The 49,926-nt window shown below is 66.5% G+C and carries 52 protein-coding genes and 2 pseudogenes; 18 read left to right on the top strand and 36 right to left on the bottom strand.

Annotated features, from left to right (window positions below; all coding sequences use genetic code 11):
• Positions 1 to 301: 301 nt before the first annotated feature.
• The 4 genes from ABD188_RS19920 to ABD188_RS19935 all read right to left on the bottom strand — a co-directional run bounded on the left by ABD188_RS19920 (position 302) and on the right by ABD188_RS19935 (position 3,185).
• The gene (locus ABD188_RS19920; protein WP_344066622.1) at positions 302 to 865 is read right to left on the bottom strand and encodes a DUF1269 domain-containing protein; all 564 of its coding nucleotides are present in this window, start codon (positions 863 to 865) and stop codon (positions 302 to 304) included.
• 323 nt (positions 866 to 1,188) lie between these two features.
• Positions 1,189 to 1,929 carry a nucleotidyltransferase domain-containing protein gene (locus ABD188_RS19925; protein WP_344066625.1) on the bottom strand — a complete coding sequence of 247 codons (741 nt, stop codon included), beginning with the start codon at positions 1,927 to 1,929 and terminating at the stop codon, positions 1,189 to 1,191.
• Between the two features lie 307 nt (positions 1,930 to 2,236).
• Positions 2,237 to 2,398 (bottom strand): hypothetical protein, encoded by a 162-nt coding sequence (locus ABD188_RS19930; protein WP_344066628.1) that lies wholly within the window; start codon positions 2,396 to 2,398, stop codon positions 2,237 to 2,239.
• A 202-nt stretch (positions 2,399 to 2,600) separates the two neighbouring features.
• Positions 2,601 to 3,185, bottom strand: coding sequence for a hypothetical protein (locus ABD188_RS19935; protein ID WP_344066631.1), 585 nt, complete (start codon positions 3,183 to 3,185; stop codon positions 2,601 to 2,603).
• A gap of 809 nt (positions 3,186 to 3,994) precedes the next feature.
• Here ABD188_RS19935 and ABD188_RS19940 point away from each other — a divergent pair.
• Both ABD188_RS19940 and ABD188_RS19945 read left to right on the top strand, forming a co-directional pair.
• Positions 3,995 to 4,774 carry a class I SAM-dependent methyltransferase gene (locus tag ABD188_RS19940; RefSeq protein ID WP_344066634.1) on the top strand — a complete coding sequence of 260 codons (780 nt, stop codon included), beginning with the start codon at positions 3,995 to 3,997 and terminating at the stop codon, positions 4,772 to 4,774.
• 176 nt (positions 4,775 to 4,950) lie between these two features.
• The gene (locus ABD188_RS19945) at positions 4,951 to 5,301 is read left to right on the top strand and encodes a metallopeptidase family protein (RefSeq protein ID WP_344066638.1); all 351 of its coding nucleotides are present in this window, start codon (positions 4,951 to 4,953) and stop codon (positions 5,299 to 5,301) included.
• Positions 5,302 to 5,551: 250 nt separating this feature from the next.
• On the opposite strand, the gene ABD188_RS19950 is transcribed toward ABD188_RS19945, so the two are convergent.
• Entirely contained in the window at positions 5,552 to 6,160 is a 609-nt protein-coding gene (locus tag ABD188_RS19950; RefSeq protein ID WP_344066641.1) for a hypothetical protein, read from the bottom strand.
• A gap of 431 nt (positions 6,161 to 6,591) precedes the next feature.
• Here ABD188_RS19950 and ABD188_RS19955 point away from each other — a divergent pair, with 431 nt between their 5' ends.
• Positions 6,592 to 7,893: a glycosyltransferase gene (locus ABD188_RS19955; protein WP_344066645.1), complete on the top strand. Its 1,302-nt coding sequence runs from the start codon at positions 6,592 to 6,594 to the stop codon at positions 7,891 to 7,893.
• A 170-nt stretch (positions 7,894 to 8,063) separates the two neighbouring features.
• Here the strand turns inward: ABD188_RS19955 and ABD188_RS19960 are convergent, their stop codons facing one another.
• On the bottom strand, positions 8,064 to 8,957 hold the full coding sequence (locus tag ABD188_RS19960; protein WP_344066648.1) for an aminoglycoside phosphotransferase family protein: 894 nt from the start codon (positions 8,955 to 8,957) through the stop codon (positions 8,064 to 8,066).
• Between the two features lie 235 nt (positions 8,958 to 9,192).
• Positions 9,193 to 9,372 carry a hypothetical protein gene (locus ABD188_RS19965; RefSeq protein WP_344066651.1) on the bottom strand — a complete coding sequence of 60 codons (180 nt, stop codon included), beginning with the start codon at positions 9,370 to 9,372 and terminating at the stop codon, positions 9,193 to 9,195.
• 456 nt (positions 9,373 to 9,828) lie between these two features.
• Between ABD188_RS19965 and ABD188_RS19970 the strand changes: the two genes are divergently transcribed.
• The 7 genes and pseudogenes from ABD188_RS19970 (at position 9,829) to ABD188_RS19995 (ending at position 14,706) form a co-directional block, all read left to right on the top strand.
• Positions 9,829 to 10,128 carry a hypothetical protein gene (locus ABD188_RS19970; protein ID WP_344066654.1) on the top strand — a complete coding sequence of 100 codons (300 nt, stop codon included), beginning with the start codon at positions 9,829 to 9,831 and terminating at the stop codon, positions 10,126 to 10,128.
• 245 nt (positions 10,129 to 10,373) lie between these two features.
• A pseudogene (locus ABD188_RS20230) lies at positions 10,374 to 10,526 on the top strand (helix-turn-helix domain-containing protein); the annotation flags it as partial.
• Positions 10,527 to 10,877: 351 nt separating this feature from the next.
• The gene (locus tag ABD188_RS19975; RefSeq protein WP_344066657.1) at positions 10,878 to 11,123 is read left to right on the top strand and encodes a hypothetical protein; all 246 of its coding nucleotides are present in this window, start codon (positions 10,878 to 10,880) and stop codon (positions 11,121 to 11,123) included.
• A 243-nt stretch (positions 11,124 to 11,366) separates the two neighbouring features.
• Positions 11,367 to 11,936 carry a hypothetical protein gene (locus ABD188_RS19980; RefSeq protein WP_344066660.1) on the top strand — a complete coding sequence of 190 codons (570 nt, stop codon included), beginning with the start codon at positions 11,367 to 11,369 and terminating at the stop codon, positions 11,934 to 11,936.
• A 100-nt stretch (positions 11,937 to 12,036) separates the two neighbouring features.
• A complete protein-coding gene (locus tag ABD188_RS19985; RefSeq protein WP_344066663.1) occupies positions 12,037 to 12,975 on the top strand; it encodes an LGFP repeat-containing protein in 939 nt (312 codons plus the stop codon).
• 392 nt (positions 12,976 to 13,367) lie between these two features.
• A complete protein-coding gene (locus ABD188_RS19990) occupies positions 13,368 to 14,048 on the top strand; it encodes a hypothetical protein (RefSeq protein WP_344066666.1) in 681 nt (226 codons plus the stop codon).
• Positions 14,049 to 14,256: 208 nt separating this feature from the next.
• Positions 14,257 to 14,706 carry a GNAT family N-acetyltransferase gene (locus tag ABD188_RS19995; RefSeq protein WP_344066670.1) on the top strand — a complete coding sequence of 150 codons (450 nt, stop codon included), beginning with the start codon at positions 14,257 to 14,259 and terminating at the stop codon, positions 14,704 to 14,706.
• A 63-nt stretch (positions 14,707 to 14,769) separates the two neighbouring features.
• Here ABD188_RS19995 and ABD188_RS20235 read toward each other — a convergent pair.
• Positions 14,770 to 14,937, bottom strand: a pseudogene (locus ABD188_RS20235) (dodecin domain-containing protein); the annotation flags it as partial.
• A 214-nt stretch (positions 14,938 to 15,151) separates the two neighbouring features.
• Between ABD188_RS20235 and ABD188_RS20240 the strand changes: the two are divergent.
• Positions 15,152 to 15,493, top strand: coding sequence for a Kelch repeat-containing protein (locus ABD188_RS20240; RefSeq protein ID WP_425561386.1), 342 nt, complete (start codon positions 15,152 to 15,154; stop codon positions 15,491 to 15,493).
• 332 nt (positions 15,494 to 15,825) lie between these two features.
• Here ABD188_RS20240 and ABD188_RS20000 read toward each other — a convergent pair whose 3' ends face one another.
• The 3 genes from ABD188_RS20000 to ABD188_RS20010 form a co-directional block, all read right to left on the bottom strand.
• Positions 15,826 to 16,212, bottom strand: coding sequence for a GntR family transcriptional regulator (locus ABD188_RS20000; RefSeq protein WP_344066673.1), 387 nt, complete (start codon positions 16,210 to 16,212; stop codon positions 15,826 to 15,828).
• Positions 16,209 to 17,165: a hypothetical protein gene (locus ABD188_RS20005; RefSeq protein WP_344066675.1), complete on the bottom strand. Its 957-nt coding sequence runs from the start codon at positions 17,163 to 17,165 to the stop codon at positions 16,209 to 16,211. The genes ABD188_RS20000 and ABD188_RS20005 overlap by 4 nt, the downstream gene beginning before the upstream one ends.
• 813 nt (positions 17,166 to 17,978) lie before the next feature.
• Positions 17,979 to 18,290: a hypothetical protein gene (locus ABD188_RS20010; RefSeq protein ID WP_344066677.1), complete on the bottom strand. Its 312-nt coding sequence runs from the start codon at positions 18,288 to 18,290 to the stop codon at positions 17,979 to 17,981.
• 1,100 nt (positions 18,291 to 19,390) lie between these two features.
• On the opposite strand from ABD188_RS20010, the gene ABD188_RS20015 reads away from it, so the two are divergent.
• Both ABD188_RS20015 and pgi read left to right on the top strand, forming a co-directional pair.
• Entirely contained in the window at positions 19,391 to 20,317 is a 927-nt protein-coding gene (locus ABD188_RS20015) for an aggregation-promoting factor C-terminal-like domain-containing protein (protein ID WP_344066679.1), read from the top strand.
• Positions 20,318 to 20,402: 85 nt separating this feature from the next.
• Positions 20,403 to 22,082, top strand: coding sequence for a glucose-6-phosphate isomerase (pgi, locus tag ABD188_RS20020; protein ID WP_344066681.1), 1,680 nt, complete (start codon positions 20,403 to 20,405; stop codon positions 22,080 to 22,082).
• Positions 22,083 to 22,197: 115 nt separating this feature from the next.
• Here pgi and ABD188_RS20025 read toward each other — a convergent pair whose 3' ends face one another.
• Entirely contained in the window at positions 22,198 to 24,024 is a 1,827-nt protein-coding gene (locus ABD188_RS20025; RefSeq protein WP_344067269.1) for a DUF2207 domain-containing protein, read from the bottom strand.
• A gap of 49 nt (positions 24,025 to 24,073) precedes the next feature.
• Here ABD188_RS20025 and ABD188_RS20030 point away from each other — a divergent pair, with 49 nt between their 5' ends.
• Positions 24,074 to 24,511, top strand: coding sequence for a MarR family winged helix-turn-helix transcriptional regulator (locus ABD188_RS20030; RefSeq protein WP_344066683.1), 438 nt, complete (start codon positions 24,074 to 24,076; stop codon positions 24,509 to 24,511).
• A gap of 34 nt (positions 24,512 to 24,545) precedes the next feature.
• Here the strand turns inward: ABD188_RS20030 and ABD188_RS20035 are convergent, their stop codons facing one another.
• The 7 genes from ABD188_RS20035 to ABD188_RS20065 all read right to left on the bottom strand — a co-directional run bounded on the left by ABD188_RS20035 (position 24,546) and on the right by ABD188_RS20065 (position 30,005).
• A complete protein-coding gene (locus tag ABD188_RS20035; protein ID WP_344066686.1) occupies positions 24,546 to 25,280 on the bottom strand; it encodes an ABC transporter permease in 735 nt (244 codons plus the stop codon).
• Positions 25,277 to 26,185, bottom strand: coding sequence for an ABC transporter ATP-binding protein (locus ABD188_RS20040; protein WP_344066689.1), 909 nt, complete (start codon positions 26,183 to 26,185; stop codon positions 25,277 to 25,279). Before ABD188_RS20040 ends, ABD188_RS20035 begins: the two co-directional genes overlap by 4 nt.
• Before the next feature lie 55 nt (positions 26,186 to 26,240).
• Positions 26,241 to 26,531 (bottom strand): DUF4287 domain-containing protein, encoded by a 291-nt coding sequence (locus ABD188_RS20045; protein ID WP_344066692.1) that lies wholly within the window; start codon positions 26,529 to 26,531, stop codon positions 26,241 to 26,243.
• Positions 26,532 to 26,559: 28 nt separating this feature from the next.
• Positions 26,560 to 27,168 carry a TetR/AcrR family transcriptional regulator gene (locus ABD188_RS20050; RefSeq protein WP_344066695.1) on the bottom strand — a complete coding sequence of 203 codons (609 nt, stop codon included), beginning with the start codon at positions 27,166 to 27,168 and terminating at the stop codon, positions 26,560 to 26,562.
• A gap of 128 nt (positions 27,169 to 27,296) precedes the next feature.
• Complete coding sequence (locus tag ABD188_RS20055) at positions 27,297 to 27,752, bottom strand: Hsp20/alpha crystallin family protein (protein ID WP_344066698.1); 456 nt, start codon at positions 27,750 to 27,752, stop codon at positions 27,297 to 27,299.
• A gap of 122 nt (positions 27,753 to 27,874) precedes the next feature.
• Positions 27,875 to 29,488 (bottom strand): L-serine ammonia-lyase, iron-sulfur-dependent, subunit alpha, encoded by a 1,614-nt coding sequence (locus tag ABD188_RS20060; RefSeq protein WP_344066700.1) that lies wholly within the window; start codon positions 29,486 to 29,488, stop codon positions 27,875 to 27,877.
• Between the two features lie 151 nt (positions 29,489 to 29,639).
• A complete protein-coding gene (locus ABD188_RS20065; protein ID WP_344066703.1) occupies positions 29,640 to 30,005 on the bottom strand; it encodes a VOC family protein in 366 nt (121 codons plus the stop codon).
• A 118-nt stretch (positions 30,006 to 30,123) separates the two neighbouring features.
• Between ABD188_RS20065 and ABD188_RS20070 the strand changes: the two genes are divergently transcribed.
• Entirely contained in the window at positions 30,124 to 32,031 is a 1,908-nt protein-coding gene (locus ABD188_RS20070; RefSeq protein WP_344066706.1) for an alpha-amylase family protein, read from the top strand.
• A 72-nt stretch (positions 32,032 to 32,103) separates the two neighbouring features.
• Here the strand turns inward: ABD188_RS20070 and ABD188_RS20075 are convergent, their stop codons facing one another.
• The 5 genes from ABD188_RS20075 to ABD188_RS20095 all read right to left on the bottom strand — a co-directional run bounded on the left by ABD188_RS20075 (position 32,104) and on the right by ABD188_RS20095 (position 37,167).
• The gene (locus ABD188_RS20075; RefSeq protein WP_344066709.1) at positions 32,104 to 32,925 is read right to left on the bottom strand and encodes a hypothetical protein; all 822 of its coding nucleotides are present in this window, start codon (positions 32,923 to 32,925) and stop codon (positions 32,104 to 32,106) included.
• A 130-nt stretch (positions 32,926 to 33,055) separates the two neighbouring features.
• Positions 33,056 to 34,042, bottom strand: coding sequence for a class II fructose-bisphosphatase (gene glpX / locus ABD188_RS20080; RefSeq protein ID WP_344066712.1), 987 nt, complete (start codon positions 34,040 to 34,042; stop codon positions 33,056 to 33,058).
• Between the two features lie 174 nt (positions 34,043 to 34,216).
• Positions 34,217 to 34,825 (bottom strand): pyridoxamine 5'-phosphate oxidase family protein, encoded by a 609-nt coding sequence (locus tag ABD188_RS20085; RefSeq protein WP_344066715.1) that lies wholly within the window; start codon positions 34,823 to 34,825, stop codon positions 34,217 to 34,219.
• Positions 34,826 to 34,906: 81 nt separating this feature from the next.
• Positions 34,907 to 36,202 (bottom strand): wax ester/triacylglycerol synthase domain-containing protein, encoded by a 1,296-nt coding sequence (locus ABD188_RS20090; protein ID WP_344066718.1) that lies wholly within the window; start codon positions 36,200 to 36,202, stop codon positions 34,907 to 34,909.
• The gene (locus ABD188_RS20095; RefSeq protein ID WP_344066721.1) at positions 36,199 to 37,167 is read right to left on the bottom strand and encodes a hypothetical protein; all 969 of its coding nucleotides are present in this window, start codon (positions 37,165 to 37,167) and stop codon (positions 36,199 to 36,201) included. Before ABD188_RS20095 ends, ABD188_RS20090 begins: the two co-directional genes overlap by 4 nt.
• 155 nt (positions 37,168 to 37,322) lie before the next feature.
• Here ABD188_RS20095 and ABD188_RS20100 point away from each other — a divergent pair, with 155 nt between their 5' ends.
• Genes ABD188_RS20100 through ABD188_RS20110 form a run of 3 tightly spaced genes read left to right on the top strand, consistent with a single transcriptional unit; the run spans position 37,323 to position 39,746 of the window.
• Entirely contained in the window at positions 37,323 to 37,580 is a 258-nt protein-coding gene (locus tag ABD188_RS20100; protein WP_344066724.1) for a BatC protein, read from the top strand.
• Positions 37,577 to 38,803: a cupin domain-containing protein gene (locus ABD188_RS20105; protein WP_344066727.1), complete on the top strand. Its 1,227-nt coding sequence runs from the start codon at positions 37,577 to 37,579 to the stop codon at positions 38,801 to 38,803. Before ABD188_RS20100 ends, ABD188_RS20105 begins: the two co-directional genes overlap by 4 nt.
• 10 nt (positions 38,804 to 38,813) lie before the next feature.
• Positions 38,814 to 39,746 (top strand): ferredoxin family protein, encoded by a 933-nt coding sequence (locus tag ABD188_RS20110; RefSeq protein WP_344066731.1) that lies wholly within the window; start codon positions 38,814 to 38,816, stop codon positions 39,744 to 39,746.
• 72 nt (positions 39,747 to 39,818) lie between these two features.
• Here ABD188_RS20110 and ABD188_RS20115 read toward each other — a convergent pair whose 3' ends face one another.
• The 12 genes from ABD188_RS20115 to urtB form a co-directional block, all read right to left on the bottom strand.
• Positions 39,819 to 40,586 (bottom strand): ABC transporter permease, encoded by a 768-nt coding sequence (locus ABD188_RS20115; RefSeq protein ID WP_344066734.1) that lies wholly within the window; start codon positions 40,584 to 40,586, stop codon positions 39,819 to 39,821.
• The gene (locus ABD188_RS20120) at positions 40,586 to 41,392 is read right to left on the bottom strand and encodes an ABC transporter ATP-binding protein (protein ID WP_344066737.1); all 807 of its coding nucleotides are present in this window, start codon (positions 41,390 to 41,392) and stop codon (positions 40,586 to 40,588) included. The genes ABD188_RS20115 and ABD188_RS20120 overlap by 1 nt, the downstream gene beginning before the upstream one ends.
• On the bottom strand, positions 41,389 to 41,760 hold the full coding sequence (locus tag ABD188_RS20125) for a DUF1048 domain-containing protein (protein WP_344066739.1): 372 nt from the start codon (positions 41,758 to 41,760) through the stop codon (positions 41,389 to 41,391). Before ABD188_RS20125 ends, ABD188_RS20120 begins: the two co-directional genes overlap by 4 nt.
• A 2-nt stretch (positions 41,761 to 41,762) precedes the next feature.
• Entirely contained in the window at positions 41,763 to 42,113 is a 351-nt protein-coding gene (locus tag ABD188_RS20130) for a PadR family transcriptional regulator (RefSeq protein WP_344066742.1), read from the bottom strand.
• Between the two features lie 148 nt (positions 42,114 to 42,261).
• Positions 42,262 to 43,260 carry a phosphotransferase enzyme family protein gene (locus ABD188_RS20135; protein ID WP_344066745.1) on the bottom strand — a complete coding sequence of 333 codons (999 nt, stop codon included), beginning with the start codon at positions 43,258 to 43,260 and terminating at the stop codon, positions 42,262 to 42,264.
• Positions 43,261 to 43,348: 88 nt separating this feature from the next.
• Positions 43,349 to 43,936 (bottom strand): TetR/AcrR family transcriptional regulator, encoded by a 588-nt coding sequence (locus tag ABD188_RS20140; protein WP_344067271.1) that lies wholly within the window; start codon positions 43,934 to 43,936, stop codon positions 43,349 to 43,351.
• A 2-nt stretch (positions 43,937 to 43,938) separates the two neighbouring features.
• The gene (locus ABD188_RS20145; protein WP_344066748.1) at positions 43,939 to 44,520 is read right to left on the bottom strand and encodes a TetR/AcrR family transcriptional regulator; all 582 of its coding nucleotides are present in this window, start codon (positions 44,518 to 44,520) and stop codon (positions 43,939 to 43,941) included.
• Between the two features lie 11 nt (positions 44,521 to 44,531).
• Positions 44,532 to 46,289: a purine-cytosine permease family protein gene (locus ABD188_RS20150; protein ID WP_425561358.1), complete on the bottom strand. Its 1,758-nt coding sequence runs from the start codon at positions 46,287 to 46,289 to the stop codon at positions 44,532 to 44,534.
• Between the two features lie 42 nt (positions 46,290 to 46,331).
• Positions 46,332 to 47,015 carry an ATP-binding cassette domain-containing protein gene (locus ABD188_RS20155; protein ID WP_344066754.1) on the bottom strand — a complete coding sequence of 228 codons (684 nt, stop codon included), beginning with the start codon at positions 47,013 to 47,015 and terminating at the stop codon, positions 46,332 to 46,334.
• Between the two features lies 1 nt (position 47,016).
• Entirely contained in the window at positions 47,017 to 47,841 is an 825-nt protein-coding gene (urtD, locus tag ABD188_RS20160; RefSeq protein ID WP_344066757.1) for an urea ABC transporter ATP-binding protein UrtD, read from the bottom strand.
• The gene (gene urtC, locus ABD188_RS20165) at positions 47,838 to 48,953 is read right to left on the bottom strand and encodes an urea ABC transporter permease subunit UrtC (RefSeq protein WP_344066760.1); all 1,116 of its coding nucleotides are present in this window, start codon (positions 48,951 to 48,953) and stop codon (positions 47,838 to 47,840) included. The genes urtD and urtC overlap by 4 nt, the downstream gene beginning before the upstream one ends.
• Entirely contained in the window at positions 48,950 to 49,834 is an 885-nt protein-coding gene (urtB, locus tag ABD188_RS20170) for an urea ABC transporter permease subunit UrtB (protein WP_344066764.1), read from the bottom strand. The genes urtC and urtB overlap by 4 nt, the downstream gene beginning before the upstream one ends.
• Positions 49,835 to 49,926 lie beyond the last annotated feature (92 nt).

A 49,926-nucleotide genomic window follows, 5' to 3' on the forward strand; every position in this document is an offset into this window, starting at 1 on the left:
ACGAGCACGTCACAGTTCTTTGGCTCAGGGAGCGGAACAGTCGAAGCACGTTCGCCACCTTCGAGCAAGCACTAGGCGCCGCCGAGAAGATCGCCTACAAGGCGGATCGCAGGCGCGCAAGCCGCCCGGTTCCGATCCCGCATTTCCCTCCGCGCCGACACGCTCTCGGATCGTTGCAGTCAGACTCCAATCGGACGTAGGCAACCGGCTTTGGCGATCTCCTTGGAACGGCGGGAGTCCCCGCCGGCTGGGCTCGACCAGGGGTGCAGCGTGTACAGCGGCACTCCTCGCCATCTGCGCGCTACTTATTGTCGTCGGCTTCCGCCTTCGCCACCGCCTTGGCGTCCGTGGCCACCGCGTCGTCCACTGCCTTCTCGACGATCTTGTCGGCCTTCTCGAGCGCCTTGCGGATCCTCACCTCGCCCGGGTCGGACACGAGGGCGATGATGCCGGAGTGGCCCGGCTCGATCGCGTCCTGCAATCCCTCCGCCAGCTCCTTCTTGTGGTGGCGCTCACGCAACTTCCCGATGATCCCTCCACCCGCGCCCACGACCAGGACGCTGCCGAGGATCGAGGGCGGAAACAGGATGCCGACAACGGCGCCGCCGACAGCTCCCCAGCCGAGGCCCTCGCGTGTGCTGTGATCGGTGACCTTCTGCACCTCGAGCTTGCCGGTGTCGTCGCGCTTGACGACCAGGACGCCTTCGATCTTGACTGTCGCTCCGTCTTCGACCTCCTTGAGGGCCTGGTAGGCCTCCAACGCGACGTCGACGTCGGCGAAGTCGGCAGCGATGAGCGTGTACGCACCGTCGCTGACGGCTGCGACCGCGATCTCGTCCGCCGCGGCGGGTGTCTCATCAGTCATGTCGGTTCTCCTTTGGCTCCAGCGACCTTCTGACGGTCGTCAGTATAGGGAGCGCGTGCATATGGGTGACAGACCAGCTACAGCGGTCAGACATGCCGGTCCAGGATCCCTGTCCGGGCCGTGCCCGAAGTGGAGACCTGGGCGGGGCGATCGATTCGGATCCCTCAGCGGCCAGGGTGACCAAGGGGCTTCGATCCAGGATTGCTGATCTTGATACCCGGGCTGGTGGAACGGTGACTTGGGCGCAAGGCCGGCCGCGCAGTTCATCGAGGATCGCTCTGCCCGTAGCGGTCCAACCTGTTGTCGGGGCCTCGCATGATTGCTCAAGGTGCGCCAAGGGTGTGAAGCGGTTGCGTGAGTGCGCGGGATCGCGTGCCGTCGTGGTCGGCGACTTCTGCAAGGAACCGTTCGATGAGCATCCGCAGAGATCGCTGGAGTGCGGACGCGGTCACCGTCGCTGACCTGCTTCGCAGCAGGGCGTCCAGGTCCGCGGCGGGGAGATGGTCGACGTCGCGGCCGTGCCACGGGTTCAGCCCGTGCCGGACGCAGGCGAGCGCGATGATCTGGTTGCGAAGATCGTCGAGCATCATCACTGCTTGCCACAGTTTGCCGCGGGCGATGGCTGAACGAGCGTGGAGGGCGTACAGCCATCCCATTCCGATGAGCGCGTCGAGGTCAGGCGCGGACGGGGTGGATGGTGGGTTTGCCGTGCCGAAGACGAGATGGAAGCTCTCACCGGTGCCGCGGAACTCGCCGTACTTCCAGAAAGACAGGTCGATCTGGAGAGAGGTTGTCAGCAGGAAGACACGGTATCGCGCTCCCGCGAAGACATCGAGCGTGTCTGCGACGTCGAATCGATCGTCGATCCATCGAGTCCACGCGTCGACAATCGTCGGTTCGTCAGCATCCGGTGCCAGTTGCAGCACCAAGTCGATGTCCGACCAGGCGTCTTCCTCGCCTCGTGCCGCCGATCCCACCAGAGCGGCACCGACGATCTGATCATCGTTTCGCGCATGGGCGATCAGATCATCGCGAATACGCAAGCGGTCAGCAACGGCGAACATGCTTCCACTTCACTCGCGATGTCGGCGAGCGTCAACACATTGCAGACGCTCTCCCGCCCGCGTGTGGATCCATATACGGGCATGCATCCTCCTGAACGGACGTGCCGGATATGGCTCTAGCCACGTTGACTGATTGAGTCCGGCACGTCCTCGTACGGGCGATGCGCGTGCAAGGGTCGTCGCGTAAAGGCTTGAGCGCGTGCGATTCCCCGCCTCGCACCCGCAATACTCGCAGGCTCGAGGGACGTGAGGGACACCGCTCGGACGTCAGGCAGGGGCTCCCCGCCTGCGACGGACGATCGCGGTGCTAGAGGTTCTGGGCGGTGCTGGTCTCGTGGGAGGTGACGGCTGCGTCTGTGATCCGCTGGACTTGGTGCCCGGCACTGAAGTCCGGGGCGATCGGCAGGTTGTTGACGATCGCGTCGATGAACAGTCGCCGGCCCACCGGTTGCTGACGGAGCGCACTCATCACCATCGGATGATGCAGATCCTCAGGAGTCGCGACGAGACCGCGACCAGCCCAGCCCGGCCGATCATCTCCTCATATTCCGTAGATGGAAGTCGTCCGCCCACTAGCTGGTCCCGATCAGACCGACACGGACTCTTGCTGACATTTCGACCCCCGAAGGCCCCCAGCCCGCGAAGTCATGTTGGGCGTCTCCTCCGAACAGTTACTGGATGGCGGAGAACACCTTGTCGGCTAGCATCCCGGGCTGAATAGCAAGCACGCCATCGGGGGGCGAAGGCACAGCGATTGCCTTGTTGCCTGTCACGCTGCCGCCGTTGTAGAGGGCGGATGTGGTGTCGACAGCGGGATCGGGAGCGACTGCGAGGCTGCCCATCGAGTCGACCGTTGTGCCGGAGGCGGTCACGTAATCGAGGGTCACGAAAGCCCCCATCTGTCCGTCCGGGTCGTCCCCCGTGTACGTGACGGTGTAGTTGACGACGATGTACTGGCTGCCTTCGGCAGGAGGCTCGTTGAACTGGTTGGCGGCGGCCACGGCTTCGTTGCCGTCGAGAGTCACAGAGTTGACCACCACAGTCCATTCGTCCGACTCGATCACGGTGCCGAGTGGGAAGGGGTTCTCGCGGGTGCCCGCGGCGGCCGCGGGCGCCTCGGTCTCTTCGGTGTCCTCCGCCGCTGTGGTGTCGTCGGGTGGAGCGCTGCCGGTCGTTGGGCTGGAGCATCCAGCGAACGCGAGCGACCCGAGGACGGCCAATGTTGCGACAGCGGCGACCAAGCGATTTGCGGACATGGTGACCCTTTCATTCGTTGCGCATTGACACCGATGACTATTCGCCTGGTGTCGTCAGCGCGAGACAGAGTTGTCGAGCGCGGCAGGGACCATGAAACCCACGTCAGACCCGACAATCGGGCGGACAATCGAGGCACTTGTCGCGACGCGGTTCGATCGCGGAGCGGTGTCCCCCGAGAACGTTTGGCGAGGATTGCCAGAGCTGGGTGCTCTCGAATCAGAGAGGGAATCCACACGCTCGGATTGCGAACGTTGCGTCTCTCTCTTCGGTCAAACATGCACACGCGGCGAAGGTTTGCGCTCGTGCCGTTCAGCCACTTGGTTGGAGTCTAGGAGCCCACACAGCAGCTGTCTGTCACCCGAATGGTGGACACGCACCTCTCGCTGGAGCTGTGATACGTATGCCGCAAACCGGGCTCTCGATCGTCGTTCGTGGCCTCAAGCGTGAGCAACAGCTGAAGGCCTGGGCCACTGCGACCTCGTTCTCACCTCACTCTCGAACGTCGTCGAAACTCCCGCAAACTTTGCTGACATTCGCGCCATTCTGCGTTTCCATCCGTGAAATCGACTGCGCAAGTTGGTGCGACATCTACGACCGCAGGCCTGAAGGCCTCAGCCAGCGAAGTGCGATTCAGCAATGTGGTCACACGATGTGCGATGAAGGCAGGGCGCCCAATCTCGGCGAGCGTCACGTCGGATCCTTCAACGGGCTGGGCTCGGCCCCTCACCGCGATGGGTGCGGGGCTCGGTGGACGGTGGCGCCGCCGGCGGGATGGAGAGTTGGCGGGTCTGCGCGATAGGGTCCCGCCATGACCGAGCTCCCTGAACATGTCGCTGTCAATCGTGAGTACTGGGACGGTATGGCTCATGAGTGGGTCGACGCGGGTGAGCGCGCCTGGGATCAGGTCGAACCCACCTGGGGTCAGTGGGGTATCCGCGAGAACGAGATCCACCTGCTTCCTGAAGACATGACCGGGATGCGTGCCATCGAACTGGGATGTGGGACCGCCTATGTGTCCGCGTGGATGGCACGACGCGGAGCGTCGGTCACCGGAATCGACAACTCGGCCGCGCAACTCCGCACCGCCCAGCGACTCTCCGCGCAGCACGGTGTCGTCCTCGAACTCATCCACGGCAACGCCGAGACGGTCCCGATGCCCGGCGACTCCTTCGACTTCGCGATCAGCGAATACGGAGCGGCCATCTGGGCCGACCCCTACCAGTGGATTCCCGAAGCCCACCGGCTGTTGCGGCAGGGAGGGACGCTGGTGTTCCTCGGCAGCCACATCTTCGTGGGCCTGTGCTCTCCGGTCGACGGCTCATACCCGATCACCCGCCGACTGGAGCGGCCATACTTCGGCAGCCACAGGCTCGACTGGCGGGACGCCGTGGATGACCCGGGCGGCATCGAGTTCACGCTGACTTTCTCGGAGTGGATCAAACTCTTTGTAGGGACGGGATTCGAGATCGTCGATCTGATCGAGATCCAGGCTCCTGCCGACGCGACCGGTTCGCGATCAGGTATCTCTGCAGACTGGGCACGAGACTTCCCCAACGAGCATGTCTGGACGCTTCGCAAGAAGTCCTGACTCGGACAGCTCGCCCAGTTGAATCCGCCTCAGTCACTCATTGTCCAAACGGCGAGCGCACGGGATCCTCAAACGGGCCGTGCCCGCATGGGGGACCTCGGGTGTGCGGGCATGGCCGCGTTAGATCGGGACGCGGACCTGGGCGTTCGGTGCGCTGAGCGGGGCAGGATTGGAGCATGGTCGAGATCTCGGATGATGACTTCGAGCGCATGGTGTCCGAGGTGTTCAACGCTCTGCCCGACGACATCCTCCGCGGTCTCGAGAACGTCGGGATCGTCATCGAAAACCAGCCTGTGGGGCAACGGCCACGGCTGTTCGGGCTGTACCGCGGGCATCCGCTGACAACACGCGGGGTTTACGGTTTCGGGGAGCTTCCCGACCGGATCACGTTGTACAAGAACAACATGCAGGAGCACAGCGCTGACCTCGACGCGCTGCGTACGCGGGTGCACATCACACTCGTGCACGAGATCGGTCACTACTTCGGGCTCGACGACGCCCGGCTGCAGGAGCTCGGCTGGGCATAGCACGCAGCGACCCAGGCGGAGGAATGCCGAGGCGCGTGGATGGGGTGTGCCGGACTGCACCCATCACGCTGTACAGCCGCGTCCATACCCGATCCTCAAAACGTGCGGCGCCCGCTTGAGGGAGCCCTCCAGGCGACCGATTCGCATCCTTAAGCGGGCCATGCCGATTGGATTGCGGACAGTCGACCTCTGTCCGTCGACCGCACCGATGAGATGCCGTGACGAAGGGGGAACGGTGGATGGGTGAAACCTAGGATGAAAACGCGAAGTCGTCCACCACGGCCGATAATTGGTCCAAAGTCGCAGGGGCGGCGTCGATGTCGTCCACCTCAATGACCAGGACTTCTCCGTCGTAATCGAGGAGGTAGAGCCGCAACGTCATGTCGGGGATGACGCCGTGGGCCAGGGACGAAGGAGCGACGCCGATGAAGAGCAAAAATACCGGCACCTGCTCGCCGGATTCGGGATCAGTGCAGGAAGGCATTGTCGCCCCGTCGGCAATGCGAACGTCGACACGCTGCCCCTCAAGCCCACCTATTGAGGTCGCCACCGGGTCCGACACGGTAAGCGCCGATTGCTTGCCCAACCACTGGACGATGGCATCCGGCGTTGCCTCTACGCCGGGAACAGCCTCCAGGTCATCGCATGTGCCGCCATCCGTGAACTGCGCCGCGACGATCGACGTATACACGCCGAGGTAGTCCGAGGTCCCCGCGTTCACCCCTGCGAGCGACTGATCCGGCGGCACGAGCAGGAAGTTGCCCGGAGTGTCCTCCAGGTTCGACCAGCCCTCAACGGGCACCGAGTAGCTCAGCGTCGGAATGAAAGACACGGTGGTATAGCGCTCCCCGGAGGTCAACGACCCCAGACAATTCTGCCCTTCGGGATTTGGACACGTGGGGCGACTTGACGCTGACGCTGACGCTGACATGGACGGTGGGCTTGAGGATTCCGGCTGCGCCGTACAACCGACTGCTGCGAGTATCGCGCATGCGAGCAGCCCCGCAGCAAGCACGCGTCGTCGAAGCATGCGCTCAGGCTAGCCCTCCACGCCGTTCCTAGAGATCCGTAATCGGGCAATGCACGAAGCGGGCTCGGTGGCGGGCATTCGCCTGCTGGGTTGCTTCCCGTTCGTATACCGGCCTGCGTCGGGGAGTGCTGAGCCCACCAGAGGCCGCGCCTGTCGGCGGTTGGGGCGTACCGGTGGTGGAGGCGTGCGGATTGTGAACGCCGGCGCCGCGCCGGGCTGCCGGTCGCGGCATCCTGGTTCCGCACGGCATCCTGAGTCGTATGGCCCGCTTCCTGCTCTCGGCAATGCCGTTCACGGGGCACATCAACCCCATTCGCGCCGTGGCGAGTGCGCTCGTCGCTCGCGGACACGATGTGCGCGTCTATTCCGGCGAGGCGTTCCGCGCGCCCGTCGAGTCGACGGGCGCCCGGCTCGTCCCGTGGCATCACGCTCCCGACTTCGATGAGAGTGACCTCGCCGCTACGTTCCCGCGGCTCCTGGGCAAGAAAGGGCTCAGCCAGCTCCTCATCAACGTCGAAGAGGTGTTCATCAACACCTCTGCAGCGCAGGTGCAGGATCTGCGGGACGAGTGGGTCAGGGAACCATGGGATGCGATCGCCGGCGACGACGTCTCGATCGGCGCGGCGCTGTACGCCGAGCAGACCGGCGGCCCATGGGCAACGATCTCGATCACCCCGCTCAATCTCGCCGGACGGCAGGGCCCTCCCGCCGGACTGGGTCTGTGGCCCGGTACGAACCTGTTCACCAAGGCGAGGGACGCCGCCCTCCGCGCCACCGCACCGCTCATCGCCCGACCGCTCGTGAAGGCCATCGCGAGATCCGAGGAATCCATCGGCCTGCGGCCGCGAGGGCTGACGATGGAGCAGATCGCCTTCTCACGACAGCTCATCGTCGCGAGCGGATCCCCACTGCTGGACTTCGAGCGCACCGACCGGCCCGACTTCCTGCACTTCGTCGGTGAACTCCGGATGCCGCCGCCGACGTCGGTTGCGCTGCCGGCGTGGTGGCGCGACCTCGAGGGCCGACGCGTCGTACACGTCACGCAGGGAACGCAGAACATCGATCCCGCCGACCTCATCGTGCCCACGCTCGAGGCCCTGGCCGACCGCGACGACCTGCTCGTGGTGGTCGCGACGGGCGTCCCCGAGGACGATGAACTGCCCTTCCCCGTACCCTCCAACACGCGCGTCGCAGGATTCCTGCCTTACACCGAACTCCTCCCGCTCGTGGATGTCGCCCTCACGAACGGAGGATGGGGCGGGACGCTCGCGATGCTGGCCCACGACATCCCGCTCGTGATCGCGGGGGGAGACCTCGACAAACCCGAGATCGCCTCCCGCGTCGCATGGACCGGCGCAGCCGTCAACCTCAAGACCGGCACGCCAACCGCGGCCCAGGTCGCAGCCGGACTCGACACAGTCACGACAGATCCGTCATATCGGGATGCCGCAGCCCGCGTCGGCGCACAACTGCGGTTACTCGGCGGACCCGCCCAAGCGGCCGAACTGCTCGAACAGCTCGCCCAACCAGCGCACGAACCGACCCCTCGATCCGGCGCCTGACACCGCGTTCTCAAGCATCTCCGGCTCCCCACGCCGTCGCCAGCCGCGATGGTTCATCGGGACCCTATGCGTGCCATGCCCGCTTGAGGGACTGCCGCGTCCGGCCGATTGGGAGTCCTCACCGGGCATCCCTATGCGCTGGCGATTGGCCGAAGCGCGGCATGTGGCTCTCACTGCGATGGGACGAAGATGTCCAACAGCCGCTGACATCTTGGCGGATCTTCGGTGAGGTGGTGACTGAGGCCCCACAGCAGATACGAGGTGCTGCGGATGATGACCCACTGGCGTGCGCGTTCGGGGGGGATATTTGCTTCGCCGGTGAAGATGTCGAAGAGTCGCAAGACTTCGGCGTCGTCGGCGATCTCATCCAATCGGCTCCAAAGGATGCGCCCGAGGTCGTACTCCGTGTCGCCTCGAAGGAGCACCGGGTCAACGACGATCCAAGGCGCGCGTGTGCCGCCGAGGACTTGGTCGAAGTGGAGATCACCATTCACAGCCAGTGATTCAGGACGCTCGTGGGCTCGGTCCTCGGCGCATCTCATCGCCGCGTCGAGTTGGCGTCGCGCAAGTGGGCGGTCAAGCGCAGCCCAGTCTCGTTCGAAAGACTCGAGATGCTCGGTAGCGACCTGATCCGTGCCTCGCACCGTGGTAGGCACAGCGACCGCGAGGCTGATGGCCAGCTGAGCGAGGACGACGATCGCCCGTTCGAGCGGCTCACCGGCAAGGCTCCGTCCTCCATCGAGGCGCTCCAGGAGCATCGCGCCGTTCTCCGCATCGACGTCGAACAGGCGAACAGTCCCGCGGCCATCCCACACGCGCAACGCGGCCGCTTCTGCTGCGACATCATCTCCGGGCGGCGCCAACCGCAGGATCAGCGGCTCGCCATCCCGGTCCACCGGCACAACGAGCGCATTCGAGCCGTGCATCACGGCCCCGTCCACTCTCAGGCCCCAATCGCGACACTGAACGTCCACGCGCTCAGGCAGTGCCTCCAACCACTCGCTGCCAGTCGCATCGTGCCACCAGCGCGGCATTCGACGAAACGATTGCGGCACCGTGATCATCGCCCGAGCCTAAGCGAGCGGCCACAACGGTCGCGTCCAAGACGGCCACCGCGGGCTGGGCGATGGACCAGGCCGGATCTGAGTTGTCTGGCAATCCCAGTCCCATTGCGAGCGGTGCTCAGATCAGATCTGGTCGACGCGCGGAACACGAACGGTCCACCCGACGCGCTGGAGTGCCTGTGCGAGGCGGACTGGTGCGACATGCGCGACCTGGATTGACGCATCCGAACACACATCAACCGCGATTGGCGGGTGGATCAGCGAATCGTGGGATCTGCACTTCGGCCCACGCATTCTGGCCGACGGGCACACGCGGATACGCGGTCCTGGTGTTCTCGACGGCGCCATCTGACGCGAAGGCGATGACCTCGAGCGCCTCGAGCTTCGTGACGGGCAGGTCCACGACCAGGGTCACCACGAAAGGCGCGCTCTGGACGCAGCCGCTGCGACGAGGTCGCCTCTGGGCATATCGATCGCGCGTTGCGTGTAGTCATGCGGGACACACAGAGGGGCTTCGTGCCTCCCGCAACGCATTGTTCGCCGAGTGGGAGCTCTGATTCGAACAGCCCACCCATGGGTCTTCGGCTGCGGCTGCGAGCCGACTACGACCTCACCTCATTCAACGGCCCCTCGCGCGCGTCCCAGGAGACGCTTTCGAAGTCGTCAATACAGGGCCCGTTCGGACGGAGTAGCTGCAGGCAGGTCGGGGATCATCGGTTCCATAGTCGTCGCGCCCTCCAGCCCGCGGTTTTGAGCCGGTCCACAGATGTTCCGCGCGCCGTTGGGTTGACACGAAGGCCCTTGCAGGCGGAGACCGGCAGGAGCACACTGGCGAGTGGCCGCGCCGGTGCGGCCCCTTGGAGGAAAGCCCATGCGCCGTTCCATCCTCATCACCGCGGCGATCGCGGCGCTCGTCGTCAGCCCCGCGACGTCGTCTTCCGCCACCGAACCCGCGGCCGTGACAGGTTGTCCCGCAAGCAACCAGGTCCTGGTCGTCGCGGACCTCAGCGCGTTGGGCTACCGGGTCCCGGCGCAGGTGGACTCCGAAGGCAACGCGAACGGCCTCGTCTGCGCCAAGCCCTTCAATCCGGTTGTCCAGGCGAGGGTGTGCGAGGACATCGTCTGCGCGGGTGTGCTCTACCGCTTCCGTGACGACGACCTGACCCCGTAGTCTCCAAGGCAGAAGGGGCCCCCTCGAGCTGCCGATCGTTCAATCCGCGCTCGAAGAGGCGCTCATGACTGTCGGCCGTGGCGAAGTAGGGTGCAGCCTGGGCAAATCGCCGGAGCCCGCGATTCTCGACTGGCGACGAGAATGCCAGCGACGAAAGTGCCGTGCATGCAGGCGCTGCTGCCGTAGCGTCGAAGGTGTAGCACTGACGTAGTCGATCCGCCGCTTGCCTCGGAGGTGATACTCGAATGGATGATCACACTGTGATCGGCCGCGTACTCGAAATCCTGGACGCAGTGGGGTCTCGCGACTATATCGGGCTGGCCGAGATCACGGTCATGACGTCCATACCGAAGCCCACGGTGCGCCGAATTGCCGAGGATCTCGTACGGCGCGGGAAGCTTGAGCGGTCGCCACTCGGCTACGGTCTCGGGTCGTTGCGGAACATCGCGCATCAAGCGCCGCCGTACCATTTAGCCAGCGTTGGCACACTGCTCGATTCGCTCCGCGACCGCTTCGGCGGGGTCGCGTGGTTCAGCTCCACCAGCGATCGGGCGTTGACCCAGCCAACCCTCGCTGTGTCGGAGCCCCCTCTCCGAAGTCTTGTTGCCACGGCGTGGCCGGATCCGCGCAGCCGGCAGACATTCACTCAAACGGCGTACGGCCACGCTGTCCTCGCCGTGAGGCCAGACCTGCTCGATCGTCTTGAGTTCTCAGAGCGGCGCGAAGGCATAGCGCCCAGACAGGCAGGTGTGGCCGAGCACGTGCGCCAAGGCCTCGATCGCGGAGCGTTCTTCTTCGAGGATGCGGCATCCGGCTGGAGGTGCGTGGCCGTACGCGGTGAGATCCGACCCCCGCCGGTACCGCACCGTGAGTCCACGCAGACGAACTCGGTGGGCGCCATCGTGGGCGTCATCGTGCCGCGTGTGCATACTCCCGCTCACGAGCTGATCGCAGGAGCACGAGCAATGTCCGAGTCGGTGCTGCATCTGGGCTAGCTCCCGCCGGCCGTGTCACTCACTGACACGCACGGGTTCCTCGAGGTTGCGATCAGCCGCTATCTTTCGATTCAGACCGTAGGTCGTGCGGGTCGGCGTGTCGAGAGGCCTCTCTCTGCCCAGAGATTCGAGTCGAGCGAGAAGCTGCGCAGTGCCAAGAAGGATGAACTTGTCAACCAGACATCGGCGGCTCCAAGCCGGCGTCCCAGCTCTGCTTGACTTCACAGCTAAGGGGATCAGCTCATGGCCAGCTTGGCTTGGTATGCAAAACAACTGTCGCTCGGAGTTGGTGCGCTAGGGGTGCTTCTCGCCTGGGATCGTCACGACACTGGGCCGTCAGCCGCTGATGATCCCGCAGGCAACGCGGCTGGCGACGTTGGTCTTTATTCCTGGGTTGGCTTTACCAGCGGAAAGGCTTTCGCGAGCGCAAAGTCGAAGAGCCCCGTTCAGTTAGCCGAATCCGGACTGCCAGAGTGGCTCGGGGATCCCTTTCACGACTACGTCGTGCGTTTCGCCTTAACGAGCGGATCGACCGGACTTGGACCCTTCGTTTCCCAACACTTCGAGATCCAAGAAGGGGGCTCGCAGGTGTATGCATCGGACGAGCCAATGGTCGAACTCGCGGACGGCTCGTTCGGGCTGACGAATCTGTCATTCTTTGATCGGGTTCGATATCACCCCTGGTTGGAACCCCTCGATGGTCCTGCCTACTTTCTTGGCCATAGCGCAGAGGGGCCGTGGCAGGCGAATGAGCTCTGGCGGCTCCTGATGACCCCAAACGAGACGCTGAAGACGCCACCGTTCTCCGACTAATCTGCCGTGGGCCGGATGCTCGGTCGCGGCGAGTGAACATCTCCCCCACCACCGACCTGCGGCTCAACCAGGTCGCACCGTACCGAGAGAGGAATATGACATGGCGGTCGATGAGTTCGGTCTCGCTACCGCGCGCAAGGCGAATGTACCGTTCGGTTATGCAGGCCCGGCCAGAACTGCGCCGCCCCCATATCAGCGGGTTGCGGGCATGAGCTATCCTGCTTCGACCAAGAAGGTCGGAGCGGTCTCGAGCTCGCTACAACCAGCGTCACCGTCGACCGGTACCGCAGCCGCAGCAATCCAGGACCATTGGGCGACATTGCCTGGAGCAGGAGCCGCGATCGGACGCGCCGTCAGTGAGGTCGCGCGGACCTCGGACGACGGTTACTATCAGGCGTTCGAGAGGGGGCTGATCTACTGGTGGCCCGACACCGGAGCGGTGAATGTCGGGAATGTTGAGCTCGTCTATGCCGGAATGAACTGCTTTAACGAGACTTCGCGGCTGAGCGGGAGTGATGAGCCATACTTCATCGTGTCGCATGTCGGGGACTCAAACATGGGGACATCCTCGGGCGTGCATTACCAAAATGTAGATGCGGGCGGATCGTTTCCCTACCCCAGCTGGGTGGTCTATTCAGGCAGCCCGGGGCACCATCTTTCAGTCACCGTTTTCACTATGGAGCAGGATCAGGGCGATCCTGCTGAAATTCAGGCAAAGATCGCTGGCGCGTTCGCGTCCGTAGGGGGCGCCGTGGGAACTGTCGTATCCCTTGCGGCGACTCCGGCTGCGGGTGGGGTCGTGATCACGGTGGCAGGCGCATTAGCCGCAATCTCCGCCGTGGTCGTGCCTCTTGTCGCTTCCCAAGACGACGTGTTGGGTGATACATCAATGATGATCTCGGCCAAGACTCTGGTGACGTCGTACATGGTGCCACGTAAGACCGACCGGAACGTCGTGTACGACGTCAGCTCAGACATGATTAGTGGCGACGGGGCGAACTACAAGGTGTACTTCACCATCGAGAATTATGGTTGGTGACCTCGCGCTTAGTGGAGCGGGCGTTTTGCCGGCTAGCACCACTTTCTGGGCCGTGGGAGCAGCATCTTGGCCCCATTCACTTCGAGGGGGTTGTCCAGGGTGAGCTGTTCCGAATCGGCGAGCGTACTCAACCGCGCGGAACCACGCAGCAACGTCGCTCGACCTCTGATCGCCGCCCGTAAGTCGGTCCCCATACGATGAAGCCGTGTCACCGACCTATGCGCGCTACGACCGGATCGAAGACGACGATGACCTCGACGCTGCCTCCGCGGTGTTCCTGGTCTCGGTGCAGCGGTTCCAGCGGCTCGGCGACCACCCCGATCCTCTGCCGGGCTCAATGCTGGCGGTGGACGACGGACCCCGCCCGCGTTCCGATATCCACCCAAGTACAGATGGCTTCCGCGCGTGCGCGGGACGCACTGGAGGCGTTCCACGACCTGACAGTCGAGGAGGTCAACGCCTCCGCCACGCTGCGGCCGTTCGCGCACTACGCGCTGATCCGAATGGCCTGCGAAGCGGCGGGGCTTGGGCGCTGGCTTCTGCGACCCGAGAAGAAGTACAAGCGTGTCCATCGGTCACTGAACCTAGAGTTCAGCCACGACCAGGACGCCCGCGAGTTTTCGGCGACGCTGACAAGGCAACCGCGAAACGCGGCGACGCCGGAGCTGGACAAGTTCCTGAACCGGCTCAACGAACTGAAGAACACGGTCAGTCAGCTTCGCGAGGTGGAGCTGAAACGTATCCCGCAGTGGAGCGACATCCTTATCGACATCTCGCCGCCGTTGGGACGGACCACCGGTGGGCATGCGCCTGACTCGCCATTCGTCGTCTGGAAGATCGCATCAGCGTTTCTTCACGGGTCGACCGCCACGATGCGGGCGCTCTCCGATCTAGAGCAGCTCACCAACTTCGGCCCGAACCGGATGGCAACGATGCAGATGAGCCCGTCATGGCGCGTGCTCGCCGCCTCCTATGGGACGTGCGTCCAGATGCTCTACGACCTACATGAGCGGTACGAGCACCTCGCAACTCACGACTACTCGCACCGGCGCGTCGAGTTGCCAGCCCAGTGATCGAGGCGGCTCCGATTCGGGCAACTCATGTGGGCCTGAGAAGCGGAGGGTCAATCGAGAACACGTTCTTCGCGGATACGTGCCCGCTACTCGGTGCTCATCCGCGCAGATTCTCGCGTCGACGTGTCGTCGCTGGCGGGCCTACGGGTTGCGCGAGAATGTGCCCGGACGACCGACGACGTCCCGGCGCGGGAGTGAAGGATCACGAATGGCGACAGTGACGGTGCGGCCGATGACCCGCACGGAGTTCGACGAGTGGCAGCTCGTCACCGCAGAGGAGTATGCCGGGGAGCAGGTCGAGGCGGGCCGATGGGCAGCTGAGGGAGCGGTTGAGCGAGCGCGCGAAGAGAACGCGCAGGCCCTCCCCGACGGCCTCCAGACGGAGCGGATGCTGCTTCTCACGGGACTGGACGCGGCAGGGCAGCCGGTAGGTCGCGCGTGGGTGAGCCTGGATCATCCGCGCGGGGCGCCCGATGTCGCGTTCCTCTACGACATCGAGGTCATCGAGGCGCGGAGGGGCACAGGTCTCGGACGCGCACTGTTGTCGGCGGTCGAAGCCGCGGCCCGGGATGCCGGTGCCAGGGCGCTCGAGTTGACGTCTTCGGCTCCAATCGCCCCGCCATCCTGCTCTACACCTCAGCGGGGTACGACGTCGTGACGCAGCAGATGCGCAAGGCGCTTTAGCCCGGCAAGTCGGTCTACTCGGGGCGTATTTGAACGAGAGCTGGATCCGCGATCGGAACGGTAGCGTTCCGTCCTCCGCGACGACGACGTCATGCTTCGTCGGCTCGGCGACACGGAGGTCGTGCAGCGATCCGGCCGCGGTGTTGATCGCTTCTCGAGCCGCATCCTCCGAGGACGACGCACTCGTGCCGATGACGTCGATCACTCTATGAACGCTCCTGGTGAGCCCCTCAGCGGTCGTGGGCGGACCGATTGACGCCGTACCAGGCGCTCATGGATTAGAGCAGAAACTCCGGACGCACTTCCGCGATTCCGTCCAGTTCGCTACGGAGCTGGATGACGAGACGGTGGCCTTCGTCCTCCCAACCACTCGGTGGCGGATCATCTTCGTGCCGCGTGAGCCACGCCTCGTTGCGCCGATGCCGACGGCTCGGGAGCGGTTCAGGCTGGTAGCGTCCGGCCGATATCTGTACGCCATCGGCGGCAATGACTTTGACTTCGTGACGCTTACCACTGTCGAACGATACGACCCGAAGTCCGACACCTGGCGCTCCAACAACCCGTTGCGTGAGTCTCGTACCCTGCCCTGCGCGGTCGAGACAACAGTTGAGAAACCGACCCGTCATCGTCGTCGTCGGCGGGGGGTTCTCCGAAGGCGGCGTCCCGACCGCTGCAAGACGCACGACGGAGGTGTTCGACCCGGCCAGCGGCCGCTGGAAGATGCTCGAGGTCCTACTTCCCACCCAGCGAGTGTCGCATGATTGCGCCGTCCAGCCCGACGGCACCATCCTGGCGATCGGTGGCGCCGACCCAAGCGTGCAAATGTTCATGCCGACCGTCGACGCGTTGATGATCCAACCCCGGGATCTCAGATAGCACCGGCCAGCGACGGGAACCTTGCGGTCGATCTCCCGCACGCGCCGCCGAATCCACGGACCGCAGTGAAGGTCGTCAAGGCAGCTCGGCCGGACGAAGGCCACGGGATCGCTATCTCTACAAGCCGCCTGCACGCCGGTCCCTCATTGCGACAGCTGGAGCGCGGGTATGTGGATGGGCCCGGGTTGGAGGGCGTGTCGTGTCGGTGGGGCGAGTATCAGGCGTCTTGGGCTGCCGGAGAGGTGGGGGTTGGTGTGTGCATCGCGAGCCAGGCGGTTCTGACGGCGCTGAGTGTCTGGTCAAGGTCGAGGTCACCGATGGCGTTCACGTATCGCTTTGCTGCGCGCTGGATCTTCTGGGGGTGCGCGTTGCCCGGTGCAACGCGTGTCCCGCGAGTCCTGCTGGTTTCGATGAGACCCTCCGATTCGAGGATCGAGTAGGCCTTCGCGACGGTGCCGGGTGCGACGCGTAGGTCGGCGGCGAGTTGACGGATAGCGGGCAGGCGTTGTCCGCCGGTGAGATTGCCTGAGCGGATCAGGTCGGTGATCTGCCCGCGGACCTGTTCGAAGGGGACGACGGTGCTTTGCGGATCGAGGGTGATCATTGCGGGCTCCCCTCGAGCGCTGCGTGGCCGCGGTGGGCGGCCGCCCGTGGTTTGCGGATGAGGGACAGGTCGGGGAGGGTGAACGCCCAGAGCGCAGCAAGCGTCAGTCCGGCGATGCTGCCGATCATCATGGCGAGCCCTGCTCCTTCAAAGACCTGACCGATCGTGTCCCAACCTGCGGGGACTCCATCGAAATGGGCGTTGCGGATCGCGAGACCGGACTGGACGGCAACTTCACCGAACTGGAGCAGCAGTGCCGCGCTGCTGATGGCGACGATGATCCGATTGGTTGCCCGGCGCCAGCCTGCGTCCACTTCCGCGAGGTCGCGCTGGGGCAGGGCTGGTGTGGAGCTGACTCGCCACAGCGCAAGGAGCGTCGCCGCAACGAGGATCACCGTCGTCACGAGGAGTGGAACGCCATAGAACCAGCCCGCGTAGGGGCCGCTCGCGCTGCCGGAGTCCGCGGTATGGAACGCGATCATCCGGTAGCGACCAGACTCGTCCGGGCTTGACGTAGCGCCCGTGAAGATGAGGAACACGATCTGAAGGAGCACGGCCACAGCAAGAAGGCCCGCCCCCACCCGTGGGAGGAAGGACAGCGGCGTTCGGCGTGTCAGCGAGGCTTCGCGTGCGGCATCGGAGTCGACCGCGAGTATGCGGGGCGGGGTTGCGGAGTAGACCAGCAAGCCTGCGGCGCCGCCGAGCGCGGGAGCGAGGACGACCGGAAGTCCGACGAGCGCATTCAAGAAGTAGCCGGCGACGAAGAGCGCGACGATCACGACACCAGAGCCGACGACGGCGATCACAGCTCTCCGTCGGGCTGCATCGAGCAGCGACCGCACGGGCGGCGCGAGCGGCTCCCCGCGCTGCGGGCGACGACGCACGATCAACCACACGATTGCGACCACCACCATGACGCAGAGGACATAACCAACAAGCGCGATCCCAGCCATAGTCAGCCCTTCGTGTATCAATTAGATAGTACAGAATGATCTGTCGTGTATCACTCTGTCAATACACCGCGGAGCTCGCGCCGAGTTGCGAGAGCGACTCGCCGAAATAGCCGCCCGATAGTCGGTCCTCCAGCGGGCGCCTGCTGGCTCCGAGACGACCTGCGCGGCACGCAGTTGCAGCGGGGCGATCTGTTCCTGGTTCGTCGTGACGACGCACCGGGGTCAGTCATCCGTACTAACTTCCCTGCGTTGGCCTCGATAGCGGCGACAACGGACGTCTCGGTGTATCGAGATTGCGTGTGCGCGCGGAGGGTGCTTAGCCATTGCGGGCAATCCTCGTCGTCGAGGTTCCAGTCCGGCATTGGCTCGCCAAGGGTACCGGTGGCGGTTGCGCAGCCGTAGAGGCCGACCGACGCGTCTGTGATCCGTCCTCCGGCCGCTCCGTAACCCTCAACCAGCAGGTGCGCCGTGATGGATCCCGAGTCCTCTTCGAGGCCGTAGAGAGTTGTCTTCCCCGGCACATCACCAACTGTTACATCCTCGAGTCCCACGATGACGTTGATCCCCGAGACTTCCGGCGTCAGCGACGAGGGCACCGACTCGGGATCCCGCAAGAGACTCGGCACGAACGGATCGAGCACGTCAAGTGCCTCCTCCATCCGAGTTGTCAGCGCCGACTCCCCCTGCGACCGCGCTTCCACGGACGGGATGTGAACGGTGCAGGCGCTAAGACTGCTGGTCACGGCAATCAGAGCCACTGCGACAACCCAACGCCAAGCAATCACCAATACGACGTCCTCGGATGCGATTGCTCTAGTAGGGGTACACGTACTCGAAGTCGGGAACGGCGGCAGGGTCGAGAACGAGCACCTCGCCAGGTTGGATCGCCTCGTAGCCCGCGTGTCCGTTGAGGTCTGGGATAGCGAGGCCGTTGTAGATGCAGAACCGGTCGCCGATCGCAAACGGTGCATCACCCGCTGCCACCGTGTACGTTGCGATCCTGCCGTCTTCGGCGTACCCGACCTTTCCCTCTGCGAACTCGCGCGGGCCCATGTCCACGAGATTCTGCGGCTGAAGCAGTCGGGCGGTGAAGGGTCCCTCGCCTAGCCGCGTGATGCTGATCATGCTTGACGCCGCACAGTCCCCAGGTCCTCCTGCGGGGATCCAGGTGCCGTCCCCCATCAACACATACCCATCCGGGATGCCGGCGGCGGATGCGGCGGTCGGCTTGCCTGTGGGTTTGGGCGCCGTGGCTTGCAGACGATGTGCAACCGTATCCGAGGCCCAGGACACAGTGCCAGCGATCAGCGGAGTGGCCAGCGCGACGAGGCCGACCACGACCAAGCTGGAAGCGACCACCGCGATCCTCTCGGACCTCCTCATAGTCCAGGTGCCGCGATCACTACAACTGTCGGGTCGCTGGGTGCGGGCATACGAGTACCTCCCATGATGATGTGCCGGAGGACCACAAGACGGTCGTCACTGACTGGTCTGGGAACACCGGGAAACACTGATGCCCACAGTCTGGCGGGTCGCCACCGCGCGCGCAGCAAATGTTGTCACTCTGTGGACAGTCCCGCTGATTGGATGCGCATCGGACGGTTCGAGGTCGACGCTAGCCCGCGTGACACCTCCCGCAACACATCCGCGCAGGACGCACGCACAGCACGGCTCGGGGCCTCCAGGGGTTGCACGCACGCATAGCCCGCCCGAGGCGTTTCGCAGTGGAGGGGTGCCATACGGGCCAGCCACCAACCCCGGACGACGACACGATGAGCTTGGCACCGGTCGCCGAAGGCCGACTGCTGACGCACGATCAGCGCCACACGCGCGCGTTCCCTGGCAACGGGCTATGCGTCAGCTAAGAATCACGAAAAGATAACGCCCAGGTCTTCCCTTCCGTTACCTGTCCGTTATAGAGTGCAAGCACGGAAGTTGTTTGCTGTGGCAACTACCGCATGTGATTGCAGGACACTCTTGGTGCAAGGGACAAGGGCCGGTCGGGAGCCTCTCCGACCGGCCCTTACTCTTGCCCGGATGCCGCGATGCACCGAAAACTGAGCCCCTGATCTGGCCTTTTCGCCCACGTCGCTCACACGTGCCTGCCAGGCAAGCCAGGGGTTTCGTCCAGAAAGCCCCGTCAGACTCGGGACTTCGTGCCCGACCCGAGGGCGCACACCGGCGCACGCCACCGGTGCCGAAGACCCGAAGGACCCCTCCTCCGTATGCGTTCAACGCGCCCGCTTCGCCCTGCCCGCCCCATCCACCGTCATACTCTCGCAACTGCCAGCGTCGCCGCCGGAGCCGCCCTCGCGGTCATCGCGATGACCGGCCTGACCGCGGCATCGGCCTCGGCATCCGTCGGCGCGGCGACCGATGAGACGGTTGCAGCGACGATTCTCATCGCCGCGCCGGCGCCCGCCGAGACTGTGGAACCGGCGACACTGGCTGAGATCACAGCGCAGGCGAAGGTCTCCCTCGCTGCAGCGAAAGAGTCGCTCGCGGCTGCCGAGAGCGTGACCGCGGATATCGCCGCATCCGGGCTGGACGTCGGCATCGAGAAGACGACGGTCGACACCGCAGCCCTTCGCGACCAGATCGACCGGCTCTCGGCACTGGACGAGCTGCCGCTCTTCTTCCTTCCCGGCGTGCAGTACGAGGCTGCGAGCGAAGTGCAGCGCGTCGACGAGCAGACCGCTACGCTGCGCGAACACCTCGTTAAGGCCAAGGTGAAGCGAGCCGCCGAGGTGGCCGCCGCGAAGGCCAAGAAGGCCGCCGAGGAAGCAGCCGCGAAGGCGAAAGCTGAAGCCGAAGCAGCCGCCGCGGCAGCCGCCGCAGCGAACACACCGGATGGCGCCAGGGCGGTCGGAGCACAGATCGCGTCCGCGGAGTACGGCTGGGGAGCCGACCAGTTCTCGTGCCTCGACTCGCTGTGGAACCGCGAGTCGGGCTGGAACTACCAGGCTTACAACGCGTCCAGCGGGGCCACCGGCATCCCGCAGGCACTGCCCGGCAACAAGATGGCGAGCGCCGGCTCGGACTGGGCGACGAATGCTGCGACGCAGATTCGCTGGGGCCTGGGGTACATCGCTGCTGCGTACGGCACGCCCTGCGGGGCTTGGTCGCACTCACAGGGGTCGGGCTGGTACTGAGTTCGGAGGTGTCGGACGCTTCGACAGGCTCAACGACCTCGGGGGTTCTTCGACAAGCCGATGGGCGGGGTCTAGCGTGGGGAGCGTGAGTGCTCCCATCGATGCAACCGCCACAACCGCCTGGGCCGAACTCGACGCCCACCGATCCGCCTTCGCGCCCGATCTGCGCGGCTGGTTCGCCGATGATCCCGACCGCGCAAGTCGCCTGACCCTCACGGTCGCCGACCTGCACGTCGATCTGTCGAAGAACCTCGTCACCGACGACATCCTCGCGTCGCTCGTGCGGCTCGCCGAACAGACCGGCGTCGCCGATCGGTATGCCGCGATGCTCACCGGCGAGCACATCAACACGACCGAAGACCGAGCCGTGCTGCACACCGCGCTGCGGCGGCCGCCGGGTGCCACTCCCCCGCTCGTCGTCGACGGGCAGGATGTCGACCACGACGTGCAGTCCGTGCTCGATGCGATGGATGCGTTCGCCGAGCGCGTCCGCTCCGGTGAGTGGAAGGGCATCACCGGCAGAACGGTGACGCACGTCGTCAACATCGGCATCGGAGGGTCGGATCTCGGACCGGCCATGATCTTCGAAGCTCTCAAGCCTTACGCGGATGCCGGCATCCAGGCTCGCTTCGTCTCGAACATCGATCCGGCCGACATCGCCCTGAAAACGGCCGACCTCGATCCCGAGACAACGCTGTTCGTCGTCGCGTCCAAGACCTTCACGACGCTGGAGACCCTCACGAACGCCCGACTTGCGCGCGACTGGCTCTGGGCGGGACTCGCCGAAGCCGGCGCGATCGGGGAGGACGAGGCATCCCGAACCGACGCCGTCGCTCACCACTTCGTCGCGGTCTCGACCGCCCTCGACAAGGTCGCGGCCTTCGGCATCGACCCGGCGAACGCGTTCGGATTCTGGGACTGGGTCGGCGGCCGCTATTCGGTCGACTCTGCCATCGGGCTCTCGCTTGCGATCACGCTCGGGCCGGAGGCGTTCCGCGAAGTGCTGGCGGGCTTCCACGCAGTGGACGAGCACGTGCGCACCACACCGCTGGCCCAGAACGTGCCGGTCGTGATGGGCGTGCTGAACGTCTGGTACAACAACTTCCTCGGGGCGCAGACGCACGCCGTGCTGCCCTACGCGCAGCAACTCCATCGCTTCGCCGCCTACCTGCAGCAGCTAACGATGGAATCGAACGGCAAGTCGGTGCGATGGGACGGCACCCCCGTGACGACCGGCACCGGCGAGATCTTCTGGGGCGAGCCGGGAACGAACGGCCAGCATGCGTTCTATCAGCTCATCCACCAGGGCACTCAGCTGATCCCGGCCGAGTTCATCGCGTTCGCGAATCCGGCCTTCCCGCTCGAGGCCGACGGACGGGATGTGCACGGACTGTTCCTTGCGAACTTCCTCGCGCAGACCAAGGCTCTCGCGTTCGGCAAGACCGCCGAAGAGGTCGAGGCCGAGGGCACGACCGGACCGCTCGTCGCGGCGCGGACGTTCGCGGGCAACCGGCCCACGACATCCATCTTCGCTCCGGCCCTCACTCCGCGGGTGCTGGGCGAACTCGTCGCTCTCTACGAGCACATCACCTTCACGCAGGGTGTGATCTGGGGCATCAACTCGTTCGACCAGTGGGGCGTCGAGCTCGGCAAGCAGCTGGCGCTGCAGATCGCACCGGCCCTCGAGGGCGATGCTGCCGCGTTCGACGCGCAGGATGCCTCGACCCGCGCGCTGCTCGACTACTACCGCGAGCACCGGGTGTAGCCACCCGCCCAGTGAGCATGTCCCACTTCCGCCCGGATCCGGCACCCCGGAACCGGGACAACTGGGACATGGTCGACGTGCCCCCGCCCTTGGCCGCAGCGCGACGGCGCCGGCTCTAGACTCCCCCGCCGCCTCCGCCACCGCCTCCGCCACCCGCCGAGCCTCCGCCGCCCGAACCGCCGGAGGTCGACGAAGACGACGATGTGCTGGATGAGAGCGTCGAGATGCCCGACGAGAACGAGCTCGCGCTGAACCCGCTCGTGCCCACGTACCAGGTCGGCGAGTTGCCCTGACCGTAGAGCACGGCGAGCTCTTTCGCCCACTGCTTCTCTTGCCCGAACACGACCGCGTACGGCAGCAGCAGCTCGTACAGCCACAGGATCTGGCGCACATCGCGGCTGTCGATCTGCACCCGCTCGGCACCCTGGGGTGACTGCAGCATGCGGATGCGGTCGGCTTCAGCCCATTCGATGAACTCCTTGAGCCCGCGCAGGTGGTCCCGGGTCTCGGCGCCGGCAGCGGTGAGGGGCCGGCGGCTCATCATTCCGATGATGATGAACTCCACGACCGCGGCCCCGACGATGAGACAGATCGGCAGCACCGGATCCACCGCGTTGTCGAGGGCGAAGAAGCCGAATACGATGACCAGAGCGGCCAACACCGCCGCGACGAGGATGGGGAGTGCCCGCACTGTCGCCGGCACCTTGCGGCGCAGGCCGCGCGTGAAGAGCTCCTGGTTCGCCGCCTTGAGGATCTTCTGCGCCGCCGTCGAGAACCGCGTGTCGGTCCGGCCGAACTCGAACTCCTCGCCCGGCATTCCGGTGGAGAAGAGCCCGTCGAGCAGCATCTGCCCGTCACCGTCGGCCTTCGTCGGGTCGACCAGCACCGCCTTGAGCTTGACCCCGCCCCAGAACTTGCGCTCCCCCTCGACGATGCGGATGCTGCCGACCACGGCCTGCTCGAGAACCTCGGCCGGAATCGCCTTGGTGGTGAGACCCAGCAGCACGGCGCTCTCGAGCGCATCGATGCCGCGAGGCGGGGTGTACTCGGCGATGATCGTCGGGCGACCGGGGTCGTCGCGCAGCTTGCGCGCCCGCGTCACGCCGGCGAACACGAATGCGCCGGCGAGCCCGAGTCCGGCGAAGGCCTGCAGCCAACCCCATGGCGAGGCGAGGTACGACCCGTCGAACGGCGTGAAGGTGCCGGGCTCGAAGCCGATCGCGATCGTCATGGTCTGGTACGGCGCGACGGCGTCCGCACTCGCCACGACGGCACCGTCGCTGTCGCCGATCTCGCACGTGTCGGACGAGCCCTGGTAGCCGACGTAGCAGGCCTGCTGACCGGTGCGTGCGGCATCCAACTCGGCGGGCATGGTCACTCTCGCGCTCACCTCGCCGAACGGCTGCTGCCATTGCGTGCCGTTGACGTCCCAGTAGAACTCGTCCGAACCGGTGTCCTCGAACGCGCGCACGACGTTCTCCAACGTGTAGGTGAACACGTAGGTCTGCGGCCCGTGGACGAACCCGTCGGATCGCGAGGTGATCGAGTAGACGTCATCCTCCGACTCGACCTCGGCGTTGCGGGGATTTCCGTCGCCGTCGGTGACCGACACGAGCTGTGGATGCAGGGGCACCCCGAGGTACGACTCGTCGAGGCTCCGCCGCATCCCGTGATTCTGGTCGTACTCCGGGAACACGGCGACGATGGTCTCGACCACCCGCAGCGTGCTCGTGCCGTCTTCGGCCCGGCCGAGCTCGTACTCGACATCCATGCTGTCGAAGGTGAAGTCGTTGACGTCGGTTGCAATCCCGAGTGCGTCGACCTCGGCGGACGAGTCGATGCTGCAGGCGGCGAGCAGTGCTCCCGGAACGGCGAGCATGACGACGGCGAACACGACGACGCGCCACCACGGGGCCGCGCGCCTCGGTGCGTGCTGTGCCATCGTCACTCGCTCAGCCTATGGCCCCCGGGTTCGCCGTACTCTTGTGCGTATGACCGATCGCCGCCTCGCCATCGATGCCTGGGAGAGTCTCTTCCGCGCGCAGCACGAGGTGTTCGAAGAGATCAGCGGCGACTTCGGCGACGGGCTCAGCCAAGGCGAGTACGACGTACTCCTCACGGTGACCCGCGGCGCCGACATGACCGCTCGGCTGCGGGATGTCACGGCCAACATGCTGATCAGCCAGCCCAGCGTCTCACGGCTCGTCGACCGCATGGCAGCGCGCGGCCTGATCTCGAAATGCCCCGACCCCGAAGACGGGCGCGGAGCCCTCGTCCGAGCGACCGAGCAGGGTGCCGCGGCATTCCGCAAGGTCGCGTCTCTCCATGGGAAGGCGATCGCGGAGCGGATGTCGCTGCTCAGCGATGAGGAGCTCACACAGCTGCGCGACCTGACTGCGAAGCTGCGCAAGACGGCTTCCGACTGCTGACGCCAGCTCACCGACGTCAGATTGTGCACCGCCGTCAGGGCGTGCGCCGCCGGAGCGTCAGCGACGCGAGGATCAGCGAGCCCACGGCGAACCCCACGACGACGAGGATCGGTCCGTACACCTCCCATTCGTCGTCGCCCGCGGTGACCGCGTTGATGGCGTCGATCGCGTAGCTGAGCGGCAGGAAATTGGAGATGACGTAGAGCGCCTCAGGCATCTGATCGCGCGGCATGAAGAGGCCGCCGAGCAGGATCTGCGGAAAGACGATGAGCGGCATGAACTGCACGGCCTGGAACTCGGTGCGCGCGAAGGCGCTCGCGAGCAGCCCGAGCGCGGTGCCGAGGATCGCGTCGATCACGGCGACGAGTCCGAGCTGCCAGACATCGCCCTCGACCTCGAGTCCGCAGATCCAGACGGCGAACGTCACGGTGATCGTCGCCTGCAGCGTCGCCATGAGACCGAACGCGAGTCCGTATCCCACGATGAAGTCGGCTTTTCCGATCGGCGTGGTCATGAGCCGCTCGAGCGTGCCGGACCGACGCTCGCGCAGGGTCGTGATCGAGGTGATCAGGAACATCACGATGAACGGGAAGAGGCCCAGTATCGGTCCGCCGTAGATGTTGAAGACGCCCTCCTGTTCGCTGAAGAGCCACGCGAACAGTCCGACCAGCAGGCCGGGCGCGACGAGCATCAGCACGATCGATCGCGGATCGTGGCTGAGCTGCCGCAGCACACGGCCGGCGGTGGCGAAGGTGAGCGTCGCGTTCATCGCTCGCCCTCCTCGTTCTCGCGCGCGTGGTGTTCACCGGACTCGTGTGCCTCGCGCAGCTCCCGCCGGGTGAGCGGATGCTCGGGCTCGGTGTGGGGGGACGGAGTCGTGTCCGCACCGGGAGCCGCCTCGGCATCCGCGTCCTCGACCGTGTCGACATCCGGCGCTGCGTGGTGCCCGGCGGCCTCGTCCCGCTCGACGAGCGCCAGGAACGCGGCATCCGGGTCATCCGTGCCCGTCTCGGCCAGCAGCCCGGCAGGAGTCGTGTCGGCGATGATGCGCCCGGCCCGCATGAGCACCAGCCGATCGCAGCGCAGCGCCTCGTCCATGACGTGGCTCGAGACGACGAGCGTCGCGCCGCCATCGGCGAGGGCGCGGAACAGCGTCCACAGTTCGGCGCGCAGCACCGGGTCGAGACCCACCGTCGGCTCGTCGAGCACCAGGAGCTCCGGTGAGCCGAGCATCGCGACGGCGAGTGAGACGCGGTTCTCCTCTCCACCGCTGAGGGACGCGATGGTCTGGTCGGCGTGACCGCGCAGCCCGACCTGCCCGATGACTCGATCGACATCCGACCGAGGCGCTCCGATCAGCCGGGCGAAGTAGCGCAGGTTCTGACTGACGGTGAGGTCGCCGTAGACGGATGCGGCCTGCGTGTCGTAGGCGACTCGTCGCCGCTGCGGGCTCGTGCCCGCTGGATCGTCGAGCACCGTGACGTCGCCGCTGTCGATCTTCTGCACGCCCACGATCGAGCGCATCAGCGTGGTCTTGCCGCACCCCGAAGGACCGAGCAGACCCGTGATCTGGCCCCGCGGGATGTCGAGCTGCAATCCGTCGAAGACCTGGGTCGTGCCGCGGCGGACCTTCAGATCGCGCACTTCGACCGCATTCGCGGGCGTGTTATTCATCACACGTTGAATTATGCTCGTGCGCTGAACAGCGGGTCAAGAGGCCGCAGGCGGGTCACGTTGCGGGTTTGGTCGCCTTGCCGTCGAGCCACAGCGTGTCGGACGGGTCGCTGTGCGCGGTGCCGGTGCCCACGTGCTTCGAGTCGATCTTGTCGCCTTTCGTGATGACGTACACGAGAGCCATGGCGTGTCCCCTCCCGAGGCCGTAGTCCTCGTCGAGCCATGCGACGATCTCGTTGGACTTCGTGCCGGGTCCGAAGCCCTTGGCCGTGGCGAGTTCGATGAACTGGCGTGGCGTGAGACCCGTCTTGTCTTCGATGTTGTCGAGGTATGCCTGGAACGACATGCGATTCCCTTCCGAGCTTCGAGCCGAATCACTCCAGAAGATAGCGTTGCACGGTGGGTCCCACGCGCGCGACGAGTTCGTCGACGGTCGCCTCGGTCACCGCCGGCAGCTGCAGCAGATAGCGGGTGATGAGCAGCCCCGCCAGCTGGCCCGCGACGAGTGAGGCACGGAGCGCGGCATCCGGAGTGTCGAGTCGGGCGGCGATCCTCGAGAACAGCTCGCGCTGCAGGAACTCCGACAGCAGCGGTGTCGCCAGTCGGTTGCCGATGCCCGCCCGAAGCAGCATGACACCGCGCTTGCGGGTCTCGGGGCGCTCCCACGCTTCGAGCACGTAGCGCACGATGCGCTCGCCCAGCACGTCGCGAGGTCCTGCAAGCAGGGCCGGGATGTCGACATCCGGCCGCATCGGCGCACCCACCGTCTCGGCGAACAGGTCGGCCTTCGTGCCGAAGTAGTGGTGGAGCAATGCGGCATCCACGCCGGCCCGCGCCGCGATCCCGCGCATCGTCGCACCGTCGTAGCCGAGTTCGCCGAACTCCTCGATGGCCGAGGCGATGATCCGATCGCGCGCGCCGGACTCGCCGCCGCGCGGCCGACCACGGCGCCGCTTGGGCGTGGGGACGGCGTACTCGGGCATGGCGTCAGCCTAGAACGCGCCCACGCAGCGGGCGACGCCCGGTTGCTCGTGGAAATGCCGGAGCCGCCCCCGTCGCGAGGCGGGAGCGGCTCCCAGAGTGGAGCGTGATTCGACTCGGTGTCGACCGGTCACTGGTCGATCGGCTGCGGCTCCTCGGCGTTCTCGTGCGCCTGGATCACTGAGGCATCGCTGCCTGACATGACCTCGATCTTGCGCGGCTTTGCCCGCTCGCTCACCGGAATCGTGACGCTGAGCACGCCGTTGCTGTAGTTCGCCGAGATGCGCTCGGTGTCGATGCCCTGCCCCAGGTTGAGCTGACGCAGGAAGCTGGCGGCCTCTCGCTCGCGTGTGATCCATTTGACGTCGTCGCCGTTGCGCAGCGTCCGCTCCGCGCGGATCGTGAGCAGCTGACCGTCGACGTCGATGTCAACCGAACCGGGGTCGATACCCGGCAGATCGGCGGTCAGGACGTAGTGGTCGCCATCGCGGTACAGGTCCATCGGCATTCGGCGCGGGCCTCTGCGCGTGTCGAAGAGACTTGACGCGAGGCGGTCGAAGTCTCGGCTGGGGTCATAGGTGGCCATGGGAATCTCCTCTCGTTCGTAGAGTTGAGCCGACTCGACTCAACTACGCCCAGACTAGCACTCTGGCATCCCGAGTGCTAATGAGATTTCTGTTCGCCCAGAACGAACCGGGCCAGCATCGGTCAGCACTCGATGACGTTGACCGCGAGACCGCCTTCGCTGGTCTCCTTGTACTTCGTCGACATGTCGATGCCGGTCTGCCGCATGGTCTCGACGACCGTGTCGAGTGACACGTAGTGCGACCCGTCACCGCGCAACGCGAGCCGGGCGGCGGTCACGGCGGTCGAGGCGGCGATGGCGTTGCGCTCTATGCACGGGATCTGCACGAGCCCGCCGACGGGGTCGCACGTCAGGCCGAGGTGGTGCTCCATCGCGATCTCGGCGGCGTTCTCGATCTGGCGGTTGGTGCCACCCATGACAGCGGTCAGCCCGCCGGCGGCCATCGCGCACGCCGAGCCGACCTCGGCCTGGCACCCGCCTTCGGCGCCCGAGATCGACGCGTTCGCCTTGAAGAGCGACCCGAGCGCGGTCGCGGTCAGCAGAAAGCGACGGATGCCGCGCCGGCGGTTCGCCTCGGCCACGAGTTCCTCGTCGATCGGATCGGGGTCGAGCGGGCCCGCCGGCGCGGAGAAGCCGAGGAGCGCGCTGCCGACGAGCTCACCGTACGGGGTCACGGCGTTGCCTGCACCGAGCCCTGAGTCGGCGAGGAATCGCCACCAGTACATGGCGACGGCGGGCAGGATGCCGGCGGCGCCGTTGGTCGGTGCGGTGACCACGCGCCCACCCGCGGCGTTCTCTTCATTGACCGCGAGGGCGAAGGCGCCGAGCCACTCCCCCGGCAGCTCCCTGCGCCCATCGGCCTCCGCTGCTTCGAGCTGTTCGCGGATCGCCGATGCCCGCCGCTTGACCTGGAGCATGCCTGGCAGCAGACCGTCGACGTGCAGACCCGCCTCGACACATCGGGCCATGGTGTCCCAGATGGCGTCGAGCCCGGCGGCGATCTCTTCGTCGCTGCGCAGCGCCTCTTCGTTGATGCGGGCGGCCTCGGCGATCGTGATGCCGCGCTCGTCGCACAGCTCGATGAGCGCGTCCGCGCTGGCGAAGTCGAGCGGATACGCGGGCTTGCTCGACGCGGTCCCCGAGCCTGTCGAAGGATCCCCGTCGCGCCGGATGAACCCTCCCCCCACCGAGTAGTACGTCTCTCGCGACAGGAGTCCTTGGTCGCTCGCGACGATCGGCGCCTGAGCGGGTGCGCTGCCCGTCGCCCGTATTCCGATCGCCGCTCGTGCGGCATCGTCGCTGTTCGGTGACGCGGCGGGTGCGGCATCCGTGCCCCATGCCTCGAGCGTCATCGCATTCGGATGTCCGGGCAGACGCGTTCGCGGGGCGAAGACGATGTCGGCCTTCGAGAACGGCACGGCGTGCGCGCCGTCGAGCACGAGCTGCTCACCGTCGGGCCACTCGCTCCACGCCGCGCGAACGGCATCCGGATCCACGGTTTCGGGAGCCAGGCCCTGCAGTCCCGCGACGACGGCGTCTGGGGTGCCGTGGCCGATACCCGTCGCGCCGAGCGATCCGTACAGGGTGCACGTGACGCGCGCCACCTGGTCGAGCGCTCCCGTTTCGCGCAGACGGGTCGCGAAGTCGAGGGCCGCCCTCATCGGGCCGACCGTGTGGGAGCTCGAGGGTCCTACTCCGATGGAGAACAGCTCGAACGCCGAGACGTATGCGCTCACTCCGCCAGACTACGCCCTGTGCGCATAGTGCCCGGCAATCCACTCAGGTGACGAGCAGGATGCGCGAATCCGACGTGTGTCGACAGGCAGAGTGCTGGGATTTGCCAGGGCTGATCGGCCCGGAAGTCACCGACACCCGCACTGGGCCGCACTATGGCCGCTGGAACGCGATCAACCCGACGGTGTTGCCTTCGGAATCCCTGATGAACGCCTGCCACTCGTCGTGCTCGGCCGGGCCGAGGGTGTCATCGTGGTGGTGGAAGATCACATGCGGGTGCGACACGACATCGGCGAGGCCACCGAGTCGCTCGAGGGTCTCGTGCACGTTGTCGACGTACAGGTAGATGAGGGATGTCGGCGCGTTGCGGTCGAGCAGCAGCCGCACCCCGTCCAGCTCGAAGAAGAGCAGACCTGGCTCATCGAACCGCGCCAGCGGCTCGGCCTCGAGCAGCACGCGGTAGAAGTCCGCGGCGCGACCGAGGTCCTCGGCGTGCTGAGCGATCTGCTGGAGCCTCATGTTCCACCTTCGGTCCCTGAAATTCTGTCACTCGCGCGTCGCATCCGGCGACCCCATCGCAATAGCCTGGTGATGCTCCGGGGGCCTCCGACCGTCGGGAGTCGAACTTAGGAGGAGCATGCCACGACTGAGCGCCGACTCGACGAGCGACATCCAGGAGGTTCTCGACCTGGCCCGCCGCGACGCGACGATCTACGATCCGGTCTTCCTGAATCGCTTCCACGCGCACTTCCCCACGTTGCACCGGCTGTTCTTCACGCTGTACGGCGAGCGCGACGACGGTGTCGAACAGCTCTCGGCCGTGATCGCGGAGGCGTCGGCATCGTGGAATGCGAGGCCCCTCGAGCTCAGGGCGCGCGATGACCGCAGTGACGTCGACCCGGAGTGGTTCCAGTCCGAGCGGATGCTGGGTGGGGTCTGCTACGTCGACCGCTACGCAGGCTCGCTCGCCGGCATCCGCGAGAAGATCCCGTACTTCCAGGAGCTCGGCCTCTCGTACCTGCACCTGATGCCGATCTTCGAGAGCCCGGAGGGCAACTCGGACGGCGGCTACGCGGTCTCGAGCTACCGTCGAGTCGATCCGCGCGTGGGCACGATGGCTGAACTCGCCCACCTCGCGACTGAGCTCCGGGCGGCCGACATCTCGCTTGTCGTCGACTTCATCTTCAACCACACGAGCAATGAGCACGATTGGGCGCGCAAGGCGATCGCGGGCGAGCCCGGGTTCGAGGATTTCTACCTCATCTATCCCGATCGCACGATGCCCGACGCCTACGAGCAGACCGTCCGCGAGATCTTTCCCGACGACCACCCAGGCGCCTTCGTGCAGCTGGATGACGGTCGCTGGATCTGGGCGACCTTCTACCACTTCCAATGGGACCTGAACTACGCGAACCCCGCAGTCTTCCGTGCCATGGCGGGCGAGATGCTGTTCCTCGCGAACCAGGGCGTCGAGATCCTGCGCATGGATGCCGTCGCATTCATCTGGAAGCGACTCGGCACGCCGTGCGAGTCGCTACCCGAAGCCCACCTGCTGCTGCGCGCGTTCAACGAGGTGCTGCGGATGGCGGCGCCCTGCCTGCTCTTCAAGTCCGAGGCGATCGTGCACCCCGACGAGGTCGTAGAGTACATCTCGCTCGAGGAGTGTCAGCTGTCGTACAACCCGCTGCAAATGGCCCTGACATGGGAGGCGCTCGCCACCCGAGACCCCCGCCTGCTGCAGCAGGCGCTCGAGCGGCGCCACGCCCTGCCGTCGGGCACCTCGTGGGTCAACTACGTGCGCAGCCATGACGACATCGGCTGGACGTTCGCCGACGAGGATGCCGCGGAGCTCGGCATCCACGGCTACAGCCACCGGCGGTTCCTCAACGACTTCTTCGTCGGTCGTGCGCCTGGGACGTTCGCGCGAGGGGTTCCGTTCCAGGAGAATCCGAAGACGGGCGACGCCCGCGTCACGGGCACCACGGCGTCTCTCGCCGGCATCGAGGCGGACGACGCAGGCGGCGTGGATCGCGTCATCCTTGCCCACTCGATCGCACTGTCGACCGGCGGCGTGCCGCTCATCTATCTCGGCGACGAGGTCGCACAGCTGAACGACTACAGCTACGTCGTCGATCCGGCAACCGCCGACGACAGCCGCTGGGTGCATCGACCCGCGAATCCGGCCGACCGGTACGCGCAGCGCGACGACCCCGCGACGGTGCCCGGCCAGGTGTACGGACGGCTCTCGGCGCTCATCCGGGCGCGGCGATCGACACCGGAGTTCGCGGGCAACGAGCTGATCGGCTTCGATGCGCACCATCCGGCGGTGCTCGGCTACCAGCGACCAGGAGCGGATGCGGCATCTCCCTGCATCCTCGTCCTCGCCAACGTCGGCGACGATCCGGCGAGGATCGAACCGATGACCTTGAGCGGATTCCAGGGCGACGCCGAAGACATCGTCACGAAGTCCCCCGTCGACCTCACTGACGGGATGACGATGCCGGCGCACGGCTTCGTCTGGCTGCGCGTCACGCCGGTGGGGTGACGACACTCCCGACACACGCGACGCGACGCGACGCGACGCGACGAGGCGAGGCGAGAAGCGAGAAGCCGACGATCACAGTCTGTTGTTGAGGGCTCCGTCGCCGACGGCGTCGGCAATTCTGGAGTTCGTTGTGATCGCGTCGTTCACCCGATCCGAGACCGTAGCCGGATCGACATCCTCGCTGATGTCCGACAACGCATCCGCGAGGGCCTGAGCGTCGATCTCGACGTGCGGCGGCGGGTTGATCGCGGTGAGGTACCCGCGAACGATGTCGAGCTCTCGCTGACGCATCTCGTCGTTGAATTCGTTCTTCTTGACGCGATTCAGCAGATTCAGGTGAACCGGGTTCTTGATGTGAGCCTGTATGCCCGTGATGAGCGAGACGACGTGGATTTCGTCGCTGTTCGACAGAGGGACTAGTGAGTACGACATGTTCTTCTCCTTCGGTCGTTGAGGTACCTCCGCAAGCACCCCTTGGGCGATCCCATCGATGGGTACGCCCAGAATGGTCTCGGTCCAGCCGAGATAGATTCGCCTGATCTGGTTCTGGCGGGCATCGAGAGTCGTGGTGCCGACCTGTGTGTTGCCGGGAAAGTCAGTGGCTGCCACTCTGCCGCCGCCGAGACTGATCACCACATCGCCGGCATGAGCATTGCGATCGCCGGGCGAAGGGTTTATCCGTTCACCCCACCACACCGGAACGCCGGCGGGCGGATTCCGATCACCCTCGTGCTTGCCCGGCGAGTCCGTCCACGCGGCGAAGGCCGTGGGCCACAAGCCGGAAACCGAGGCGCCGTGGTCCGCATACGCTCGCCACACGTGCTGCAAGCACTTGCCGATATCGCACCTGGGAAGCGCGAGAAGACTCTGTGCCGCGGCATTTCCATCGACCATGATGCACACTCCGACCAAGGTGGGGTCCATAGACCTCGCCAGAGTAGTAGTCCTCCGGCGACGTCCGCGAACGGGACTCGATGTCTTGATAGAGCGTGATCGGGCCTGGGTGATACACCCGGGGTCGGAATCAGTCGTCCAGCCAGCGCTCGGCGAGGTGATCGGCGATAACGCGCCGGATCGTGCCTGAGTGCGAGCGCAGCACGATGCTCTCGGTCCTGATGATGTGGCCGCGCCGGCGAACGCCGCTGACGAGGTTGCCATCGGTGACTCCGGTGGCGACGAAGAAGGTGTTGTCGCTCTTGACGAGCTCGTCCGCCTCGTACACGTGGTCGAACTTGAGGCCCGCATCGAGGCCGCGCTGGCGCTCCTCGTCGGACTGCGGCGCGAGGATCGTCTGGATCACTCCCCCGAGCGCCTTGATTGCGCAGGCTGTGGCGACTCCCTCGGGGCTCCCGCCGGTGCCGACACAGATATCGAAGAGCCCGTCCACACTGGCGGCATCGATTCCACCCGCGACATCCCCATCCAGGAGCAGGCGGGTGCCGGCGCCGGCGGCCCGGATGTCGCGAACGAGATCCTCGTGTCGCGGCCGATCGAGAACGGCGACCTGAAGCTCCGACACGGCTCGTCCACGTGCGTTCGCGATTGCACGCAAGTTCTCCCCGATCGGAAGCCGGATGTCTACGACGCCGACCAGGTCTGGACCGGCGACGAGCTTCTGCATGTAGAAGACACTGGACGCGTCGAGCATCGATCCGCGGTCGGCGGCGGCGATCATCGAGATGGCATTGCGCCGGCCGGCGGCGGTCAGCGACGTGCCGTCGATCGGATCGACCGCGATGTCGCACGCGGGTCCGCGGCCGTTGCCGACGACCTCGCCGTTGTACAGCATCGGAGCCTCGTCTTTCTCTCCCTCGCCGATCACGACGGTGCCCGAGAAGTTGACGGTGCCGAGAAATTTGCGCATGGCATCCACCGCCGCGCCGTCGGCGGCGTTCTTGTTGCCATGTCCGATGAACGGGGTGGCACGGATGGCCGCAGCCTCGGTCGCACGCACGAGTTCGAGCGCAAGATTTCGGTCGGGATTTTCGAAGAGGGGCGCGTGCTCAGTCATGGGATCGGTCCTTTGCCGCCGGTTACGCTCGTGGTCAAGGTATAGCAGACAGGGACTTTCCGGATCCCGAGTGTGTCTGGACCTTTGGCCTTGGCCCCGATCCCCTGCCGAGGCGCAGCGAACCAGAGGGCTCCCTGGGAGCGTGGCGCTGGTCAGCCGACGCGATCGGACAGGTTATCGAGGCGGGAAGTGCGCGATCGCAATCGGTCGTTCGACGCGGGGTGAGGCCGGATCAGGCCACTCAACGGTTTCTTCGTAGGGTCGCGTCGGTTCCTGTGCGCCGATCGGCTGCTTGAGGATCGCCGCATCCTCCGACTCCGACGTCCTACCGGATGACGAGGCGAATCGCCGGCCCGAAACCGTGGCGGGCGTCACGCAGATGTAGTTGTACTTCGTGGTGGGGCTCGACGACACGAGGTCCTGCACACCGGACTCGCGGATCTCTTTGTCGATCACGAGTCGGCGCACGGCACCTCGGAGGACGACGCTCCAGTGGAATCCGTCGTCTTCGCCGTCGATCTCGAACGCCGCCACGGGATGCACCACGATGGCCATGAGCTTCGAGCCGGGGGCCGAGCGGATGTAGAGCGATCCGTCATGCACCGTGTAGTTCAGCGGAAAGACGTCGGGGATCCCGTCGAGCGCCTCGACCGCGAGGCGGCCGAACGATCTTGCCTCGATCAACTCCCAGCACTCTGCCGTCGAAAGGTGCTCGACGGTGCCAGGCGTGCTGCGCGCGGCGCCCTCGGAAGGAGTGCGCGTGTTGTCGGTCGAAGTGTTCATGGATGTCTGCTCCTTCGTTCTCCTTTCCCAGTCCACGCCGACGGTACGCCCACCGGAAGGGCCGAAGGTCCCGTCATCCGGTCAGGCCGCCGCGGAGCGGAGCGCGTGCGCTCCATCCATCCGGTCCAGCTCGTGCTGCACGGCTGTCGCGAACGCCGCCCCGGGCACGCTTCCCGCGTCGTAGTGGATGCCGCAGCACAGCCGGTCGTCATACGACACCGCCGCAACGCCGAGGCGAACGTCAGCTGCGAGCACCGCGACGGGCCAGATCGCGGCCACCCGTGCGCCACCGAGCCGGAGGACCCCCGCCGGACCCGGAACAGTCGTGACGAACCCTCCGACCAGGTGCTGACGCCTTGCGAGGCGATCCATGATCCGCGCTCCGACAGGGCCGCGCATGAACTCGAGCGTGCCCTGCGACCGCGCGGTGACCTTCTCGGCGCGCGTCTGAACGGCGATGAGCCGGAGTCGCTCGTCCGGGTCGGACTCGCCGAGTGGCAGACGAACCAGCATGATCCCGACGCGATTCGCCGCCGACCCCCGGCGCGGCAGCGCGACGGGGACCGACACCGGCAGAAGGACGGGGACTCCTTCGCCGGCGGCAGCGAGAGCGGCCGCGTAGCCGGATGCTGCAGCGGCGAGCACCGCGTCGTTCACCGTCGCACCCATCGTTCGCGCATGCGCTTGGAGTGCGTCGAGATCAGCGCTGAGAAACGCGACGCCGTGGTTCGGGCCGCGGTCGCCGAGCAGCACGGTCGATCCGACCTCCCGGCCGCTCAGCGTCATCCGGATGCGGTGCAGACTGGCGCCGAGCCTCGCGAGCGCATTTCTCCTGCGTGGTGCCACGCTGTCGTGCGTCAGGGGCGAAGGCGGAGTCGCGGCAGGCGCCGAGTCGTCGTCGCGATCGAAGAGCCGCTGCGCGATCTCGACCGCCGCCATCCCGTCAGCGATCGCGTGATGGATGCGCAGCACGATTCCCACCCCGTCCGCGCTGGCCCCCGGAACGATCAGGAGTTCCCAGAGCGGACGATCTCGGGGCAGAGGCATGCCCATCAGCTCCCCGCAGAGACGCATGAGTCCAGGCAGCCCGTCCACGGGGTCAGCGCTGCGGATGTGGTGCTGCAGGTCGGGCGACGCATCTGCCCATCGATGCCGCCAACCAGCGATCGCCGCGATGCGACGCAGCTGCGGCAACGAGGCGATCCGCTCACCGACCGTTGCGCGCAGCGCATCCAGGTCAGGGATGCCGTCGACTCCGACGAACCCGCCCGGGGCGAGGAGACCGGCGATCAGGAATACGTTCACCTGCCCCGCGTGGTCGAGCACGAGATTCGCCTCGTCGACCGACGCGAGACGCTGCGTCGATCCGGCGGTCATGCGCCGGCTCGCTCGGTGGCCGGTGCGGCGCGCGCCGCATCCAGATGGCGGACGAAGATCCAGAGCGGGACCGCGCCGATGACGGCGAGTGCCAGGAACAGGGGCACCGCGCCCATCGAAGCGAACGGCGTGCTCGGGTCGGCCATCGCGCCGAACCACTGATCAGTGGCGACGCCGATGCTCTCGAGCACGAGCGTGACGAGCATCGCACCGACGAGCAGCTGGCCGAGCGGCCGCCGCATCCACAACCAGATCGCCGACATCACGAGGAGCGGCAGCCACACCGCCAGATCTTGGACGAACACGGCGTTGGTCGTCGCTCCCGAACCTTGCAGGAAGGCACTCGGTGAGTCGCTGAACATGGCCGGAACGATCGTCCGAAGCCAGACCAGCGCATTGAGAGCGGCCAGCGCGAGCGCGTAGATCGCAATGCCCCGTGCAGGCAGGCGCGCGTCGACTCGCGCGCTGAAGCCGGTCAGATCGATTTGCACCATCACCACCACGGCAGACCAGAATCCGAGTGAAAGCATGGCGACGTAGATCAGGAACAGGCCGTTGAACGGCGTGGCGAAGAGGAACAGCACGGACTGGTAGATGAGATACGCCACAGCTCCGAGCCATCCCACGACGGCTCGCGCCGAATTCCTCGCCGCGAAGGACATCGACGTGATGAGCAGCGGCACGGCGATTGCCATGACCACCAGAGCCGTCCCGCGGAGATTGCCCTGAGCGACGGCCGGCCCGCCGAGCACCCCCGGGATGAAGAACGAGGCGGATGCCGCTGCCAGCGCCACCGCCGCCAGCGCGGCAGCGAGCCGGTACGCCGTCGCCGAGGGCTTCACGCTCGCGGTGAGGCTCTGCTCGGTGCGCTGCCGCCCGGTCGACCGTGGGACCGACCCGGGCGCCCCGTCGGTCCCACGGCGAGTCGATGCGGAAGCGTGCGATTGCGCAGCGTTGTTGTCCATGAGGACAACTCTCCGCGCCGGAGACGGCGCGGTCAGGGCCGAACGTCCCTCGTCGAGCACGTCGCTTGGTGTCAAGGGCTCGTCCGCGCAAGGCCTCCCGAGTAATGTCGGCAACGGCCCAACCGCGCCGCATCCGCACTTCTGGAAGGTTGCTCATGAGCATCAACGACGACGACATCACGACCACCTCGGGCACACCCGGTGAGGGACCCGCAGACGGCGGAGCCAACCCCGACGGTCACGACGGCGGAGCCGACGGATCCGCAGATGCCGGGGAAGGACCCGCGGACGGCGGAGCCACCCCGAGCGGACACGACGGCGGAGCCGACGGATCCGCCGACGCCGGGGAAGGACCCGCGGACGGCGGGGCCAACGCGGGCGGACACGACGGCGGAGCCGACGGATCCGCTTGAGCGAGCCCGACCTGCGCGGGCCGCGCGATCGGCCCGCGCTCGCGCGTCTCAGCGGCGTCCCCGCGACCGACTTCAGCCGCGAGTACTGGGGAGAGCGGCCGCTCCTCACCCACCGGGCGGACGGATTCGCCCATCTTTTCAGTGCGAATGCGGTCGATGAACTCGTCGCCGAACGCGGGCTCCGCACGCCCTTCGCCCGGATGGCTTCGGAGGGCGCGGTGCTCTCGCCGTCGCTGTTCACGGCGCCGGGCGGCTTCGGCGCCGAAGTGGGCGACCAGCTCGACTCCGCGAAGGTGCTGGAGCAGTTCGCAGGCGGCGCGACGCTGGTGCTGCAGGGACTCCACCGCACGTGGGAGCCGATCGCAGCGTTCACCCGTCAGCTCGTCGCCGATCTCGGCCACCCCGCCCAGGTGAACGCCTACATCACGCCGGCGTCCTCCCGCGGATTCGACCCGCACTACGACACGCACGACGTGTTCGTCATCCAGATCGCGGGCGCGAAGCGCTGGACGATCCACGAGCCGGTGCACCGGCATCCGCTCGCCGACCAGCCGTGGACCGACCACCGCGACGCCGTCGCCGAACGCGCGCGAACCGAGCCTTGGATCGACGCGGTCTTCAAGCCCGGCGACGTCCTCTATCTGCCGCGCGGATGGATCCACTCCGCGGTGGCGCAGGGCGGCACATCCATCCACCTGACGATCGGGGTGCGCGCGGCGACGCGACACGATCTGCTCACGCGCCTGCTCGCGCGCGCGGGCGATGACCCCGCCTTGAGGCAGCCGCTGCCGATGGGCGTGGACTACGCCGACGCCGCGTCGCTCGATGCCGACCTGGCCGCCACGATCGACGCGGCGCAGGCCTTGCTGAGCGCTGCGGCGGACGACGGTGAGATCGCTGCCGCGATGCAGCGCGAGTTCCAGCAGGCGGTCCGACCGGCCCCGGTGCGCCCGCTCGCGACCGTCGACCTGCTGGCCGACCTCGACGCCGCTGCGACGCTCGGGTGGCGCGACTCGCTCCGCGGGCGCATCGAGGACGACGACCTCGGCGTGCGCATCGTGCTGCCGCACAAGACCATCGGGCTTCCGGCTGAGGCGTCGGGCGCAGTGCACGCCCTGCGCGAGCGCGACCAGCCCGCGGGCGCACTGCCGGGGCTCGACCCGGGCTCGTCGCTCGTCGTCTCGAGACGGCTGCTGCGCGAAGGCGTGCTGGTGGCGAGATGAGCGTTCGCCGATGAGCGCGACGGCCCTCCCCTCGACGTCGCAATCGATGGGAGCGTGGGAGCCGTGCAGCGACCGCTCGCTCGAACGCGGCGATCCGCTCGCGGGCACCGGCGGGTTCGGCGCTCGGTGGCTGCTCGTCGAGATCGACGGCGCGTGGGGCACGCACGCCTTCTTCCAGTCGCGCCTCGACCCGGCGATCGGGCGCGAACTGGTCGGACGAGCCGAGAGCGCAGGCATCCGTCCCGTTGCGATCCGCCCGTTCGGACGCCGCGCGGACGAACGCCGTGCTCAGCGGCGGTGGCGCTGGGCACTCGCCGACGCGCGCCCGGGTCGCGAGTCGGTGCGATGGGGCGTCGTCGACGATCCTGCTGAGCTGCTCGACGTGTCGCTCGACGGCACAGCGGGCACCGCGTCGGACCGACCCGTGGTGCTGGTGTGCACTCATGCCCGGCACGATCAGTGCTGCGCCGTCCGCGGACGACCGGTGGCGCAGACGCTCTCGCGCGCGTTCCCAGACGACACCTGGGAGAGCTCGCACCTCGGCGGCGACCGCTTCGCCGCGACGATGATCGTCCTGCCGCACGGTCTCTACTACGGCCGGGTGCCGACCGCAGAGGCGGGAGCCATCGTGGAGCGCTATCGGCAGGGCGAGATCGTCGAGCAGTACTATCGCGGACGCAGTTCGCTCAGCAACATCGTGCAGTCCGCGCAGTCCTTCGCACGCGCGGACAGCGGCGATGCCCGCATCGAGGCGTTCCCGCCGGTACTCGAGGAACGCACCGCGGAGGGCGGCTGGCGGGTCGACCTCGCGCACGACGGCGAGGTCGTCACGGTGCTGCTGCACGAGCGGATGTCTGCCCCGTTGCTGAGCACGTGTGCGGCGACCCGGCCCACATCCGTTCGCGAGTTCGCGTTGACGTCGATGTCGCGGCGCCCCGTATGACCCCGTCCCGCAGGAACGTCGAAGCCCTCCCGAGGGCGCTTTCGCGCACCGCGGGAGGGCTCGGGATTCGGCTCAGCTGATCTTGCGGCGGTAGATCGCCATCGCGGCGAAGTACGCGACGACCAGGATGCCGACGCACCACGCCAGCGCCACCCAGATGGCCGAGTCCACGGGCTGCCCCGAGAACAGGTCCCGGATCGTGTTGACGATGGGCGTCACGGGCTGGTTCTCGGCGAACCATGCGACCGGAGCAGGCATGGTGTCGGTCGGAACGAAGGCCGAGCTGATGAACGGCAGGAAGATGAGCGGGTACGAGAACGCGCTCGCGCCGTCCACCGTCTTGGCCGACAGCCCCGCGATCACCGCGATCCAGGTCAGCGCCAGCGTGAACAGCACGAGGATGCCGACCACCTCGAGCCACGCGACGAGACCGGCACCGGTTCGGAACCCCAGGAGGAGGGCGACGCCGACGACGATGACGATCGACGCCAGGTTGGCCACGAGCGAGGTCAGGACGTGCGCCCACAGCGAGCTCGACCGTGCGATCGGCATCGACTGGAACCGCTCGAAGATGCCACCCTGCAGATCGAGGAACAGGCGATACGCGGTGTACGCGATGCCCGACGCGATCGTGATGAGCAGGATGCCCGGCAGCATGTAGTCGATGTACGACATCGACCCGGTGTCGATCGCGCCGCCGAAGACGAACACGAACAGCACCATGAGGGCCACCGGAGTGACCGCGGTCGTGATGATCGTGTCGGGGCTGCGCAGGATGTGGCGCAGCGACCGCCAGGTCAGGACCGTGGTGTCACCGAAGAAGTGCGTTGTGCTGGTCATCATCGTTCCTTTCTGCTGGTGGTGGTGACGCTGTCGGCGTCGTCGCCCTTGCCGTCGTCGCCGACGAGCGCGAGGAACACGTCCTCCAGGCTCGGCTGCTTTTCGACGTACTCGACCTGGGCGGCCGGCAGCAGCTGCTTCAGCTCGGCCAGGGTGCCGTTCACGATGATCCGGCCCTGGTGGAGGATCGCGATCCGGTCGGCGAGCTGCTCCGCCTCATCGAGGTACTGGGTGGTGAGCAGCACGGTCGTGCCACTGTTCGCGAGCTCCTTCACCGTCTGCCAGACCTCGATGCGGCCCTGCGGGTCGAGGCCCGTCGTCGGCTCGTCGAGGAAGATCACCGGGGGGTTGCCGATGAGGCTCATCGCGATATCGAGGCGTCGACGCATCCCACCCGAGTAGGTGGATGCCTTGCGGCTGCCTGCCTCGGTCAACGAGAAGCGAGCGAGCAGATCGTCCGCGATCTTTCCGGGGTCCTTCAGGTGCCGCAGCTGCGCCACCAGCACGAGGTTCTCACGCCCGCTGAGGATCTCGTCGACGGCCGCGAACTGGCCCGTCAGACTGATGGACTCGCGCACGCTCTGCGGTTTCGCTGCGACGTCGAATCCGCTCACCGTGGCAGTGCCGGCATCCTGCGTGAGCAGGGTCGACAGGATCCTGATGACGGTGGTCTTGCCCGCACCGTTCGAGCCGAGCAGGGCGAAGATGCTCCCCGGCGCGACGTCGAAGTCCACGCCGCGCAGCACGTGCAGGTCCTTGAAGGACTTCTCCAGGCCAGTCACCCTGATGGCGGCATCCGTGGTCATTTCGGTTCTCCCTTCTCCGCCTCGTCGATCGACTTGTTGAGGCGCTCGCGCTCCTTGTCGATCCACCGCTTGCCCGAGTAGGCCTGTGCGAAGGTCTCGGCGAACTCTGCAGGATCGTCGCCGACGATCTCTCGCACCGGCGTGCCGTCCGCTGCCGCGCGCTCCCACAGGTCGGCGAGGTCGCTGAACATCGTGACGAGGGTCTCACCATCGACGGTGATGCTTCCCGAAACCATGAAGTATCGCTCGACCGCGTTCGCGGCTCCCCGATAGGGCTCGGGGAGCGCCTTCACACGTGCCTTGTACTGCCTCCACTGCTTCTTCTGCTCGAGGGATCCGGTGACCATCTCGATCCACTTCGCGGCCATGACTACTTCTCCATCTCATCGTTGTCGGTGTTGTCGGTGTGGAGCTGTTCGATCCGCTCTGCCAGGAAGCTCCACGTCCTCCAGAACTCTTCGAGCTGTTCCCGCCCCTGTGCGTTGAGCGAGTACACCTTGCGCGGCGGGCCCTTCTCGGACGGCACCTTCACCACGTCCACGAAGCCTCGCTGCTCGATCCGCACGAGCAGCGCGTACACGGTGCCCTCGACCAGATCGGTGAAGCCCTGGTCTCGCAGTCGCGCCGTGATCTCGTACCCGTATGCGGGTCGCACGGCCAGGACCGCGAGCACGACGCCCTCGAGAGTGCCCTTCAGCATCGCGGTCATCTGATTTCCCACTTGCTCACCTCCGCTCTACTCTGTGTTGCTGACTACCAGTAGACGGTAACACTAAGTACCGGTAGTTGGCAACACTGAATAGTGACCCAGCAGAGGGATTCGATCCGGGAGTGCGGTTTCGGCAGACGGGCCTGACGCTGCGGAATCGCTAGACGGCGGGGCGAGACGGCTTGCGGTGCTCCACGATGTCGAGCATCTCGAGCGACCAGTCGTGGACGACATCCAACCTCGCCGCGAATGCCGGGTTGATCTGCGCCGTGCCTGTGTACCAGAGGTCGAAGGCGACTTGACGGAGGGCGATGTAGTCGTCGAGCTGCGCGAGATCGGTGTCACGACCCGTGAGGTATCCCGAGCGGAGCGCCTCGAGGTAGAGCGGGTAGTCGGGGCGGTCTCGCAGCTCCCACACGGCGACCGCGAGCTCGTACATGCGAGGGCCGGTGCCGCAGTCGTCGAAGTCGATCAGCTTGACCCGATCACCCTCGAACACGGCGTTGCCGGCGTGCAGGTCGGCGTGGATGAGTCCGACATCTTCGGCCGATGCCATGACATCGACCATTCGCTCGCCGACGGCCTCGAACCGGGCGCGCAGCGGCGCAGGCAGGAGGTTCCAGCACTCCGCGGCGGGGATTCCTCCGTAGACCATGACGTTGCCGAAGAACGCCTCATGGTCCCATCGGATCCTCACGAAGTCGTCGGGCGGCGCCCAGGCATCGGCCTGATCGTGAAGCACGGCCATGGCGGCACCGAGACGATGCAGGTGCACGGGCCGGGCGGAGTCTTCGTGGATGCGGCCGTCCATCCAGCGCAGCACCGAGCAGTCCCTCGTTTCACCGGCGGCCGTGGCCCGCACAGTCTGTGATCCGTCTCGTGCCGCGACTGCATCCGGAACTTCCAGCTCGGTGTCAGCTCGGATGCTGCGCATCCAGGCGATCTCGGAGCGGATCGCGGCCGCGCCATCCACTCCCTGACCGTGCCGTTGTGGTCGGTGCACCCGCACCAGGTGACGTCCTGCGGCGCTGTCGTGCCGGAAGGTCGTGTTCTCGCCATGGGTGACGAACGTCAGCCGCCCATGGGGCAGCGGATACTCGCGGAGTGCCGCGAGCGCGATCAGGCGCAGCTGGGCGATCTGCGCGCGGCGTGATGGCACGACCACTACTGTGCGGCAACTCCGGGGCTCGTGACAACCTGCGTGCCGCGGTGGAAGGCAAGCGTTCCCGGGTGCAGCGACCTCCGCCTCAGCCGACGCGTGAGCGAATCGGATCCAGCACTGCCTCCGCCGCCCATGCGGCGGCGTCGGCGATATCGCGGCGGCTCATTCCGAACTCTCGGCGGAACGTCACCCACGTCGCGGCCGAGTCGAGGTGGGCAAGGGCTGCGACGATCGCCCTGCGCTCATCGTCGTCGAGCATGGGGATCTCGGCATCGAGCATCGCCTCGAGCATCGCCCGTCGCGGGCTGGGCGCGGCTCCGCTCACGCCTCGCATGGTCGTCTCGGCAACCACATGGGCCAGCTCCGGGCGATGATCGTAGGATTCCATCGCCGCCCGGATCGTGAGAGGCATGTCGAAGATGCTCGGGGAGTCCTGCCGCGGGAAGATCCTGCTCTCGATCCACGCCGCAGTCGCGAGCAGCAGGTCCACCCGCGTCGCATAGTTGCGGAAGACGGTGCGCTCGCCGACACCCGCACGTCTGGCGATCAGCCGGAATGACACGTCGTCCGTGCCCAGCTCCTCGATCAGCTCGGCGTAGGAGGCGAGGATCGCCTCTTGCGTGCGACTCACGTCGCCGGCTGCGTTCGCATCCGGGTCGGAGGTGGCCGGCATCGTCACGCGGGCGCCCGCCGCGAGACGCCGGCCATCTCGGTGTCCGTGAGAATGAGCACGTCTCCCAGGACCTTTGCGACGGTGCGCTCGAAGACGTCCGCGATGGCCGGCGCGCTCATCTCGAAGCCCGTCCGCATGCGAGCCCAGAACTGTGCCGACGCGAAGTATCGGAGCGCGGCTGCCACCCGACGCCGATCCCGCTCGTTCACCGAGGGGTGATTCGTGGCGAGCATCGTCGCCAGTGCCCTGGTGAAGAACGTGGGCTCCGGCTCGCCGGTCGGCGAGATGGATGCCGCGCGCGCACACACGAACGCGAACGCCGGCGACGAGTCGAAAGCCAGGAACCGGGCGCGCGCAGCGTCCTGGAACTGATCGATCGTGACGAACGGTGGCAACGGGAATTCGGTGGACTCGATCCACCCCGCAACGCCCTCGAGCAGATGCGATCTCGTCGGGAAGTGACGGTAGACCGTCCTCTCCGACACGCCCACCGCGTCGCCGAGGGTGCGGTACGAGATGTCGTCGAAGGGATTCTCGCGCAGTGCTGCGGCGGCGCTGGCGAGGATCGCCGTCGGAGTGTCCACCCCCTCCGCCATCATCCGCCCCTTCCCCGCTGCGTTCCGGTCACCTCGGCTGTCCGCGTCGGCGGTTGACTTCGCCGCGACGTCGGCTCGGCAGGCAGCACATAACGATCGGAGTCGTCGAGCGTCAGCGCGAGTGACGACACATACTGCGTCTCCCCGTGAGCTCCCCGCTCCGCCGATGTCAGCATATCCGGACGCTCGAACGTGTACCCGGTGACGTGGCAGCGCAAGCGCTCACCCGACGGGTTGCCGTCGGCATCGAGTATCGGCGAGGCGATGCCATCCGTCTGGCGCCGCAGGTAATACCTGCCGCGCGTGGCCACCGCCATGAGCGGGGTTGCGATCGCCGCGACACCGATGGCGATCAGCACCGAGAACGGCTGGAGCCCCTCGCCGAGCAGCCCCGCGAACGCCGCCAACGACAGGAGGGACGCCAGCCCGACCGACACGAGGCCCACCGGATTCCAATCGCGCAGCATCCCCCGGCGGAACTCGGGGTACTTGGGCGAGATGTGCAGCACGTGCTTGTTGATCGCGATGTCGGCGGCGATCGTGACCAGCCACGCCATCACGACGTTGGCGTAGAGGCTGAGCACGAAGCTGATGAGGCTGAAGACGTCCATCCACATCAGCGCGAGTGCGATGGCGCCGTTGAAGAAGATGAAGATCGTTCTGCCGGGGTAGGTCTTGGTGAGACGGGTGTAGACGTTCGACCACGCCAGCGACCCCGAGTACGCGTTGGTGACGTTGATCTTGACCTGCGCGACGACGACGAGAACGAGCGCCAAGCCGATCGCCAGCCACTCCGGCATGATCGATTCGTAGAGGGCGATGAATTGGCGTACCGGCTCAGCGGCCCGCATGCCGAGATCGGGGTCGACACGCGTGATGAGGTAGACGGCGAGGAAGACGCCGATGACCTGCTTGATGCCGCTGAAGAGCACCCAACCGGGACCCGCGAACAGCAGCGAAGCCCACCATGACCGCCGATTCAGGCGCGTGCGCGGCGGCATCGCCCGGATCACGTCGATCTGCTCGGCCAGCTGCGGCGTCAGCGCGAAGCAGACGGCGGCGCTCCCCGCGATCGCCTGGAAACTCAGGGCGCCGTCGGACGCGCCGGTGAACGTCACGAACGCGCTCACCGCGTCGGGGTCGGAGACGATCACCCAGAGCAGAGGCAGCAGCGCGAGCGCGAGCCACAGCGGTGTGGTCCAGAACTGCAGTCGCTCGAGTGCGCGCATGCCGTAGATCACGATCGGGATCACGACCACCGTGGAGATGAGGTAGCCGATCGGCAGCGGGATGGCGAGGGCGATGTGGAGCCCTTGCGCCATGATCGCCCCCTCGAGGGCGAAGAAGATGCACGTGAACACGGCGAAGATCACGGTCGTGATCGATGAGCCGTAGTAGCCGAAGCCCGACCCGCGCGCGATGAGATCCAGATCGATGTTGTAGCGCGCGGCGTAGTACGCGATGGGCAGGCCGACGATGAAGATCGTGATCGAGGCGAACAGGATGCCGAGCACTGCGTTGTTCGTGCCGTGCTCGATGCCGACGCTGGCCCCGATCGAGAAGTCGGCGAGGAATGCGATCGAGCCCAGGGCCGTGACCCCGATCGCGCCCGCGCTCCAGCGCCGGAATGTTCGCGGGACATAGCGGAACGCATAGTCCTCGAGACTGTCCTCGGCGGCCGCCCGCGCGTTGTCTGCCCTCGTCACCGCGAACTGCTCGCCACGTCGCACTCCCTGCGCCTCGCACGTGGGGCTCATTGTGGCGGTCGCGTGTTACGGCAGCATTGCGCGCAGACAGCGCTAGATGGCCATGGCCGCGCGCACCCCCTCCGCGGCGAACGCTCCGCCGTCGCCGGTGCTCGACGCGAAGCCGCTCGCAAGGACGAGGTACTTGTCCGCAGCCTCCAGCGCGAACCCGATGTGCTGCTCGACCAGCAGCACGGAAAGGCCCTCGCTCGCGAGCTGCATCACGGTCTGCTCGATCTCCGCGACGATCGTCGGCTGGATGCCCTCGGTCGGCTCGTCCAGGATGAGCAGCTTCGGCTCGGTGATGAGCGCCCGGGCGATCGCGAGCTGCTGGCGCTGGCCGCCCGACAGCAGCCCGGCCTTGCGGGTGGCGAACTTCTCCAGCGCTGGGAAGCGCGAGAGCTGCTGTTCGATGAGCGCCTTGCCGCGCTTGCGGCCGTCAGCGACCAGTTGCAGGTTCTCCATCGTCGACAGCTGCGGGAACGACTGCTGGCCCTGCGGCACATAACCCATGCCCCGCGCGACGCGCTTGTTGGGCGGCAGCGCCGTGACGTCCTCGCCGTCGAAGATCACCTGACCGCTGCGCGGCTTGATGAGGCCGATCGCGACGCGCAGCAGCGTCGACTTCCCGGCGCCGTTATGGCCGAGCACGGCGACCACCTTGGCTGAGGGCAGCGTCACGCCGTGCAGCACGAGCGTGCGGCCGTAGCCGGCCTGGATGTCATTCAGCTCGAGCATGTCAGGCCTGCTTCCCGTGCGTTGTCGCGGCATCGGCTGCGATACCCGCCGAATCAGCGACGACCAGCATGCCGGTGGTGGTCGCTGCCCCGGCGGTGCCGAGATAGACCGCCTGGACACTGGGATCGGCTTGCACCTGCGCCACCGTGCCCTCCGAGAGCAGCTTGCCCTGGTGAAGCACCGTCACCCGGGTCGCGAAGCGGCGCATGAAGTCCATGTCGTGCTCGACGACCAGCACGACGCGGCGCTGGGCGATGCGGTGCAGCAGTTCGCCCGTCGCGGTCCGCTCGTCCTGGCTCATGCCTGCGACTGGCTCGTCCAGCAACAGCGCGCGAGGATCCTGCACGAGCATCATGGCGATCTCGAGCCACTGCTTCTGGCCGTGGGAAAGCACTCCCGCGGGAGTGTCACGCTCCCTGGTGAGTCCGCTCTCCTCTAGCGCCACCTCGATCGCCGGATCGACGCCGCGCCGAGCCCGCAGCAGAGACCACGAAGAGCGACGGAGCCCCGCCGCGATGTCGAGATTCTGCAGCACGGAGAGCTGCTCGAACACGCTCGCCGTCTGGAAGGTGCGCCCGACACCGAGCTGGACGATCTTCTGCGTGGACCTGCCCAGCAGTTCCTGGTCGCCCAGCTTCACCGATCCGGTGCCCTTGGACAGGCCGGTGATGGCGTCGATGCAGGTCGTCTTGCCTGCGCCGTTCGGGCCGATGAGGAATCGGACCTCACCCGGGTGGGCGTCGAACGAGACGTCGTCGACGGCGACGAATCCGTCGAACTGGACGTGCAGATTCTCGACGACGAGTGAACCTGCGGCGACGGTCACTTCGTCACCTCCTGGACGTCGGGCTCGAGCACGAGTTCAGGGGCGGAGGGGGATGCGGGTGGAGATTCTCGTGAGCGCCACACCAGACCCTTGGCCCTTCCGAAGAGCGATGACAGTCCCATCGGCAGGAAGAGCGTGACCAGGATGAAGACCAGGCCCAGGATGTAGATCCACCCATCCGGCCAGGTGGAACCGAGGCTCGACTGGCCCCAGCCGATCGCCATCGCACCGAGGGCCGGACCGAAGAGGGAGGCGCGACCGCCCAGTGCCACTCCGGCGATCATGAGGATCGAGGCGGACGCCCCGATCTCTGCCGGCGTGATGATGCCGACGATCGGCACGAACATGGCCCCCGCGACGCTGGCCATGAGAGCGGCGACCACGTAGGCGACCAGCTTGATGTTGGCAGGGTCGTAACCGAGGAACCGCACGCGCTCCTCGGCATCTCGGGTGGCGATCAGCAGCTCGCCGAAGCGGCTGCGGTTGAGCTGCCACACCACCAGCAGGCACGCGACGAGCAGCGCCGCTGCGATCGAGTAGACCATGAGCTTGTTGGCGTCGTCGTTCAGCACGAATCCGAAGAAGTACTTGAAGTCGCTGAGCCCGGTATCCCCTCCGGTCTCGCGGATCGTCGAGCTGATGAGCACCGCCAGCGCCACGGCGAGTGCCTGGGACAGGATCGCGAAGTACGCTCCCTTGATCCTGCGCTTGAACAGGGCATAGCCGAGGACTCCCGCCACGATGACCGGGAGCAGGACGATGGCCAGCAGCGTGAACACGTCGCTGCGGAACGGCTCCCAGAAGGCGGGGAGCCCTCCCGACGGGTCGTACAGGATCATGAACACGGGAAGGCTGTCGGGCCCCGCGCTCTCCAACGTGAGATGCATCGCCATGGCGTAGGCGCCGAGCCCGAAGAAGACGCCCTGACCGAGGACCAGCATTCCGCCTCTGCCCCAGGCCAGACCGATGCCGACCGCCGCGATCGCCCAGCAGCAGTACTTGCCGAGATTGTTGATCCAGTGCATGGAGAGCACGGCGGGGGCGACGACCAGGAGCAGGATGGCGAACACCCCGATCCCGATGAGGGGAAGCCACGGTCTGATTTTCGTCATGTCAACCCCCGGGTGCGGACCGTGAACAGGCCCTGTGGGCGGAACTGCAGGAAGACCACCACGAGCACGAAGGCGAGCACCACGGCCATGCTTCCGGTCGTCCAGTCGGCGAACAGCGACAGTGCGATGCCCAGAGCCCACGCTGCGATCACGGTGCCCTTGATCTGACCGACACCGCCGGCGACGACCACGAGGAAGGCCGGGATGATGTACTGCGTGCCCATCTGGGCATTCGTGCCGCCGATCAGTGAGGCGGCGACACCGGCGACTCCCGCAAGGCCCGATCCCACGAAGAAAGTGATGCGGTCGACGTTGCGGGTTCGGATGCCGCTGGTCTCGGCGAGGTCCCGGTTCTGGACGGTCGCTCGGATCCGGCGCCCGAACGGCGAGTATTTGAGCCATGCCGCGAGTGCCGCAAGACAGAGGGCCGCGAGCACGATGGTGAATACCTGACGAAGCGGCCACGCATAGCCGAGAACGTCGATCTGCCCGTCGAGCCATTGCGGACTCTCCACGGGCACCCCCTGCGCCGGAAAGATCTGCAGCGCGATCTGCTGCAGGATCAGGGCTACGCCCACGGTGACGAGGAGCGTGTCCAGTGGCCGGCGGTACATCCACTGGATGATGCCGACTTCAAGGAGCAGGCCGAGCAGGCCGGCCCCCAGGAAGGCGAGCGGCAGAGCCAGCAGGATCGAGATGTTGCTGGAGCTCACGGCGAGCTGGGTGAGGTAGGCGATGAAGGCACCGGCCATGATGAACTCGCCGTGCGCCATGTTGATCACCCCCATCTGACCGAAGGTGAGGGTGAGTCCGAGCGCTGCGAGGAGCAGCAGCGCACCCAGTGCGGTGCCGTTCAGCAGCGGCGGTATGAGTGCATCCACGTGCGTTGACTCTCTCTCTGCGGTCGGGATACTGACGAGGAGGTTCCGGTGTGCGGGGTCCCGTGCCGGTGCCGGCACGGGGCCCCCCCTCC

This window comes from Microbacterium pumilum, from assembly GCF_039530225.1.
Taxonomy (GTDB): Bacteria; Actinomycetota; Actinomycetes; order Actinomycetales; family Microbacteriaceae; genus Microbacterium; species Microbacterium pumilum.

Bases quoted from the DNA above. Each gene is read 5' to 3' on its own strand.
- ABD188_RS19920 (WP_344066622.1), bottom strand. From the start codon at position 865: ATGACTGATGAGACACCCGCCGCGGCGGACGAGATCGCGGTCGCAGCC.
- ABD188_RS19925 (WP_344066625.1), bottom strand. From the start codon at position 1,929: ATGTTCGCCGTTGCTGACCGCTTGCGTATTCGCGATGATCTGATCGCC.
- ABD188_RS19930 (WP_344066628.1), bottom strand. From the start codon at position 2,398: ATGAGTGCGCTCCGTCAGCAACCGGTGGGCCGGCGACTGTTCATCGAC.
- ABD188_RS19935 (WP_344066631.1), bottom strand. From the start codon at position 3,185: ATGTCCGCAAATCGCTTGGTCGCCGCTGTCGCAACATTGGCCGTCCTC.
- ABD188_RS19940 (WP_344066634.1), top strand. From the start codon at position 3,995: ATGACCGAGCTCCCTGAACATGTCGCTGTCAATCGTGAGTACTGGGAC.
- ABD188_RS19945 (WP_344066638.1), top strand. From the start codon at position 4,951: ATGGTCGAGATCTCGGATGATGACTTCGAGCGCATGGTGTCCGAGGTG.
- ABD188_RS19955 (WP_344066645.1), top strand. From the start codon at position 6,592: ATGGCCCGCTTCCTGCTCTCGGCAATGCCGTTCACGGGGCACATCAAC.
- ABD188_RS19960 (WP_344066648.1), bottom strand. From the start codon at position 8,957: ATGATCACGGTGCCGCAATCGTTTCGTCGAATGCCGCGCTGGTGGCAC.
- ABD188_RS19970 (WP_344066654.1), top strand. From the start codon at position 9,829: ATGCGCCGTTCCATCCTCATCACCGCGGCGATCGCGGCGCTCGTCGTC.
- ABD188_RS19980 (WP_344066660.1), top strand. From the start codon at position 11,367: ATGGCCAGCTTGGCTTGGTATGCAAAACAACTGTCGCTCGGAGTTGGT.
- ABD188_RS19985 (WP_344066663.1), top strand. From the start codon at position 12,037: ATGGCGGTCGATGAGTTCGGTCTCGCTACCGCGCGCAAGGCGAATGTA.
- ABD188_RS19990 (WP_344066666.1), top strand. From the start codon at position 13,368: ATGGCTTCCGCGCGTGCGCGGGACGCACTGGAGGCGTTCCACGACCTG.
- ABD188_RS19995 (WP_344066670.1), top strand. From the start codon at position 14,257: ATGGCGACAGTGACGGTGCGGCCGATGACCCGCACGGAGTTCGACGAG.
- ABD188_RS20240 (WP_425561386.1), top strand. From the start codon at position 15,152: ATGCCGACGGCTCGGGAGCGGTTCAGGCTGGTAGCGTCCGGCCGATAT.
- ABD188_RS20000 (WP_344066673.1), bottom strand. From the start codon at position 16,212: ATGATCACCCTCGATCCGCAAAGCACCGTCGTCCCCTTCGAACAGGTC.
- ABD188_RS20005 (WP_344066675.1), bottom strand. From the start codon at position 17,165: ATGGCTGGGATCGCGCTTGTTGGTTATGTCCTCTGCGTCATGGTGGTG.
- ABD188_RS20010 (WP_344066677.1), bottom strand. From the start codon at position 18,290: ATGATCAGCATCACGCGGCTAGGCGAGGGACCCTTCACCGCCCGACTG.
- ABD188_RS20015 (WP_344066679.1), top strand. From the start codon at position 19,391: ATGCGTTCAACGCGCCCGCTTCGCCCTGCCCGCCCCATCCACCGTCAT.
- ABD188_RS20025 (WP_344067269.1), bottom strand. From the start codon at position 24,024: ATGGCACAGCACGCACCGAGGCGCGCGGCCCCGTGGTGGCGCGTCGTC.
- ABD188_RS20030 (WP_344066683.1), top strand. From the start codon at position 24,074: ATGACCGATCGCCGCCTCGCCATCGATGCCTGGGAGAGTCTCTTCCGC.
- ABD188_RS20035 (WP_344066686.1), bottom strand. From the start codon at position 25,280: ATGAACGCGACGCTCACCTTCGCCACCGCCGGCCGTGTGCTGCGGCAG.
- ABD188_RS20040 (WP_344066689.1), bottom strand. From the start codon at position 26,185: ATGAATAACACGCCCGCGAATGCGGTCGAAGTGCGCGATCTGAAGGTC.
- ABD188_RS20045 (WP_344066692.1), bottom strand. From the start codon at position 26,531: ATGTCGTTCCAGGCATACCTCGACAACATCGAAGACAAGACGGGTCTC.
- ABD188_RS20050 (WP_344066695.1), bottom strand. From the start codon at position 27,168: ATGCCCGAGTACGCCGTCCCCACGCCCAAGCGGCGCCGTGGTCGGCCG.
- ABD188_RS20055 (WP_344066698.1), bottom strand. From the start codon at position 27,752: ATGGCCACCTATGACCCCAGCCGAGACTTCGACCGCCTCGCGTCAAGT.
- ABD188_RS20065 (WP_344066703.1), bottom strand. From the start codon at position 30,005: ATGAGGCTCCAGCAGATCGCTCAGCACGCCGAGGACCTCGGTCGCGCC.
- ABD188_RS20070 (WP_344066706.1), top strand. From the start codon at position 30,124: ATGCCACGACTGAGCGCCGACTCGACGAGCGACATCCAGGAGGTTCTC.
- ABD188_RS20075 (WP_344066709.1), bottom strand. From the start codon at position 32,925: ATGGTCGATGGAAATGCCGCGGCACAGAGTCTTCTCGCGCTTCCCAGG.
- glpX (WP_344066712.1), bottom strand. From the start codon at position 34,042: ATGACTGAGCACGCGCCCCTCTTCGAAAATCCCGACCGAAATCTTGCG.
- ABD188_RS20085 (WP_344066715.1), bottom strand. From the start codon at position 34,825: ATGAACACTTCGACCGACAACACGCGCACTCCTTCCGAGGGCGCCGCG.
- ABD188_RS20090 (WP_344066718.1), bottom strand. From the start codon at position 36,202: ATGACCGCCGGATCGACGCAGCGTCTCGCGTCGGTCGACGAGGCGAAT.
- ABD188_RS20095 (WP_344066721.1), bottom strand. From the start codon at position 37,167: ATGGACAACAACGCTGCGCAATCGCACGCTTCCGCATCGACTCGCCGT.
- ABD188_RS20100 (WP_344066724.1), top strand. From the start codon at position 37,323: ATGAGCATCAACGACGACGACATCACGACCACCTCGGGCACACCCGGT.
- ABD188_RS20110 (WP_344066731.1), top strand. From the start codon at position 38,814: ATGAGCGCGACGGCCCTCCCCTCGACGTCGCAATCGATGGGAGCGTGG.
- ABD188_RS20115 (WP_344066734.1), bottom strand. From the start codon at position 40,586: ATGACCAGCACAACGCACTTCTTCGGTGACACCACGGTCCTGACCTGG.
- ABD188_RS20120 (WP_344066737.1), bottom strand. From the start codon at position 41,392: ATGACCACGGATGCCGCCATCAGGGTGACTGGCCTGGAGAAGTCCTTC.
- ABD188_RS20125 (WP_344066739.1), bottom strand. From the start codon at position 41,760: ATGGCCGCGAAGTGGATCGAGATGGTCACCGGATCCCTCGAGCAGAAG.
- ABD188_RS20140 (WP_344067271.1), bottom strand. From the start codon at position 43,936: ATGCCGGCCACCTCCGACCCGGATGCGAACGCAGCCGGCGACGTGAGT.
- ABD188_RS20150 (WP_425561358.1), bottom strand. From the start codon at position 46,289: ATGAGCCCCACGTGCGAGGCGCAGGGAGTGCGACGTGGCGAGCAGTTC.
- ABD188_RS20155 (WP_344066754.1), bottom strand. From the start codon at position 47,015: ATGCTCGAGCTGAATGACATCCAGGCCGGCTACGGCCGCACGCTCGTG.
- urtC (WP_344066760.1), bottom strand. From the start codon at position 48,953: ATGACGAAAATCAGACCGTGGCTTCCCCTCATCGGGATCGGGGTGTTC.